Origin of the sequence: Bhargavaea cecembensis, from assembly GCF_000826125.2 — a bacterium.
GTDB lineage: Bacteria > Bacillota > Bacilli > Bacillales_A > Planococcaceae > Bhargavaea > Bhargavaea cecembensis_B.
The window spans coordinates 976,333-1,033,190 of sequence record NZ_LN651373.1; the positions used below are offsets into that span (position 1 = coordinate 976,333).

53 protein-coding genes and 3 pseudogenes (1 of these 56 running past the window's edge) are annotated in these 56,858 nt (G+C 57.1%); 36 read left to right on the plus strand and 20 right to left on the minus strand.

The window, feature by feature from the left end:
* The 7 genes and pseudogenes from BN1189_RS16155 to BN1189_RS10345 form a co-directional block, all read left to right on the plus strand.
* Positions 1-705: pseudogene (locus BN1189_RS16155) on the plus strand (hypothetical protein); the annotation flags it as partial.
* Positions 706-743: 38 nt separating this feature from the next.
* The gene (locus tag BN1189_RS10320; protein WP_052455817.1) at positions 744-1,706 is read left to right on the plus strand and encodes an AAA family ATPase; all 963 of its coding nucleotides are present in this window, start codon (positions 744-746) and stop codon (positions 1,704-1,706) included.
* Positions 1,703-2,578, plus strand: a complete 876-nt coding sequence (locus tag BN1189_RS10325) for a DUF58 domain-containing protein (RefSeq protein ID WP_052455809.1) — start codon at positions 1,703-1,705, stop codon at positions 2,576-2,578. The genes BN1189_RS10320 and BN1189_RS10325 overlap by 4 nt, the downstream gene beginning before the upstream one ends.
* A gap of 60 nt (positions 2,579-2,638) precedes the next feature.
* On the plus strand, positions 2,639-4,399 hold the full coding sequence (locus BN1189_RS10330) for a vWA domain-containing protein (RefSeq protein WP_040227884.1): 1,761 nt from the start codon (positions 2,639-2,641) through the stop codon (positions 4,397-4,399).
* The gene (locus BN1189_RS10335; protein WP_040227886.1) at positions 4,383-6,959 is read left to right on the plus strand and encodes a VWA domain-containing protein; all 2,577 of its coding nucleotides are present in this window, start codon (positions 4,383-4,385) and stop codon (positions 6,957-6,959) included. Before BN1189_RS10330 ends, BN1189_RS10335 begins: the two co-directional genes overlap by 17 nt.
* A 348-nt stretch (positions 6,960-7,307) precedes the next feature.
* On the plus strand, positions 7,308-7,583 hold the full coding sequence (locus tag BN1189_RS10340; protein WP_040224721.1) for a helix-turn-helix domain-containing protein: 276 nt from the start codon (positions 7,308-7,310) through the stop codon (positions 7,581-7,583).
* Positions 7,577-8,455 carry an IS3 family transposase gene (locus BN1189_RS10345; RefSeq protein ID WP_052455554.1) on the plus strand — a complete coding sequence of 293 codons (879 nt, stop codon included), beginning with the start codon at positions 7,577-7,579 and terminating at the stop codon, positions 8,453-8,455. The genes BN1189_RS10340 and BN1189_RS10345 overlap by 7 nt, the downstream gene beginning before the upstream one ends.
* Before the next feature lie 188 nt (positions 8,456-8,643).
* On the opposite strand, the gene BN1189_RS10350 is transcribed toward BN1189_RS10345, so the two are convergent.
* From BN1189_RS10350 to BN1189_RS10380, 7 genes are all read right to left on the minus strand, one after another.
* Positions 8,644-9,861 (minus strand): MFS transporter, encoded by a 1,218-nt coding sequence (locus tag BN1189_RS10350; RefSeq protein ID WP_040227984.1) that lies wholly within the window; start codon positions 9,859-9,861, stop codon positions 8,644-8,646.
* Positions 9,862-10,124: 263 nt separating this feature from the next.
* Complete coding sequence (locus BN1189_RS10355) at positions 10,125-11,201, minus strand: ABC transporter substrate-binding protein (RefSeq protein ID WP_040227888.1); 1,077 nt, start codon at positions 11,199-11,201, stop codon at positions 10,125-10,127.
* Positions 11,198-11,998 (minus strand): ABC transporter permease, encoded by an 801-nt coding sequence (locus BN1189_RS10360; protein ID WP_040227889.1) that lies wholly within the window; start codon positions 11,996-11,998, stop codon positions 11,198-11,200. The genes BN1189_RS10355 and BN1189_RS10360 overlap by 4 nt, the downstream gene beginning before the upstream one ends.
* Positions 11,982-12,806 (minus strand): ABC transporter permease, encoded by an 825-nt coding sequence (locus BN1189_RS10365; RefSeq protein WP_040227890.1) that lies wholly within the window; start codon positions 12,804-12,806, stop codon positions 11,982-11,984. The genes BN1189_RS10360 and BN1189_RS10365 overlap by 17 nt, the downstream gene beginning before the upstream one ends.
* Positions 12,796-13,902, minus strand: coding sequence for an ABC transporter ATP-binding protein (locus BN1189_RS10370; protein WP_040227891.1), 1,107 nt, complete (start codon positions 13,900-13,902; stop codon positions 12,796-12,798). Before BN1189_RS10370 ends, BN1189_RS10365 begins: the two co-directional genes overlap by 11 nt.
* Positions 13,903-13,920: 18 nt before the next feature.
* Positions 13,921-14,463, minus strand: a complete 543-nt coding sequence (locus BN1189_RS10375; RefSeq protein WP_040227892.1) for a helix-turn-helix domain-containing protein — start codon at positions 14,461-14,463, stop codon at positions 13,921-13,923.
* A gap of 567 nt (positions 14,464-15,030) precedes the next feature.
* On the minus strand, positions 15,031-16,485 hold the full coding sequence (locus tag BN1189_RS10380) for a hypothetical protein (RefSeq protein ID WP_040227985.1): 1,455 nt from the start codon (positions 16,483-16,485) through the stop codon (positions 15,031-15,033).
* A 67-nt stretch (positions 16,486-16,552) separates the two neighbouring features.
* On the opposite strand from BN1189_RS10380, the gene BN1189_RS10385 reads away from it, so the two are divergent.
* Together BN1189_RS10385 and BN1189_RS10390 are read left to right on the plus strand one after the other, a co-directional pair.
* Positions 16,553-16,834: a hypothetical protein gene (locus BN1189_RS10385; RefSeq protein WP_040227893.1), complete on the plus strand. Its 282-nt coding sequence runs from the start codon at positions 16,553-16,555 to the stop codon at positions 16,832-16,834.
* Positions 16,835-16,927: 93 nt separating this feature from the next.
* Positions 16,928-17,587, plus strand: coding sequence for a potassium channel family protein (locus tag BN1189_RS10390; RefSeq protein WP_040227895.1), 660 nt, complete (start codon positions 16,928-16,930; stop codon positions 17,585-17,587).
* A 297-nt stretch (positions 17,588-17,884) separates the two neighbouring features.
* On the opposite strand, the gene rnjA is transcribed toward BN1189_RS10390, so the two are convergent.
* Positions 17,885-19,555, minus strand: a complete 1,671-nt coding sequence (rnjA, locus tag BN1189_RS10395; protein ID WP_040227896.1) for a ribonuclease J1 — start codon at positions 19,553-19,555, stop codon at positions 17,885-17,887.
* Positions 19,556-19,560: 5 nt separating this feature from the next.
* Positions 19,561-19,770, minus strand: coding sequence for a DNA-dependent RNA polymerase subunit epsilon (locus BN1189_RS10400; RefSeq protein WP_040227897.1), 210 nt, complete (start codon positions 19,768-19,770; stop codon positions 19,561-19,563).
* A 261-nt stretch (positions 19,771-20,031) separates the two neighbouring features.
* Here BN1189_RS10400 and BN1189_RS10405 point away from each other — a divergent pair, with 261 nt between their 5' ends.
* Together BN1189_RS10405 and BN1189_RS16555 are read left to right on the plus strand one after the other, a co-directional pair.
* Positions 20,032-20,802, plus strand: a complete 771-nt coding sequence (locus BN1189_RS10405; protein ID WP_040227898.1) for a Cof-type HAD-IIB family hydrolase — start codon at positions 20,032-20,034, stop codon at positions 20,800-20,802.
* Positions 20,803-20,990: 188 nt separating this feature from the next.
* Positions 20,991-22,613 (plus strand): annotated as a pseudogene (locus tag BN1189_RS16555) (IS1182 family transposase); the annotation flags it as partial.
* A 132-nt stretch (positions 22,614-22,745) separates the two neighbouring features.
* Here BN1189_RS16555 and def read toward each other — a convergent pair.
* On the minus strand, positions 22,746-23,303 hold the full coding sequence (gene def / locus BN1189_RS16160; protein WP_040227988.1) for a peptide deformylase: 558 nt from the start codon (positions 23,301-23,303) through the stop codon (positions 22,746-22,748).
* Between the two features lie 149 nt (positions 23,304-23,452).
* Between def and BN1189_RS10415 the strand changes: the two genes are divergently transcribed.
* The 6 genes from BN1189_RS10415 (at position 23,453) to BN1189_RS10440 (ending at position 30,392) form a co-directional block, all read left to right on the plus strand.
* Positions 23,453-24,097, plus strand: coding sequence for a YkyA family protein (locus BN1189_RS10415; RefSeq protein WP_040227899.1), 645 nt, complete (start codon positions 23,453-23,455; stop codon positions 24,095-24,097).
* A gap of 306 nt (positions 24,098-24,403) precedes the next feature.
* Positions 24,404-25,519, plus strand: a complete 1,116-nt coding sequence (pdhA, locus tag BN1189_RS10420) for a pyruvate dehydrogenase (acetyl-transferring) E1 component subunit alpha (protein WP_040227900.1) — start codon at positions 24,404-24,406, stop codon at positions 25,517-25,519.
* A gap of 3 nt (positions 25,520-25,522) precedes the next feature.
* Positions 25,523-26,500: an alpha-ketoacid dehydrogenase subunit beta gene (locus BN1189_RS10425; protein WP_040227901.1), complete on the plus strand. Its 978-nt coding sequence runs from the start codon at positions 25,523-25,525 to the stop codon at positions 26,498-26,500.
* Between the two features lie 30 nt (positions 26,501-26,530).
* Positions 26,531-27,865 (plus strand): dihydrolipoamide acetyltransferase family protein, encoded by a 1,335-nt coding sequence (locus tag BN1189_RS10430; RefSeq protein ID WP_040227902.1) that lies wholly within the window; start codon positions 26,531-26,533, stop codon positions 27,863-27,865.
* Between the two features lie 4 nt (positions 27,866-27,869).
* Positions 27,870-29,279 (plus strand): dihydrolipoyl dehydrogenase, encoded by a 1,410-nt coding sequence (gene lpdA, locus BN1189_RS10435; RefSeq protein ID WP_040227903.1) that lies wholly within the window; start codon positions 27,870-27,872, stop codon positions 29,277-29,279.
* Between the two features lie 228 nt (positions 29,280-29,507).
* Entirely contained in the window at positions 29,508-30,392 is an 885-nt protein-coding gene (locus BN1189_RS10440) for a polysaccharide deacetylase family protein (protein ID WP_040227904.1), read from the plus strand.
* A 212-nt stretch (positions 30,393-30,604) separates the two neighbouring features.
* On the opposite strand, the gene BN1189_RS10445 is transcribed toward BN1189_RS10440, so the two are convergent.
* Complete coding sequence (locus BN1189_RS10445) at positions 30,605-32,077, minus strand: aminotransferase class I/II-fold pyridoxal phosphate-dependent enzyme (RefSeq protein WP_040227905.1); 1,473 nt, start codon at positions 32,075-32,077, stop codon at positions 30,605-30,607.
* 131 nt (positions 32,078-32,208) lie between these two features.
* Here BN1189_RS10445 and BN1189_RS10450 point away from each other — a divergent pair, with 131 nt between their 5' ends.
* Together BN1189_RS10450 and BN1189_RS10455 are read left to right on the plus strand one after the other, a co-directional pair.
* The gene (locus BN1189_RS10450) at positions 32,209-33,177 is read left to right on the plus strand and encodes an NAD(P)H-dependent flavin oxidoreductase (RefSeq protein ID WP_040227906.1); all 969 of its coding nucleotides are present in this window, start codon (positions 32,209-32,211) and stop codon (positions 33,175-33,177) included.
* A gap of 13 nt (positions 33,178-33,190) precedes the next feature.
* Positions 33,191-33,469: a UPF0223 family protein gene (locus tag BN1189_RS10455; RefSeq protein WP_040227907.1), complete on the plus strand. Its 279-nt coding sequence runs from the start codon at positions 33,191-33,193 to the stop codon at positions 33,467-33,469.
* A gap of 19 nt (positions 33,470-33,488) precedes the next feature.
* On the opposite strand, the gene BN1189_RS10460 is transcribed toward BN1189_RS10455, so the two are convergent.
* Entirely contained in the window at positions 33,489-33,818 is a 330-nt protein-coding gene (locus BN1189_RS10460) for a DUF1054 family protein (RefSeq protein WP_052455812.1), read from the minus strand.
* A gap of 5 nt (positions 33,819-33,823) precedes the next feature.
* Here BN1189_RS10460 and BN1189_RS10465 point away from each other — a divergent pair.
* Together BN1189_RS10465 and BN1189_RS10470 are read left to right on the plus strand one after the other, a co-directional pair.
* A pseudogene (locus BN1189_RS10465) lies at positions 33,824-34,144 on the plus strand (nitronate monooxygenase); the annotation flags it as partial.
* A gap of 13 nt (positions 34,145-34,157) precedes the next feature.
* Entirely contained in the window at positions 34,158-34,436 is a 279-nt protein-coding gene (locus tag BN1189_RS10470; protein WP_040227907.1) for a UPF0223 family protein, read from the plus strand.
* A gap of 19 nt (positions 34,437-34,455) precedes the next feature.
* Here BN1189_RS10470 and BN1189_RS10475 read toward each other — a convergent pair whose 3' ends face one another.
* A complete protein-coding gene (locus BN1189_RS10475; protein WP_040227909.1) occupies positions 34,456-35,085 on the minus strand; it encodes a YktB family protein in 630 nt (209 codons plus the stop codon).
* A 147-nt stretch (positions 35,086-35,232) separates the two neighbouring features.
* On the opposite strand from BN1189_RS10475, the gene BN1189_RS10480 reads away from it, so the two are divergent.
* Together BN1189_RS10480 and BN1189_RS10485 are read left to right on the plus strand one after the other, a co-directional pair.
* Positions 35,233-35,436: a hypothetical protein gene (locus BN1189_RS10480; RefSeq protein ID WP_040227910.1), complete on the plus strand. Its 204-nt coding sequence runs from the start codon at positions 35,233-35,235 to the stop codon at positions 35,434-35,436.
* A gap of 114 nt (positions 35,437-35,550) precedes the next feature.
* Entirely contained in the window at positions 35,551-36,351 is an 801-nt protein-coding gene (locus tag BN1189_RS10485; protein WP_040227911.1) for an inositol monophosphatase family protein, read from the plus strand.
* Between the two features lie 69 nt (positions 36,352-36,420).
* Here BN1189_RS10485 and BN1189_RS10490 read toward each other — a convergent pair whose 3' ends face one another.
* Positions 36,421-36,606 (minus strand): YlaF family protein, encoded by a 186-nt coding sequence (locus tag BN1189_RS10490; RefSeq protein ID WP_040227912.1) that lies wholly within the window; start codon positions 36,604-36,606, stop codon positions 36,421-36,423.
* Between the two features lie 109 nt (positions 36,607-36,715).
* On the opposite strand from BN1189_RS10490, the gene typA reads away from it, so the two are divergent.
* Together typA and BN1189_RS10500 are read left to right on the plus strand one after the other, a co-directional pair.
* Positions 36,716-38,566: a translational GTPase TypA gene (gene typA / locus BN1189_RS10495; protein WP_040227914.1), complete on the plus strand. Its 1,851-nt coding sequence runs from the start codon at positions 36,716-36,718 to the stop codon at positions 38,564-38,566.
* Positions 38,567-38,617: 51 nt separating this feature from the next.
* On the plus strand, positions 38,618-38,926 hold the full coding sequence (locus tag BN1189_RS10500; RefSeq protein ID WP_040227992.1) for a YlaH-like family protein: 309 nt from the start codon (positions 38,618-38,620) through the stop codon (positions 38,924-38,926).
* Between the two features lie 272 nt (positions 38,927-39,198).
* On the opposite strand, the gene BN1189_RS10505 is transcribed toward BN1189_RS10500, so the two are convergent.
* Together BN1189_RS10505 and BN1189_RS10510 are read right to left on the minus strand one after the other, a co-directional pair.
* Complete coding sequence (locus BN1189_RS10505) at positions 39,199-39,402, minus strand: YlaI family protein (protein ID WP_040227915.1); 204 nt, start codon at positions 39,400-39,402, stop codon at positions 39,199-39,201.
* 12 nt (positions 39,403-39,414) lie between these two features.
* On the minus strand, positions 39,415-39,936 hold the full coding sequence (locus BN1189_RS10510) for a hypothetical protein (RefSeq protein ID WP_040227916.1): 522 nt from the start codon (positions 39,934-39,936) through the stop codon (positions 39,415-39,417).
* 138 nt (positions 39,937-40,074) lie between these two features.
* Here BN1189_RS10510 and BN1189_RS10515 point away from each other — a divergent pair, with 138 nt between their 5' ends.
* The 3 genes from BN1189_RS10515 (at position 40,075) to pyc (ending at position 45,046) form a co-directional block, all read left to right on the plus strand.
* Positions 40,075-40,359, plus strand: a complete 285-nt coding sequence (locus BN1189_RS10515) for a YlaN family protein (RefSeq protein ID WP_040227917.1) — start codon at positions 40,075-40,077, stop codon at positions 40,357-40,359.
* Between the two features lie 66 nt (positions 40,360-40,425).
* Positions 40,426-41,589, plus strand: coding sequence for an FtsW/RodA/SpoVE family cell cycle protein (locus BN1189_RS10520; RefSeq protein ID WP_040227918.1), 1,164 nt, complete (start codon positions 40,426-40,428; stop codon positions 41,587-41,589).
* A gap of 16 nt (positions 41,590-41,605) precedes the next feature.
* Positions 41,606-45,046 carry a pyruvate carboxylase gene (pyc, locus tag BN1189_RS10525; RefSeq protein ID WP_040227919.1) on the plus strand — a complete coding sequence of 1,147 codons (3,441 nt, stop codon included), beginning with the start codon at positions 41,606-41,608 and terminating at the stop codon, positions 45,044-45,046.
* 608 nt (positions 45,047-45,654) lie between these two features.
* Here the strand turns inward: pyc and BN1189_RS10530 are convergent.
* Positions 45,655-46,581 (minus strand): COX15/CtaA family protein, encoded by a 927-nt coding sequence (locus BN1189_RS10530; protein ID WP_040227994.1) that lies wholly within the window; start codon positions 46,579-46,581, stop codon positions 45,655-45,657.
* Between the two features lie 318 nt (positions 46,582-46,899).
* On the opposite strand from BN1189_RS10530, the gene cyoE reads away from it, so the two are divergent.
* From cyoE to BN1189_RS10565, 7 genes are all read left to right on the plus strand, one after another.
* Positions 46,900-47,814 carry a heme o synthase gene (gene cyoE, locus BN1189_RS10535; RefSeq protein WP_040227920.1) on the plus strand — a complete coding sequence of 305 codons (915 nt, stop codon included), beginning with the start codon at positions 46,900-46,902 and terminating at the stop codon, positions 47,812-47,814.
* Positions 47,815-47,908: 94 nt separating this feature from the next.
* The gene (gene coxB / locus BN1189_RS10540) at positions 47,909-48,976 is read left to right on the plus strand and encodes a cytochrome c oxidase subunit II (protein ID WP_040227921.1); all 1,068 of its coding nucleotides are present in this window, start codon (positions 47,909-47,911) and stop codon (positions 48,974-48,976) included.
* 20 nt (positions 48,977-48,996) lie between these two features.
* Complete coding sequence (ctaD, locus tag BN1189_RS10545) at positions 48,997-50,892, plus strand: cytochrome c oxidase subunit I (RefSeq protein WP_040227923.1); 1,896 nt, start codon at positions 48,997-48,999, stop codon at positions 50,890-50,892.
* Positions 50,892-51,518, plus strand: coding sequence for a cytochrome (ubi)quinol oxidase subunit III (locus BN1189_RS10550; RefSeq protein WP_040227924.1), 627 nt, complete (start codon positions 50,892-50,894; stop codon positions 51,516-51,518). Before ctaD ends, BN1189_RS10550 begins: the two co-directional genes overlap by 1 nt.
* 1 nt (position 51,519) lies before the next feature.
* Positions 51,520-51,852 (plus strand): cytochrome c oxidase subunit IVB, encoded by a 333-nt coding sequence (gene ctaF / locus BN1189_RS10555; RefSeq protein ID WP_040227925.1) that lies wholly within the window; start codon positions 51,520-51,522, stop codon positions 51,850-51,852.
* 147 nt (positions 51,853-51,999) lie between these two features.
* Positions 52,000-52,926 (plus strand): cytochrome c oxidase assembly factor CtaG, encoded by a 927-nt coding sequence (gene ctaG / locus BN1189_RS10560; RefSeq protein WP_179860947.1) that lies wholly within the window; start codon positions 52,000-52,002, stop codon positions 52,924-52,926.
* A gap of 31 nt (positions 52,927-52,957) precedes the next feature.
* Positions 52,958-53,419 (plus strand): DUF420 domain-containing protein, encoded by a 462-nt coding sequence (locus tag BN1189_RS10565; RefSeq protein WP_040227926.1) that lies wholly within the window; start codon positions 52,958-52,960, stop codon positions 53,417-53,419.
* 130 nt (positions 53,420-53,549) lie between these two features.
* Here BN1189_RS10565 and ytvI read toward each other — a convergent pair whose 3' ends face one another.
* Positions 53,550-54,608 (minus strand): sporulation integral membrane protein YtvI, encoded by a 1,059-nt coding sequence (gene ytvI / locus BN1189_RS10570; RefSeq protein ID WP_040227928.1) that lies wholly within the window; start codon positions 54,606-54,608, stop codon positions 53,550-53,552.
* 136 nt (positions 54,609-54,744) lie between these two features.
* Complete coding sequence (locus BN1189_RS10575) at positions 54,745-55,110, minus strand: YugN family protein (RefSeq protein WP_040227929.1); 366 nt, start codon at positions 55,108-55,110, stop codon at positions 54,745-54,747.
* A 151-nt stretch (positions 55,111-55,261) separates the two neighbouring features.
* On the opposite strand from BN1189_RS10575, the gene BN1189_RS10580 reads away from it, so the two are divergent.
* Positions 55,262-56,326: a CAP domain-containing protein gene (locus BN1189_RS10580; protein WP_040227930.1), complete on the plus strand. Its 1,065-nt coding sequence runs from the start codon at positions 55,262-55,264 to the stop codon at positions 56,324-56,326.
* A 10-nt stretch (positions 56,327-56,336) separates the two neighbouring features.
* On the opposite strand, the gene BN1189_RS10585 is transcribed toward BN1189_RS10580, so the two are convergent.
* On the minus strand, positions 56,337-56,858 hold the 3' portion of the coding sequence (locus tag BN1189_RS10585; RefSeq protein ID WP_040227932.1) for an amino acid kinase family protein. Its footprint extends 207 nt past the window's final position; only the last 522 of its 729 coding nucleotides appear in the window; the start codon falls outside the window, past its right edge — the gene reads right to left on this strand; it ends in the stop codon at positions 56,337-56,339.

The window sequence follows — 56,858 nt, forward strand, 5'->3', positions numbered from 1 at the left end:
GCGGACGAGAAACTCGCGAAGCTCGGCCGGTCTGCCGGCGGCAGCCTCGCTTCAGGTGAACCGGCCGGGGAGAACGGGACTGGCGGCAGTGAAAAAACCGGCGGAGACCCGCCGCCGGGGAGCGACGGCGGGCCTGCCGGGTCGGATGCTGCTCCGGGAAGCGACGGGAACAGTAGCGGAAACGCCGGCGGCCCGGGCAACGGGACGGATCAAGCCGGCGGCCAGGGCGGTTCTGGCCAGAACGGTGTTGGCCAGGACGGGGCAGGCCGGGACGGAAGCGCCGGAAACGGTACGGGCCAGGGAGGTTCGGGCCAGGGAGGCTCAGGCCAGGGAGACTCGGGCCAGAATGGCTCCGGCCAGGGAGGCTCCGGCCAGGGAGGCTCGGGCCAGAATGGCTCCGGCAAAGGCGGCGACGGAACAACCGGCAGCGGGGCGGGAATGGGGCAGGGCAGCCGTGACCTCGTCAGCACGCCTCCGCCCGGATTCGATCCGCGCGCACCCGTCCAGGACACGGGGAAACAAGAAGACGGCGGCCGGACGGAAAAAGGGACCGTCCCTGCCGGAAAAGGGACCGTCCGCCCGTACGGCGAGGCAACCGGCGACTATCGGGATGCCTACATGGAAGATGCCGGCCGTCTCGGACTGCCCGAAGACCTGCAGCGGATCTTGTCCGACTATTTCTCCTCGATCGAAAACAGAGACTAAGGAGGCGGAATGCCTTGGATAAAGCAGAATTCAGCGAAATGGGACGGAAGATCGGTGAAGTGCGCGCCGAAGTCGGGAAGTTCATCGTCGGTCAGGAAGAGGCGGTCGATTTTATTTTGTATGCGATCATCGGCGGCGGCCACGCCCTGCTGGAAGGGCTGCCGGGGCTCGGCAAGACGATGCTCGTCCGGACCTTTTCCGATGTGCTCGACCTCGGATTTTCACGAATCCAGTTCACGCCCGATCTGATGCCGTCCGACATCACCGGGACGAATATGATCGAACGGACGCCGGACGGAGGCCAGCGGTTCGTCTTCAAACAAGGGCCGATCTTCAGCGAGATGGTGCTCGCCGATGAGATCAACCGGGCCACCCCGAAAACGCAGAGCGCCCTGCTCGAGGCGATGGGGGAAAAGACGGTCACCGTCCTCGGGGAGACGCGGACGATGGCCGATCCGTTTTTCGTCTTGGCCACGCAGAACCCGATCGAGCTGGAAGGGACCTATCCGCTTCCGGAAGCTCAGCTGGACCGGTTCCTCTGCAAGATCCTTGTGCCGTATCCGGACGTCGGCGAACTCAAGGAAATCATGAGGCGGACGACCGGGGCAGGCAGCCCGGAACTGCAAAAAGTGATAGGGCCGGAAACCGTCAGAAGGGCAAGGGAACTGGCCCGGGCGGTGATCCTTCCGGAAGAGATGCTCGATCTGGCGGCGAGGATCGTCGTGGCCACCCGTCCCGGCGAGTCGGGCATCGAAGAAATCGACCGTGCCGTCCTGATCGGCAGCGGACCGCGGGGGCTCCAGAGCCTGATCGCCCTCGCAAAAGCCCGTGCCCTGTCGGAGGGCCGGTACCATGTGTCCATCGCCGACTTGAAAACGGCGGCCGCCCCCGCGCTCCGGCACCGCCTGATCCTGAATTATGAAGGGGAAGCGGCGGGCACTTCACCGGATGACCTGATCGGCCGGATCGTCGGGGATGTGCTCACCGGTGTGAACACATGAAGCCGGAGTTGTTTTTCCCTCCGGAATGGATGGCCCGGATCGGCCGCTGCCGGTTGGCGACCCGCTCTTCCCGGCGGGGGATGCAGCGCGGGACGAGCCTGTCGGCGAGGAGCGGGAACTCGCCGGATTTCTCCGATTTCACCGAATACCACCCGGGCGATGATATCCGGAACATCGACTGGAACGTGTACGCCCGGTCCGAAAAGCTGTATATCAAACGCTTCCGGGATGAGCGGGAACTCCGGGTCTCGGTCATCCTGGACGGAACCCGGTCGATGGACGGGGCGGGCCGGTGGCTGTTTGCCCGGAGGCTCGCCTGTGCGCTCGGCTTGATTGCGCTCGGTTCGGATGACCATTTCGCTTTCGGGATTGCCGGTGACGGCCGGACGGCACGGTTCAGCCGGAAAGGATCCGGGCACCGGCATGAACTGATCCGACTCCTGTCGACAGAATCGGAGCCGGACCGGACAGGCGGCTTTTCGGAAGAGGCATGGAAACTTGCCGGGCAGGGCACGACGATCCGTTTTCTCATCACCGATGGCCTCGAGCCCGCCGGATCGTTCCGGCCCCTGTTCCGCCGGCTGCTTTCGGCAGGCGGGGAAACCCGGCTGATCCTGATCGGGGGCGATGAAGAGGTTCGCCCGTCCGCCGCCGGGGATTACCGGCTCATCGACGCGGAGACCGGACAGCCGGTCGAAATGACGCTGACGCCCGCGGCCGTCGCCGGCTACCTGGACCGGCGGGAGGCTCACCGGCTGGAACTCGCTTCGCTTTGCCGGGAGTTCGGAATCCCCATTTTGGAGGCCGACCCGTCCGGAGGGGTTGACGGGTTCGTGAACGGCGGGATGCGCAGGGCCGGATGGGTGAGCTGACCCGTTCGGGAAGCTGACGGGCCGTTTTGACAAGTGCGCATGCGGAGAGGGGGAAAGCAGATGGAGTTCGGAACACCGGGCATGATTTGGACGGCTGCCATTCCGGCGGCGGTCCTGCTTTACTATTTTTACCGGAGACAATATGAAGAACGCCGTATTCCGAGTGTTTTGTTCTGGGAGGAATCGCGCCGCCATGCGGAAACCGTCCCGTTTCTTCGCCATCTCCGCAGAAATGCCCTGTTTTATCTCCAGATGGCGTCTCTGCTCCTTCTCGTGCTCCTTCTGCTCAGCCCGCGATCGAGCGGCGCCTTCCAGGAGACGGGGGACCTGATCATCGTTGCCGATCTGTCTGCGTCGATGCTCGCGGAAGAAGACGGGAAAAGCGTGTTGGAGCGGCACCGTCCGCTCATGCGGAAGCTGGCGGAACAAGCGGATGAACGCCCAGTTACCGTCATCCGGGCGGGGAAGAGCCCGGAGATTCTGCTGGACGGCACGCGGGACAGCCGGCAGGCCGTGAGGGTCATCGACGATCTGGACATTTCCTATGAACCCGGGGAAATGGAGACGACGCTGCCGTTCGCGAAGACGGCAGCCCGCGGAAGGCCTGCGACGATCCACGTATTCACTGACGGACCGGCAGGGGATCTGCCGGAAGGAACCGGCGGCATCGCCTGGGAGATCCATGCGGCGGCACATGCGCCGGATAATGTGTCGGTCGAAGTGTTCGGCGTCGCGCGAACAAGCGACGGCCTGTCGGCAATCGCGAGGATTTCCAATGACTCGGAAGCTGAAAAACGGGCAGCCGTGACGGTCCGGGACGCGGACGGCGTGACGGCCGGAAGCCCGAAAGAAATCATGCTGCCCCCCGGCGGGACGGAAAACATCCGGTTTGACGGCCTGCCGGATTCTCCGGCGTTTTCTCTTGAGGCCGAAACCGATGACGGCTATGAACCGGATAACCATGCGTTTGCGGTGGCGGGCGGGCGGCATCTGCCCGTCTTCGCGGATGCCGGTCTCCACGAACTCGTCCATAAGGGACTGCAGGCGGCTGGCGCGGACGCGGTGCTGGTTGCCCCCGAGGAAGCGGCTGCAATTCCGGAAGAGGCGGTCGTATTCACGAAGGATGAGGAACTGTTCCAAAAGCGGAACGGGCGGACGGTGCTGTTCGGCCGGCCGGACTTTGAACCGTCGGAAGAGCCGGCCGTTGTCACGACTTCCGATGACCCGCTGTTTTCCTATGCATCGCCGGAAGGAATATATGTTTCGGGCGTCTACCCGCCGTTTGACGGGTTTGCGTCCGTGGCCGAAGCGGGTGGCCGCCCGTTCGTCCAGCGTGCCGCAGACGGAAAGATCGCTGTTTTGGCCGATGTTTCCATGACGGACTGGCCGCTCCGTCCTTCGTTCCCTCTTTTTCTTTGGAGTGCAATCGACTCATTTTCAAGAGAAGACGGCGCGCTCGGCTCGTTCCTTCCCGGCGAAGTCAGGCCCGTCTCCGCTCCGTCATCGGGCGGCAGTTGGGAATTATATACGGCGGACGGTGAATTCAAAGGCGAGATTGCCGGCGGTGAAGCACTTCGCGCGCCGGCAAAGCCGGGTTTGTATGTGCTGAGGTCAGGGGACGATGCGCGCCACTTGGCGGTAACGCTGCCGGACTCCGAGAAGCGTCCGGCGTCGGGTCCGTCGTTCACAGCCGGTGAACAGGGCGGGAAGGCGGTGGCCCGGGAAGAGCCGGTTTCACCGGCCGTGCCGCTCATCCTACTCGTGCTGGCCCTGATTTTGGCGGAATGGGAGGTGCAGCGCAGACATGGACTTTCGTATTGAACAGCCGTACTGGCTGCTTCTTGCCGTTCCGGCGGCGATTTACCTGGCGTGGTCTTACCGGAAAGCCGTAAAAGGAAGCGGCCGGAGGGGTGGCCTGCTGCTTGGCCTGCGCTCGCTGGCCGTTCTGCTGCTTGTAGTCGCGGCGGCCTCCCCTTATCTTCTGCTCAGGACGGGCGAGGAAAAGATTTTCATTCTCGCCGACCGCTCCGCTTCGATGGGCGGAACGGAACCTGAACTCGCTTCCTGGCTGGCCAAAGTAACGGAAAACCGAAAAGACAAACAGCAGCTTCGGGTGCTGTCCTTTGCCGGCGGAACGAACGAAGCGCCTGCGGACGGTGCGCTCCGGGAAGATACGGAACCCGTTAAAGCCGGAGAAACGGATATCGAGCAGGCCATCCGCCACGCCGCAGCGGCGGCGGGAGGAGACCCCGCACGGATCGTCCTGCTGAGTGACGGGAAAGAGACGGGGGGAGACGCGCTCGCATATGTCAGCTCGCAGCTGCCCGAAGGAATATCGGTGGACGGCTCCCTCGTTCCCGCCCCGCAGCAGGAGGACGCTGCCATCTCGGCTTTCCGGATTCCGCCGTCCGGCCGTTCGGGGGAGCGCCTCAAGCTGGAAGTGGATGTGGAATCGACGAAAGAGGCATCCGCCCGGCTGCTCCTGTTCCGGGATGACCGGCCCGTCTCTGAAAAGTCCGTGCAGCTTGCCGAGGGCGAGAACCGGTTTTCGTTTGATGAATTGCAGGATGAAGAAGGATTCATCAAATACGAGGCGCAGATCATCATGGAAGGGGACGGCATCCCGGAAAACAACCGGATGGCCGCTGCCACAGAAATCGAAGGACCGCCGAAATTCCTCGTTGTCGGCACGGAGGAGGCCCCAAGCCCGCTCGGGAAATGGATCGGCGGCGGGGAGGCCGGGGTCGATTCGATCAGCGCCGGGGAGTTGCCGAATGATCTTTCCTCCTATCTGTCCTACGACGGCATCATTTTCGATAATGTGCCGGGCCATCTGGTCGGCGAAGACCGGATGGCGGTCATCAGCCAGGCCGTGCAGACGTTCGGAACCGGGTTCATGATGGTCGGCGGCGAAGAGAGCTTCGGACTCGGCGGCTATTACAAAACGCCGATCGAGGAGCTGCTTCCGGTCAACATGGACGTGACGGGGACACATATCATCCCTTCCCTCGGACTTGTCATCGTCCTGGACCGGTCCGGCAGCATGACCGGATCCAAGCTGGAACTGGCCAAGGAGGCGGCCTCCAGATCCGCCGCACTTCTACGGAAGGACGACACACTCGGGTTTATTGCATTCGATGACAGTCCGTGGGAAGTCATCGAAACGGGCCCTGTCGGCGAGCCGGACGAGGCGGTCGAGAAAATCTACTCCGTCACGCCCGGCGGCGGGACGGACATCTTCCCTGCCGTCGCACTGGCCGTTGAGCGTCTGAAGGAAGTGGATGCGGAACGGAAGCACATGATCTTGCTGACGGACGGCATGTCGGCCGAGACCGGGGACTACGGGACCGTGCTCCGTGAAGCGGAAGAAGACGGCATCACCCTGTCCGCCGTCGCCATCGGATCCGACGCCGACCGGGTCCTGCTCGAGCAGCTGGCGGGGCTCGGATCCGGACGATTCTACGATGTACGGGATCCCGATACCGTCCCGGCCATCCTGTCGAGGGAAACGGCGATGCTGTCCCGGACGTATATCGTCGATGAGCCGTTCCGCCCGCTCGTCCGGGGAGGGGCCGGCTGGGAAGTCCTGTCGGGAGCACTTCCGCAGATGAACGCCTACATTGCGACGACCGCAAAGCCCGCCGCCGACGTCATCATGGAAAGTCCGGAAGGAGACCCGGTCATCGCCGAATGGCGGTACGGGCTCGGCCGGACGATCGCCTATACGTCGGGTTCCGGCGGCTGGAGCGGCGGATTCGCTTCGTGGGAAAACTGGCCGGCCCTCTGGACGGCGGCCGCCGCCCGGATGCTTCCGGATTACCGCGATGAGCCGTTCGATGTCCGGATGAGCGGGGACGGATCCTTCCTCGTGTCGGGCACCGGTTCTTCTTCCTTCCTGGACATCGCGGTCGCAGATGAGCAGGGCAGGGAGCTGGAAGCGACGGTTGACCCGGTCGGACCGGGGAGCGCCCGGGTCCGGCTGGATGAAGCTGCCCCGGGTCTCGTGTTCTTCCGTATTTCCGGAGACGGCGAGTCGTACGCCAAGGCCGGGGTTTCGATTCCGTACGGAAAGGAATACAAACCCGGCCCGGCAGACGGAGAATTCATGGCCGCCCTGGCCGAAGAGACCGGCGGAAAAATGCTGGACGCTCCCGAAGAGGCTCTCCGGCCGCTCGGGGAAAAAGAGACCGACTCACGTCCGGTCTGGCATTGGTTCGCCCTCGCAGCGATGCTCATCTTCTTTGCCGACATCACTCTGCGGCGGTTCGGACTGCCGTCACGGACTCCCGGACTCAGAGTGAGGAGGAAAGATGAAAATGACCCGCAGGAAAGCGAATCAAGCATCGGCCGGCTGCTGGATGCCAAGAGAAGAGACCGTTGAATGTCCGCATCCGGCATCGAGTCGTCCAGTTTTTTTGTTCCAGCCGGGTATCCGGCCGAGTCGTCCGTATCCGGCCTTGAGTCGTCCGCATATCGGTCCGAGTCGTCCGTATCCGGCCCTGAGTCGTCCGTATCTCGGTCCGAGTCGTGCGCATCCGACCTCGAGTCGTCCAGGTTTTTATTTCCAACCGGGTATTCGGCCGAGTCGCCCGCATCCGGCCCTGAGTCGTCCGCATTCGGCCTTGAGTCGTCCAGGTTTTAATTTCCAACCGGGTATCCTGATATGGTCCCCTTAGAGTTTACACCTTGATTCTGTCACACTAGGAGTAACGAAAAGGGGTGCCGAAAAATGAACCAGAAGCGGGATTACGATATAAAAGTGAAAGCAGTGGAGGAATTTTTTGAAGGCTCTTCCACTGAGGAGTTGGCTCTTTCGTACAATGTCTCGGATCGGACGATCCGACGCTGGGTCGAAAAAGTGGAGATGGATGGCTTCGAGGCTTTGCATGACGCCAGGGGCAAGAATGGCCGGAAACCGTCGGATGAGAAGGATGCTCTGATTGAACTGCAGAAGGCGGAGATCCTCCTCTTAAAAAAGCTCTTGGATCTGAAAAGGGGGTGTTAAGCAAACAAGATAGTTTCCTGTTCATCGACCTGAATAAGGACACCTTTTCGGTCTCCCTCCTCGCGGAGGCGTCGGATGTCTCCCGGCAGGGTTATGCCAAGTGGAAGAAGCGGCAGGATCACTCTGCCCAGGATCTCAAGGATGAGCAGATGTTTCACTATATCTCCAAGGTGTTCGCCAAGTCCCGGGGAACCTATGGGCGACGCCGGATCAAGCTGGCGCTCCAGAGAGAGTTCGGGCTCACCGTCAATATCAAGCGAATCTCCAGAATCATGCGCCGATATGGGCTCAAATGTCGGATTCGCCGCAAAGGGTACCGTCACGGCGGTACAGAGGGGAAGGTGGCGCAGAACCTCTTGAAGCGTAACTTTAAAGCCACGAAGCCGATGAAGAAATTCTCGGTGGATATCACATACGTGCGCGCTTTCGTTCCTACGGAACACTGGACCTATCTGTGCGCCATTAAGGACCTGTACGACGACTCGATCGTAGCATTCGCCTACGGGCCGAACCAGGACACCGGCCTGGTCCTGGAAGCGCTCGAGATGCTGGAGAAGGTGAAAGGGAACCGGAAGAAGGCCATTATCCACAGCGACCAGGGCAGCCAGTTTATGAGCCTGAGATACCAGAAACGCCTTCAGTCGATGAACCTGACACCGTCCATGTCACGGCGCGGCAACTGTTGGGATAATGCATGCATCGAGAGCTTTTTCAGTCACTTCAAAACTGAGATTGCCTGCTTTGGCGACCCTCGGTCTCTTGAGGAGCTTCGGATTGCCATCGAGGAATATATCTACTTTTATAACCACGAACGCCTCCAGCTCAAGCACGGCGTGCCTCCTGCCGAGGTCGGAAGTGTGTTGGCTGCCTGAATCTTTATCGGACAGAATCAACTGTAAACTTGACAGGGACCAGACCACCAGGCCGAGTCGTCCGCTTCCGGCCTTGAGTCGTCCAGGTTTTTTATTCCAGCCAGACTTTCCGACAAGGCCAATTTAAAAACCGGACGGATCCCAGTTTTCGAGCGGGATCCGTCCGGTTTTTTCTTTGAATGCAGAATTCATCCCGCTGCCTGCACTTTGCGGGTGCGGAGGCGGTTGAGCGTTCCGCGGTTCCTGGCTGCCCATACGGCGGTGATGCCGAGGCAGGCCAGCAGGATGATCGTGCCGGCTATATACGGGGAGGCCATGTTCCAGTCGAATAACGTTCCGGCAAGCGCCGGGCCGAACATGTTGCCGAGGCTCATGTACGCGTTCATGAGGCCGGCGGCAAATCCCTGCTCGTTCCCGGCCATTTTGGAGATGAGTGTATTGATCGCCGGCCGGAGAAGGGACGTCGCGGTGAAGAAGAATGTGGCGACGAGCAGGATCGTCCAGAACGTGTTGACGAACAGGATGCCGACCATCGCGACGGCCGCCACTCCGAGATTCACGAGGATGACATTCATCTCCCCGAACTTCTTGAACAGCGGATCGACGACGAACGTCTGCACGATGACTCCGACGAATCCGCCGACCGTCAGCAGTACCGCAATGTCGGACGGCGTGTAATTGTATTTCTTGTCGACGTACATCGAGATCGTCGCCTGGAAGTTCGCCAGGCCGAACGAAAAGACGAGCATGATGATCAGCATGACGAAGTACGGCATCGCCGCGGAGCGCCGGAGCTGCAGGAAAATGGTCTCGGGACGCTTTTTCTCCTGTTCCGGCTTGACGACGGGCCTCGGGTCGGGAAGGATGAACCAGGAAGACGCCGCCGCAACGAGGGCCGCCGCGCAGGCGATGTAAAACGGGAACTGCATGCTGACATTGGCGAGGAATCCGCCGATCGACGGACCGATCATAAAGCCGAGCGACATCGACGCGCCGAGGTAGCCCATCCCTTTTCCCCGTTCTTCGAGCGTCGTGATGTCGGCGACGAACGCCATCATCGGCGGGATGAGGAAGGCGGATCCGAAACCGCTCAGGAACCGGGCAGCAAACAAGATCCACAGCTGGCCCGCCAGGCCGAAGATCAGCTGGGAAATCCCGAACACGATGAGGCCGAACACGATGAGTTTCTTCCGGCCGTACTTATCCGACAGGTTTCCGGACAGCGGGGAGAAGAGGAATTGGGAGAAGGCGAATGTGGCGATGAGAAAGCCGAGCACTTGCCCGGCCGCACCGAAGGTTTCCAAATATCCGGGCATGATCGGAATGATGAGTCCGATTCCCGACATGGCGATGAACATGTTGAACATCAGAATGTAAAGGGCAAAACGGTTGCTCTTTACGGCCATGGACATCACACTCTCTTTCTTTCGCGGCTCTAATCATCTTACCACATCGTGCCGGGCGAGGCGCCTTCTTTGACCGTATTATTTCTGTTTCATGATGGGACTTTGCTGGCCGGGGAGCACCGCAGAGTCTTCAGCCCGTGCCGTCCCCGAGGAAGTCGCCGTCTTTCACTCCAGTCAATCGATCGGAAGAAGGAGCGCTATTTAAATACAGCTTTGAATATGCAGAGAAAAACGACAAGAGCGCGGGGCTCCTGCCGTTTTTTCTAATTCATTTCCATCTTAAATTTCAGGAAGCGTTCGTTGTAGTCGCCGAGCATTTCCGGGCCGAGGTTCCGGTACACTTCGAGGTGCTCCCGGGCTTCTTCGTCCGGATAGAATCGCTCGTCATTGACGATTTCCGGATCCATCAGATCGAGGGCGTCGGCGTTTGGCGTGGAGTAGCCGACGTAGTCCGCATTTTGCGCGGCCACTTCGGGGTCGAGCATGAAATTGATGAATTGATGGGCGCCGTCAATGTTGGCGGCCGTTTTCGGAATGACCATGTTGTCAAACCAGAGATTGGAGCCTTCTTCGGGAACGGCGTAATCGAGCGACTCGTTTTCACTCATCATGTCGAGCGCCTGGCCGGACCAGGTGAGCGCGACCGTTGCCTCGTTTTGCTGCATCATCTGGGTGATTTCGTCTCCGATGATCGCCTTGACGTTCGGGGCAAGTCCGGAAAGCTTGGCGGATGCCTCGTCAAGTTCACGCACGCTCGTTGAATTCAGGGAATAACCGAGCACGTTCAGGCCCATCCCGATGACTTCGCGTGCACTGTCGACGAGGATGACCTTCTGATTGAGCGCAGGGTCCCACAGGTCTTCCCAGCTGTTGAAATCATAGTCGCCGTCCAGCAGTTCAGGATTGAATACGATGCCGAGCGTTCCCCAGAAAAACGGTATCGAGTATTCATTCCCCGGGTCGAACGCCAAGTCCAGGAAGTACGGATCGAGATGTTTCATGTTCGGAAGCTTCGAATGATCGAGCGGGATGAGCAAGTCGTTTTCCCTCATTTTTTCGATCATGTATTCGGAAGGCACGGCGATGTCGTAGGAAGTGCCGCCCTGCTGGATCTTCGTCATCATCGCTTCGTTCGAATCAAACGTCTCATAAACGACCCGGATGCCGGTTTCTTCGGTGAATTGCTTCAAAAGGTCGGGATCGATGTACTCGCCCCAGTTATAGACTGTAATCGTATCCGCCCCTGCGTTTCCGGCAGACTTGCCGAGCTCGCTGTTCGCCCAGATGAGGAGGGCGGAGGCGATGAGGACGGCGAGCGCCGCCCGGACGATGTCTTTCATCTTTTCACCCCCGTGATCGGCGTCTTGTTCCGGCTGTTCAGCGCGTAGTATCCGAGCACGAGCCCGACGGTCACGACGAACAGCAGTCCGGAGAGGGCGTTGATCGTGAGCGTGACGCCTGTGCGCGCCATCGAATAGATTTCAACAGACAGGGTGCTGAAGCCGTTGCCGGTGACGAAGAAGGTCACCGCAAAATCGTCGAGCGAGTAGGTGAGCGCCAGGAAAAAGCCCGCGAAGATGCCCGGCTTGATGTACGGGATGATGACCCGTGTGAGCACGTCGCGTCCCGAGGCGCCGAGATCACGTGCCGCATCGATCAGCGAATCGCTCATCTCGAGTAGCTTCGGAAGCACCATGAGGACGACAATCGGCACGCTGAATGCGATATGCGAGATGAGCACCGACGTGAAGCCGAGCCGCACGCCGATCGCCGTGAACAAGATGAGGAATGACGCCCCGATGATGACGTCCGGGCTGACGATCAGGATGTTGTTCAGGGACAGCAGCGTGTTCCGGAGTTTCCGGTTTTTGATATAGACGATGGCGAGCGCGCCGAGAACGCCGATCGTCGTGGCGAGCAGCGAAGACAGGAGGGCGACGATCACCGTGTTCAGCACGATCATGATGAGCCGGGTGTCCTCGAACACCGCCGCGTAATGCTCCCAAGTGAACGACTCGAATGAAGTCATCGTCCCGCCCGAGTTGAACGAATAAAAGATCAGGAAGAAGATCGGGGCATACAGGATCAGGAACACGAGGCCGAGGAATAGCTTCGGGCCTTTAGCGGTTTTTCCCATGGTTCGCCCCTCCTTTTTCCTTTTGTTCGGTGAACAGCATGATGAGGAACATGAACAGGATCAGGAAGACGGCGATCGTCGAGCCCATGCCCCAGTTCTGCGTGACGAGGAATTGCTGCTCGATGGCCGTCCCGAGCGTAATCACTTTGTTGCCGGCGATGAGCCGGGTGATCATGAAGAGGGACAGTGCCGGGATGAACGTCACCTGGATCCCGGACTTCACCCCGTTCATCGTGAGCGGCAGGATGACCCGCCGGAACGTCGTCCATGCGTTGGCGCCGAGATCGCGGGAAGCATCGATGAGCGCCGGATTCAGCCGGTCGATGGCATTGAAGATCGGCAGGATCATGAACGGAATGAAAATGTACACCGAAACGAAGATGAAGCTGAAATCGGTGAACAGCAGTTGCCGGTGGCCGATGCCGATGGCCGCGAAGAAGGCATTGATCGGACCATACTGCCCGAAGATTCCCATGAAGGCATAAGTCTTCAGCAGGAGGTTGATCCAAGACGGGATGATGATCAGCAGTAGCCAGAGCTGTTTATGCTTCGTCTTCGTCAGGAAATAAGCCGTCGGATAAGAGATGAGAAGCGAAAACAGCGTGATGAGGAAGGCATACCAGAACGAACTGATCGTGAGCTTCAGATAGATCGACGAGAAAAAGGCCTTGTAGTTGCCGAGCGTGAACCCGCCGTGCAGATCAAAGAAGGAATAGTAGCCGATCAGGACAATCGGCGCGATGACGAACAGCAGGATCCAGGCGCCGTACGGGATGAGGTAGAGTGCGCGGGCCGCCTTACTCTGCATGGCCCGTCACCTCATACGATTCGAGCCTCCGGTCAAAGTCTTCCTCGGACTCGTTCAATCTCATGACGTGGATCGCCTCCGGATCAAAGTCAAGGCCGATCTCATCGTCGACCTGCGCTTTTTTCGTCGAATGAACGAGCCATTCATTGCCGTCTTTGTCATAGGTCGAAAGCTCATAATGAACACCCCGGAAAAGCTGGGTGTCGACCTTGACGATCAGCTTGCCTTTTTCGGCAGACGTGATTTCCAGATCCTCCGGCCGGATGACGACTTCAATCTTTTCGTTCGGATCAAGCCCCGCATCCACGCATTCGAATTCCTTGCCGGCGAAGTGGACGAGCCGATCACGCACCATGATGCCGTCCACGATGTTTGATTCGCCGATGAAGTCCGCGACGAACCGGTTGATCGGCTCATCATAAATATCGATCGGAGTTCCGGACTGCACGATTTCGCCCGCATTCATGACGAAGATTTCATCGGACATCGCCAGCGCTTCCTCCTGGTCATGCGTGACGAAGATGAACGTCTTGCCGAGGCGCTGCTGAAGTTCGCGCAGTTCATACTGCATTTCGGTGCGCAGTTTCAGATCAAGCGCCGAAAGCGGTTCGTCAAGCAGGATCACTTCCGGGTCATTGACGATCGCCCGTGCAATAGCCACGCGTTGCCGCTGGCCGCCGGACATTTCGGAGATCTCCCGGTTCTCATATCCGTCGAGGTTGACGAACTTGAGCGCTTCGAGAACACGCCTTTTCACTTCGGCTCCCTTTACTTTCTTGATGCGAAGGCCGAACGCGACATTTTCGAACACATTCAGGTGGGGGAAGAGGGCATAGTCCTGGAACACCGTGTTCACTTGGCGTTCATTCGGCGGGACGTCGTTGATCTTCCGGCCGTTGAACCGGATTTCACCGTCGGACGGCTCAATGAACCCGGCGATGAGGCGGAGGATCGTCGTCTTCCCGCACCCCGACGGCCCGAGCAGAGTGTAAAATTTCCCGCGTTCCATCTCGAAACTGATGTGATCGAGAACGGTGGCATCTTCGCTGTAGCGCTTGGTGACACCCTCGAAGCGGATGATGGGCTGAGTAGTCATGTCAAACCTCCATATTCATTAAAGATAAGATTCGGTGGCGACGAGCAGGCACTTCGCCTCGCTTTTTCCGGCGTTCGAGACGCGGTGGACGTCGGATGCTTCATAGTAGATCGCGTCCCCTTCAGCGGCCTCGAATTCTTCCTTTCCGAGTTCCAGCCGGACTTTCCCTTTAAGGACATAGATGAACGTCTCGGCGAGGGACGGCTCAAACTCCTTGAACTCCCCGCCGGGTCCGAGGCTCAGAAGCACAGGCTCCATCTCGTTCTCATTGGACTCCGACACGAGCCAGCGGACGGTAAATCCCCGCTCCTCGTCGATGTTAAGCGTATGTTCATCTTTGTGGAACACCACTTTCCGGTGAATTCCGCTGTCATCGAAGAAATCCCTCGGCGACGAGCCGAGCACTTCCAGCAGGGAGAAGAGCGTCTCGATGGAAGGGGAAGTGAGGTCCCGCTCAAGCTGGGAGATATACCCTTTGCTCAAATCCGCGCGTTCGCCGAGCTCCTCCTGGGTCAGCCCCTTTTTCAACCGGAGCCGTTTAATCTTCTTGCCGATCTGCATCGGGAATCCTCCCGTCAGTTTACTATTATCAAACTTAAAGTTTAATAAAACACGTTTTTCATTATACAAAAAAAGAAACAAAAAGCAAAGGCCAAAAGCGGAGCGGGCCGTTCAGACCCGACAGGCATAAGACAGCCGGCGGCGTGAAGCCTGCTTCACAGAGCCGGATGACTTATGACCCCGAGGGTTTGGCCCGCGCAGCTGGACAGACCAAAAGCGGAGCGGGCCGTGATAAGGAAGTCTGCCTAAAGGCGCCGCTTCTCGGCAACGGCTGACTGACCTGCTCCCGCAGGCCTCCGACAGGCATAAGGCGCGTTGCAAAGTGAAGCCCGCTTCGCGGCGCAACGTGACTTATGACCCCGAGCCCCTGCCGCCCGCAGCTGGACGGGCAAAAGCGGAGGGCGCCCGTTTGGAGGCGACAGGCACAAGAGGGTCTGCGTCGCGAGGCCTGCCTCGCAGAGCGGAACGGCTTGTGACCCCGAGCCTCCGGCGCCCAAAGCTGGACGGGCAAAAGCGGAGGGCGCCGATACATAAAAACAGCGGCCTGAAAATCCGGCCGCTGTAGGTTCACAAATTCAGGTCGTCCCATCTCATCCGGAACTTACGCCAGAGCGTGCGGCCGAGCGTAGTGAGGAACAGATAGATCGACATGCCGATTCCGAGAACGGCGGTGAGCAGGGAAATCCACTCGAAGAAGCCGTATGACTCGACTTCCTTCCAGCTGAAGTCATCCTTCCAGTCATCAATGACGAGGTTCATTCCGTAGATTCCGGAAATCACGGTGAAGACGGTCAGGAAGAAGAGAAGCAGGTTCATCCGCGATGAAGCCGCGTTCTCCTGCACCCGGTACAATTCATCGAGCGTTCCTTTCACTTCTTTAAAAAGCAGATCTATATTGAAGGCTTCCCGAAAATGGGAGCTGAGCTCGCGGCCTTCCTGGCGTGCGCTGATATGCTCGAAGTAATACCAGGAGGAGAAGATCGTGATCAGCTGGATCAGCCGCTTGACGTATTCTTCGTCCTTATCCCATTTCAGCCGGCTATACTCAAAAGAGACGCGCAGCAACATGATCCGGTAAAAGTAATGAAGGATAAAGTTGTAGTAATGCGTGCTCATGAAGTGCGCGAGCGGACGCTCCATGCTGCTTCGCGGTTCAGTCGAAACGGCGGAAAACGAATAATCGGTCGTCAGCAAATAATAGCCCGGCGCCCACCGGTCGTGCAGATACTTTTTCAGATAGTCTTCAATATAATCCATGTTCGACGTCGAGATAAATCGCCTGCCCGATGCATCGAGCCCGTCAACCCGCCCGATCCGAAATAGCTGCTCATCCGTGATCTCGGTTCCCGGTTCGGCAAAGAAGAAGGCGTTCACATACATCCGCTCGTCATCGAAATACGGCAGGCTTCCGAAATAACCGGTCAGCCGCTCGTCGTGGATCACAAACGGTCTGATGGCTGATGCCGGGCGTTCGATCAGGAAGTCGTGGATGCTTCTGTATTTGCTTCCGTCCGGACAAGTAATGGAAGATCCCTTTTCCTCTTTCAGCTTGTTCTCTGCAGCCCGGAAATGCTGCGTGAAGTCGAGGATGCTGGACAGCGGAAGCGGACCGGCCGACAGCTCGACCCGTGATGTCAGAAACGCGATTCCGAACGGGGCGAGGATGATATCCAGGCTGATGATCCGAAATGGATAAGAGCGGTCCTTGACTGACAGTGTAAAGTCTTCGTTGATGGGCTTCGAGAACCGGCGGAACCCGTACTCGCCTGATGACTGAGGAAACAGCTTCTGCTCGACATACGGGAGAAAGTACTGGTCGAGCTCCTCTCGCATGACCCGGACGCCTTCCGGATGAATTTCTTCAATCGTGGAGGGGTCGTCCAGCGAGAAAAAACGGAATCCGTCCTCCTCCAGACGTTTGACGACTTCGCCGGCCTTCTTTTTCCGGTAGGCGAACGGAAGGATGAATGATAAGTGGGATTCCACAACCGTGAAATCAGTCGGTTCAGAGATGGATTTCATGAATTCACCGCAGTTCATTGTAGTTTCGTTTGGATGTGGTACACTAATGGAAAAAGGAGGGGCGGCAATGGAACGAAAGATTAACTTCTTCCTTGAATCCGGCGGCAGGAAAGGCCGGAGCGGTGTATCCCCGGTTGTTGAAGGAATCTTCCTGATGACAAAGGACCGGATCATCCCTTACGAGGAGCTCGACGATTATTGCGAAGTATGCCTTGAACCTCTGTCTTATGACGCGACGTACGATGCCGCCTACTGCGCCGAATGCAATGAATGGCGCGAAGAGGCATGCAACGATCCATCTTGCCAATTTTGCTCGGCCCGTCCGAAGCGGCCCTCCAACCGGGACTGACCGATTCATTAGATTCATTCCCTAAAGAGCGGACAAGGTAAACACCGGTCCGGCTTTCGGGACTGCACTTCAGACAGGACGGGGGAACGACTCATGAAAAAAGAATTTGTTGTCATCGGCCTCGGCCGGTTCGGCGGCAGCATTGTCCGTGAATTGGTTCATCAAGGAGCGGACGTGCTTGCGATTGACCGGGACCATGAGCGGGTCGATGAATATGCGTCGATCGCCACACAGGCGGTGGCAGCGGACACGACTGACGAACAGGCACTCGTGTCGCTCGGCATCCGCAATTTCGAACATGTCATTGTCGCGATCGGCGAGCATATCCAGTCCAGCATCCTGACGACGCTGATCCTCAAGGAACTGGGCGTTGAAAAAATCACCGTGAAGGCGCAGAACGATTACCATGCGAAGGTGCTGCAGAAGATCGGCGCCGACCAGGTCGTTCATCCGGAGCGGGACATGGGCATCCGGATCGCCAATAATATGATGTCCAACAACATCCTTGATTATCTCGAATTGTCCGAAGAACATTCGATCATGGAGATTAAGGCCAATGAAATTTTGGCGGGACACACGATTCTGGATCTCGACATCCGGGCGAAATACGGCATCAACATCGTGGCAATCAAACGGGCGGAAGAAGTCGTCGTCTCCCCGATGGCCGATGAACATATCCAGCTCGGCGATATCCTGATCATCATCGGTTCCGATGCAGATATTCTCCGGTTTGAAAAGAAAGCCCTACACTGATGAAACAAGCCGAGCGCCCCGAGGGACGCTCGGCTTTTCTTTTGAAAGCAATGAACGGGGATTCCGCGGATGCAACGGGCGTTTTCGCGGATACATTTTCGAATGAGGGAAATTCATGGACGCATCCACTATTTCCGTGGACGCATTTTCGTCCGAGGGAAATTCATGGACGCATCCACTGTTTCCGTGGACGCATCCTCCGTTTTCATGGATGCATTTTCCCATCGCCTTCCCTGGACAACCCCGCCGCCATATAAAAAACCGCACCCCGGCAAAGGAGTGCGGTTTCGGACGTATTTAGACTTCCATGACGACCGGCAGGATCATCGGCCGGCGTTTCGTCTTGTCGTACAGATAAGGTCCGAGGATGTCGGTGATCTGGCTCTTGAGGCTTTCGGTGTCCGGTTCTTTTGAAGAAGAGACGGATTGCCGGAGCCGGCGGTTCAGGACCGATTGGGCCTCGTTGATCATCGCGCCGGATTCACGCATGTAGACGAAGCCCCGGGAGATGAGGTCCGGCCCGGCGACGATCTTGCCTTTCGACTTGTTGAGCGTGACGACGACGATAACGAGCCCGTCCTCGGACAGGACCCGGCGGTCGCGGAGGACGACGTTGCCGATGTCTCCGATTCCGCTGCCGTCGATGTACACGTCGCCCGACGGGACTCGTCCGGCGGGGCGGGCCTCGTCGGATCCGAGGGCGAGCACATCTCCGTTTTCCATGATGAAGACGTTCTCTTCAGGCACGTCGCACTGAACGGCGAGCGATTTGTGCATCTTCAGCATCCGGTATTCCCCGTGGATCGGCATGAAGAACTTCGGCTTGATGAGCCGGAGCATGAGTTTCTGTTCTTGCTGGGATCCGTGCCCGGATGTATGGATGTTGTTGAGCGATCCGTGGATGACCTCGGCGCCCGCCCGGAACAGGAGGTTGATCGTCCGGTTGACGCTCGCGATGTTGCCCGGAATCGGGGAAGATGAGAAGATGACAGTGTCGCCGGGCTGGATCTGGATCTGCCGGTGCGTTCCGTTGGCGATCCGGGAAAGGGCCGCCATCGGTTCGCCCTGGCTGCCGGTGCAGAGGATCATGACTTCATTTGCCGGGAGCCGGTTCAGCGTCTGGGTGTCGACGAACATTTCTTTCGGTGCATCGATGTATCCGAGTTCGCGGCCGATCGTGATTGCGTTGTCCATGCTGCGGCCGAACACGGCGATTTTCCGGCCGTGCGCAATCGCGGCCGTCACCGCCTGCTGGAGCCGGTAGATGTTCGAGGCGAACGTGGCAAAGATGATGCGCCCGTCCACTTTGCGGAAAATCTCGTCGATGCTTTCGCCGACTTTCTTCTCGGACATCGTGAAGTCCGGCACTTCGGCGTTCGTGCTGTCAGACAGGAGGCAGAGGACGCCTTCCTCGCCGATCTGGGCCATTTTCGCAAGGTTCGCGGGCTCTCCGACCGGTGTGAAGTCGAACTTGAAGTCACCTGTATGGACAATGTTGCCCGGAGGCGTTTTCACGACGATCCCGAAGGCGTCCGGAATGCTGTGGGTTGTCCGGAAGAAGCTCACGGACGTTTTGCGGAACTTGATGACATCGTCTTCCTGGATCTCGATGAGCTTTGTCCGCCGGAGCAGGCCGTGCTCCTCGAGCTTGTTGCGCAGGAGGCCGAGTGCCAGCTTGCCGCCGTACACCGGGATATTCACCTTTTTCAGGAGGTACGGGATCCCGCCGATGTGGTCTTCGTGGCCGTGCGTGATGAACAGGCCCTTCACTTTATCGACGTTCCGCTCGATATACGTATAATCAGGGATCACATAGTCGATGCCGAGAAGATCGTCTTCGGGAAACATGATGCCTGCATCGATCAGGATGATTTCATCCTGGAACTGCACCCCGTACGTGTTTTTGCCGATCTCGCCCAGTCCGCCGAGCGCGAAAACGGCTGTTTGGTCATTTTTTACGGACTTCATGCGGCTTACACCTTCTCCACGTGGAAGTGATCGGACTTCTTCTCGTACTCAAGATGCCCTTCCTCCAGCATTTGGATGTACTCGATGTTGATGTTGCGGTCTCTTAGGCCAACGCGCACCTGGCGCTCGGATTCCGCTTCGACATACATGGTTTTCGTGTTTTCGCGGACCGGCACTTCATGCATGTTTTCTTGATAATAAACTTTGTAGATCATAGTCTGCTCTCCTTTTCCACGTTCAAATACTTGCCATATCCTTTATAATAGCATGCAGACCCCCTGAAATAAAGAAAAGCCCCCGTATTGGACGGGGGCGAGTCATATCATGCAATGGACTTTTTGCCGAGGATGCCATTGAGCCGTTTCAACCATCTGCGCTTCAGGCGCTTAAGCATGGCAATCACTCCTTGTCCTTTATTATATGCTTGAATGAATGTTCTGTCAAGTCATTTCTTATATATATGGAGGCGTTCCCAGTTGGAAAAAATTTTGTTTTTTGATATCGACGGCACCTTGTACGATGATGAGAAAAAGCTTCCTGCCTCTGCCAGGAAAGCGATCGTCGCCGCGAAGGAAAAAGGGCATCTCATCGCGATTGCCACGGGACGGGCGCCGTTCATGGTGGGACCTGTCCTGGAAGAGCTTGATGTCGACACCTACATCTGCTTCAACGGCCAGTATGTCGTCCACCGGGGAGAAGTGATCCACCGCGGGACACACGACCCTGAATGGATCGGCAGGATCAAGGATTTCGCCACGGAAAAAGGACATCCGCTCGTCTACATGGATGCCCGTGAAATGGTCGCTTCCGACGAGGGCTACCCCCATATCTACGAAAGCCTCGGCACGCTGAAGCTGCCGTACCCTAGAGTGGAGGGTGATTTTTACAAAGACCATCCGATCAACCAGGTTCTTCTTTTCTGCACGGAGGAAGAGGAAGATGAGTACCGCAAGCGCTTCCCGGGTGTGAAATTCGTCCGTTGGCAGCGGGTCTGCTGCGACATCCTGCCGGGCGGCGCTTCAAAGGCCGCCGGCATGGAATGGATCCTCGAAAGGGAAGGCCTCACCATGGCCGACGCGATTGCGTTCGGTGACGGTCTAAACGACATTGAAATGCTGGAAGCGGCCGGTATCGGCGTCGCGATGGGCAACGGCCATGACGAGGCGAAGAAGCGCGCCGACTATGTCGCCGGGGATGTATCAGAAGACGGCATCGCGCGTATCCTCGACCAGCTTGGCCTGATTTAAAAAGGGGCTGTCCAGAAAGTCGATAAAAACGACTTTCTGTGACAGCCCCTTTCTGTTTTTTATCTCTCTCAAAAAAATAGAAAAAGACCGCTGCCTTTTGTAGAATGGAGTCACCACAACAACACACACAAAGGAGCGATCTTTTTATGTGCAATCCGAAGACTGCTACAACAGAGTATATCACAGAAATGGAGATCTTGGCAGAGGTGAACAAGCCTGAGGAAAAACGTCCAAAACGCCGGTTGGCGCCTGTCTTCAAGCCCTATGATAACCGCCAGTCCTTCGCCATCTTCGATGTCGAATCGCTGGTTCCCGATGACCATGTGGCACGTGTCATTGATGAAATGATCGAGACGATTCCGGATGATCAGCTCATTGCGCATTATTCCGGAGGCGGCCGCAGTTCTTACCACCCGAAGATGATGCTTAAGATCATTCTTTACGCCTACTCCCAAAAGGAATATTCCTGCCGGCGCATTGAAAAGCTGACAAGGGAAAGCATTCCTGCTATGTGGCTGGCCGCCGGCCAGCTTCCCGACTACCGGACCATCAATGAGTTCCGCGGGGTCCGAATGCCCAAGATGATCGATGATTTATTCGAAGCGATGGTGATGGAATTGCATCATCGCGGCTTCATTGACTTTGAAAATTACTTCCTCGATGGGACGAAAATCGAGGCGGATGCCAATAAATATTCCTTTGTATTCAAGAAAGCGGTGTTGGGATACGAGGAAAAGCTGAAAAAGAAAATCAGCGAGACCCTGCAGGAGATCCATGAGATTGCAGAGGCAGAGGGATTCGAAATGGGAAGTCTGCCTGAAGGTGATCCTTCGGTGGAGGAACTGATGGAGACCGTCTCCCGTTTGGAAGGACAGGAAGAGATCCTGACGGACAAAAGTGAGAAAGAGACAGATACAGCGGTCCGCAAGGGAATCCGTAGAAAACGCTCGATGATCCGCAGGAAGCTCAAGTTGGTCCGGGATGACTTCATTCCGAGGAAAGAGAAATATGCTGCCCAGCTTGAGGTTTGCGGAGAAGACCGGAATAGCTACTCGAAGACAGACCCGGATGCCACATTCATGCGGATGAAAGAAGATCATATGAAAAACGGGCAGCTCAAGCCCGGATACAATATCCAGATGGCCACCGAAAACCAATTTGTTCTCTTCTATTCTGTTCACCAGCGGCCCACAGACACCCGGTGTCTGATCCCACACATGGAAGCCTACCGGGAAACTGCGCTGCCGATGCCAAAGCGCATTGTCGCGGATGCGGGATATGGAAGTGAGGAGAATTACCTGTATCTTCTCGGAGAGGAAGACGGAGAAGCGGTTGCCGATTTTCTAATCCCGTATAACACCTACTTGAAAGAACAATCGCGCAGTTATAAGAAAAACGCATACAACGCCAAGAACTGGGCGTATCACGAAGAGGATGATCTGTTCGTCTGTCCGAACGGACGGAAAGTCCGCTTCAAGAAATACATGAAAAAGAAAAATGCGTCTGGCTTCGTCCAGGATTTCAAAATCTATGAGTGCGAGGATTGCAGTGACTGCCCGTTGAAAGCACTGTGCACCAAGGCAAAAGGGAACCGGCAGGTTCACTGGAATCCGATTTATGAGGAATTGAAGGCCAAGGCAAGAAAAGCCCTTGATGATGAAACCCTAAAACAGATCTACGCCCTTCGGAAAATCGAAGTGGAGACAGTTTTTGGGAATCTCAAGGGCAATTTGGCGTTCCGTCGATTCCATCTTCGAGGGCTGGATAAGGTTCACTTGGAGTTTGGAATCCTGGCACTCGCCCACAATTTCCTGAAAGTGGCGGGCATCCTGCGGATGCCTTCTGCCAAACATATTCAAAATAAAAGGAAGGAGGCGAAAAACGATTTGTTTTTCGCCTCCTTCATCATTTTAGGGACTTATCGGACAGCCCCTTTCGCTATTTTACTGTTCCCCGAGAGGCTCGGCGTCCGGGTAATCGCGGAACGGCTCGTCCGGATCGATGTGATCATAGAACATGATTCCGTTCAGGTGATCGAGCTCATGCTGGAATGCGATGGCGGACAGGCCTTTCAGCCGCCGCTTGATCGGTTCTCCTTCCGGCGTGAAACCCTTGATCGTCACTTTTGCGTAGCGGGGCACGAATCCCGGCACTTCGCGGTCGACCGACAGGCAGCCCTCGCCACCCGGAAGATAAGCCTTGGCGGCGGAGTGGCTGGCGATTTTCGGGTTGACGATCACGAAACTGACCGGTTCGGTCCCCTCGTCGACGATATGGAGGGCAAACATCCTTTTGGGGACATCGATCTGGTTTGCCGCAAGCCCGATTCCGGGCCGGAGGCCGTATTTCTCGGCGAGTTCAGGATCTTGGCTGTTTTGTAGAAACTCTAACATCTGGCGGGCTGTTTCTTTTTCTTTGTCGGTCAGGGGGAAGCTCAATTCTTCTGCTTTTTTGCGGAGTGTCGGGTGACCTTCCCTGATGATCTGATCCATCGTAATCATTGCATTGACTTCCTTTCGTACAATTGGCGTTAACCCAAGTATATACACGGACATGCCGGGCATGAAATAAAAATGCATACATTTCATTGAAAACAGCCCGAACTACTAATATAGTAAAAGCAGGATATTGAACGAGAGGAGGAAGGAAAATGAAGAAAAAAATTGCCGGAACCGCTCTTGCCGCAGCCCTGCTCCTTTCTGCCTGTTCGTTCGGAGCATCGGCCGGGGACAAGCTCGCAGATGCAGTCGGATCCATCCAGGAACAGGAAAAGCCGTTCCATGAGGCTCAGGAAGAGATGGCCGGGCTGGAGAAAAAAGAATTTGATTTATTTAACTCGATGATGGAACTGACGAAAGATGATGCCGACAAACTCTCCGAAATGGCCGGAGAAGCAGAGTCGTCCGCCGATGAGCGGCTGGACCTGCTTGATAAAGGCGACAAATCGATCGAAGAGGCCGAAAAGAAGATGTCGGACCTGGACTCGGCCGAAAGCGATGACGAACAGATCAAGAAAGCCGTCGGTCAGCTGAAGGAAGCGATGGAGGCCCGGTATGCCGCGCGTGAAGATTACTCGGCCCTGTACAAGGAGACGGCCGACCTGCAGAAAAAGCTGTATGGCATGCTGACTCAGGAGGACGCCGACTTCAAGGAAATCCAGGACCAGGCAGACGCCGTCAATGCAAAAAATGCGGAAGTCCGCACCGCGCTCGCCCATTTCAACGAAGCGACTGAACAAGTGAATGAAGCGAAGACGAAAGCCTTCGACCTCATCGATTCGAAGGAAGAAGAATGAACAAGGAACGAACGGGGGACGCTGAATGCGTCCTTTTTTCTTTGCATGAAAAAGGGCCGGAAATTTGTCCGGTTTCCCCGCTGCACAGTCGGGGAAAGGGATAAGTATGATTGCATTTTTAAGGATGATACAAAGTTTGTTAATGTATTAATACAGTTAAGCGAAAAGAGATAGGTGTACTAATACTAAAAGCGCTTTCAAATCCTTGGATTGACCGGTCTTTTCCGTTCTTGTATAATTCACAGGAGAAAAGTTGTACTATAGGCAAGAGGGGTTCCGATAATACAGAAGAGGAGAGTTGCAAATATGGCTGCCAATAAGTCAAACCGATTTGACCCGGAACAGACGCTCCGGGAGATCGAAGAGAAATTTGAAATGTTCCAGATTTTGAACGAGGAAGGGGAAATCGTCAACAAGGAGATGGACCCGGGACTGTCAGACGAGGAACTGACCGAGCTGATGACCCGCATGGTCTGGACCCGGATCCTCGACCAGCGCTCAATCTCGCTCAACCGCCAGGGCCGCCTCGGCTTCTACGCACCGACCGCCGGACAGGAAGCTTCTCAGCTGGCGTCGCATTTTGCGCTCGAGAAAGAGGATTTCATCCTTCCGGGTTACCGGGACGTTCCGCAGATCATCTTCCACGGCCTTCCGCTCGACCTGGCTTTCCTTTGGTCCCGCGGACACTTCCAGGGAAGCGATATTCCGGACGGCGTCAATATTTTCATGCCGCAGATCATTATCGGTGCCCAGTACGTCCAGGCGGCGGGCGTTGCACTTGGCAAGCAGAAGCGCGGCGAAAAGTCGGTTGTCGTCACGTACACGGGCGACGGCGGAACGTCGCAGGGTGACTTCTACGAAGGGATCAACTTCGCAGGGGCTTTCAATGCGCCGGCGATCTTCTTCGTCCAGAATAACCAGTACGCGATCTCCACTCCGCGGGAACTCCAGACTGCTGCGAAGACGCTCGCCCAGAAAGGCGTGGCGGCCGGCATTCCGAGCATTCTCGTCGACGGCATGGATGCACTCGCCGTTTATGAAGTGACGAAACAAGCCCGCGAACGCGCGATGAACGGCGGAGGTCCGACACTTATCGAGACGATGACTTACCGTTATGGTCCGCACACGATGGCAGGCGACGATCCGACCCGCTACCGTACGTCCGAAACCGATTCCGAATGGGAAAAGCGCGATCCGCTCATCCGATTCCGCAAGTATCTCGAAGGCAAAGGTCTCTGGGATGAGGAGAAGGAAAACGAAGTGATCGAACGCGCCAAAGATGAAATCAAAGCAGCGATCAAACAGGCGGATGCCGCTCCGAAACAGAAAGTGAGCGACTTCCTCAAGATCATGTACAAAGGCGAAATGCCTCAAAACGTAAAAGAACAGCTCGACATTTATACAGAGAAGGAGTCGAAGTGACCGATGGCACAATTGACGATGATCCAGGCCATTACGGATGCCCTCCGTACTGAGCTTAAAAACGATGAAAATGTTCTCGTCTTTGGTGAGGACGTCGGCGTCAACGGCGGTGTATTCCGTGCAACGGAAGGCCTCCAGAAAGAATTCGGAGAAGACCGCGTATTCGATACGCCACTGGCGGAATCCGGAATCGGCGGCCTCGCGATCGGCCTGGCCCTGGAAGGGTTCCGGCCAGTGCCGGAAATCCAATTCTTCGGCTTCGTCTTTGAAGTGATGGACTCCATCAGCGGCCAGCTCGCACGGATGAGCTTCCGGACTGCCGGCCATTTCCATGCGCCGGTGACGATCCGTTCGCCGTTCGGCGGCGGCGTTGCAACGCCGGAAATGCACGCGGACAGCCTGGAAGGGCTCATGGCCCAGCAGCCGGGGCTGAAAGTGGTCATTCCGTCCGGTCCGTATGACGCGAAGGGGCTGCTCATCTCGGCGATCCGTGATGAGGATCCGGTCATCTACCTGGAGCACATGAAACTGTACCGATCCTTCCGGGAAGAAGTTCCGGAAGAAGAATACTCGATCCCGCTCGGCAAGGCAGCGGTTAAACGGGAAGGTTCCGACCTGACCATCATCGCCTACGGGGCGATGGTCCGTGAAAGCCTGAAAGCTGCGGAGGCCCTTGAGAAGGAAGGCCACTCGGTTGAAGTGGTCGATCTTCGGACCGTCCAGCCGCTGGACGTCGAAACGATCATCAGTTCCGTTGAGAAGACGAACCGGGCGATCGTCGTGCAGGAAGCCCAGCGCCAGGCGGGCATCGCGGCGAACGTCGTTGCAGAAATCACCGAGCGCGCGATCCTGAGCCTTGAGGCACCGGTACTCCGCGTCACCGCTCCGGATACGGTCTATCCGTATGCGCAGGGAGAGAACACATGGCTCCCGGATGCGAACGATATCGCTGAAACTGCAAAACAAGTACTTGAATTTTGATCATCATAAATGAAAGGAAGGGTGAGAGGCGTGGCTTATGAATTTCGGTTGCCGGACATCGGCGAAGGGATCCACGAAGGGGAAATCGTGAAATGGTTTGTCGGCAAAGGCGACACCATCGAGGAAGACGATACCCTCTGTGAGATCCAAAACGACAAGGCTGTTGTCGAAATTCCGTCCCCGGTCGGCGGAACAGTCGAGGAAGTGCTCGTCCAGGAAGGGGAAGTCGCGGTTGTCGGCGACGTCATCATCCGCATCGATTCTCCTGACCATGAAAGCGATGAAAGCGAAGGCGGGACGGCAGAGACGGAATCCCAGGTCCAATCGACGATGGAATCCGGACAGGAAGTGGACAAAGCCGAGTCTCCGAAAGGGGAAAAAGAAGAAGGCGTCCCATCGGCACCCGCACAGTCTGCCGGTGAAGAGAAAGACGGCCGCCGCGTCATCGCGATGCCGTCCGTTCGGAAGTATGCGCGCGAACAAGACGTCAATATCCGGGAAGTCCAGGGCAGCGGCAAAAACGGCCGCGTTCTGAAAGCGGACATCGACCAGTTCCTGAGCGGCGGAACCGGAAAGGAAGAACAGGCGCCTGCAGCGGAAGAGGCCGTGCAGCAGGAAGCTGCACAGCAGCCGGCTGCGGCACAGGCCATTCCGGAAGGCGAGTTCCCGGAAACCCGGGAGAAGATCTCGCCGATCCGGAAGGCGATCGCAAAAGCGATGGTCAACTCCAAACACACGGCACCTCACGTCACGCACCTCGACGAAGTGGACGTGACCGAGCTCGTCGCGCACCGCCGCAAGTTCAAAGAAATTGCCGCGGAGCAGGACATCAAGCTGACTTATCTCCCGTACGTCGTCAAGGCGCTCGTTTCCACGCTTCGTGAATATCCGCAGCTGAACGTGTCGTTCGACGACAGCACGGAAGAGGTTGTCCACAAGCATTACTTCAACATCGGGATCGCAGCGGACACGGAACGGGGACTCCTCGTTCCGGTCATCAAGCATGCGGACCGCAAGTCGGTCTTCGCCATTTCGGATGAAATCAACAAGCTCGCCGAGAAAGCACGTGACGGCAAGCTCGCCCCGAACGAAATGAAGGGCGGATCGATCTCGATCTCAAACCTCGGTTCAGCCAGCGGCCAGTGGTTCACGCCGGTCATCAACCATCCGGAAGTCGCCATCCTCGGAATCGGTCGGATCGCGGAGAAACCTGTCGTCAAAAATGGTGAAATTACGGCCGCTCCTATGTTAGCATTGTCATTGAGCTATGATCACCGGATGATCGACGGCGTCACGGCCCAGCAGGCGCTGAACCATATCAAGAAGCTGCTCGCAAATCCGGAACTTTTACTAATGGAGGCGTAAAACAATGGTAGTAGGTGATTTTCCAATTGAAACGGACACACTCGTCATCGGTTCGGGCCCAGGAGGGTATGTAGCGGCAATCCGTGCTGCACAGACCGGGCAGAAAGTGACGATCGTGGAACGCGGAAGCCTCGGCGGCGTTTGTCTGAACGTCGGCTGCATCCCGTCGAAAGCCCTCATTTCCGTCGGCCATCGCTATGTGGATGCGAAAGGCTCCGACGCCATGGGCATCACGACTTCCGACGCGAAAATCGACTTCTCCAAAGCCCAGGAATTCAAGAACGGCGTCGTCAAGAAACTGACGGGCGGCGTCGAAGGCCTCCTGAAAGGCAACAAGGTGGAAATCGTAAAGGGCGAAGCATACTTCGTCGACGAGCACACAGTACGGGTGATGGACGAAAAATCCGCCCAGACTTATAAATTCAACAACGTCATCCTGGCGACCGGCTCCCGTCCGGTTGAGATCCCATCGTTCAAGTTCTCGAAGCGGATCATCGACTCGACCGGCGCGCTGTCGCTGGAAGAAGTGCCGGGCAAGCTCGTCGTCATCGGCGGCGGCTACATCGGCACGGAGCTCGGTTCCGCGTATGCGAACCTCGGCTCCGAAGTGACAATCCTCGAAGGCGCGAAAGACATCCTCGCGGGCTTTGAAAAACAGATGACCCAAATCGTCAAAAAAGGCCTCAAGAAAAAAGGCGTTGAAATTGTCACGGGCGCCATGGCCAAAGGCGCTGAAGAAACCGAGAACGGCGTAACGGTCACATACGAAGCCGGCGGCGAAGAGAAGAAAGTCGAAGCCGACTACGTGCTCGTCACGGTCGGCCGCCGTCCGAACACCGATGAGATGGGACTTGAAGAAGCCGGCGTGAAGTTCGGAGAACGGGGACTGATCGAAGTCGACCGCCAAGGCCGGACAAGCGTGTCCAGCATCTTCGCAATCGGCGACATCGTGCCGGGCCCTCAGCTTGCACACAAAGCTTCGTATGAAGGCAAGGTCGCAGCCGAAGCGATCGCCGGAGAAAAATCCGAAGTGGACTACATGGCGATTCCTGCCGTTTGCTTCACGGATCCGGAACTCGCAACAGTCGGCCTGAACGAACAGCAGGCGAAAGACGAAGGCTACGAAGTGACGGCGGGCAAATTCCCGTTCGGCGCAAACGGCCGCGCACTTGCGCTTGATGCGACCGACGGCTTCGTGAAGCTCGTTGCGCGCAAGGAAGACGGACTGCTCCTCGGTGCGCAGATCGTCGGCACCGGCGCATCCGATATGATCGCAGAGCTCGGCCTCGCCATCGAAGCCGGCATGACGGTGGAAGACGTCGCCATGACGATCCATGCCCACCCGACACTCGGCGAAATTTCCATGGAAGCGGCAGAAGTCGTCCTCGGCTCGCCGATCCACATCCTGAAGTAATCGTTGAACACTCGGAAGAGCTGTCCCGAAGGCCGACCCGGCCGGCGGGGCAGCTCTTTTTAATGTGTGTAAAAACCGAAGATCGAAGAAGCGTTGCTGAATCAGCGTGAAGCGTTGCCGAAAGATGTTGAGCCGCCATGATTCCTTCAGCCGGCGGATTGGCCGGAGTCCATTGCGAAGGCGGGAGTGTGCGTGATAGACTGGAAATTCGAAGGGAGAGTGGACAACATGAGAAAGATGAAGTGGCTGATGTACATAGCACTCGCCGCTCTGCTCCTGCTCGGGGCGTGCGGCGACGGCAGCAAGGACAACAGTTCTGCCGACGCAGGCGAAGGAGAAACAGTCACCGCCGGCGGACAGGCGGACGACTCGGCAGAAGGCGAAGGGGAAGATCCGGAAGGGGAAGACGGCAGCGGAGCCGAAGCTGATCAAGAATCAGGCGAAGAAGAGGCGGACGCGGAAGAGGAACCGTCCGAGCCGCTCTATGAGCTGAACGAAGCGACATGGGCGTTCCAGCCGATCGGCGATGCGGATCCGCAGGCCGCGCTCCTCACATTCGACGACGCGCCTGACAAGCATGCGCTGGATATTGCGAAGACATTGAAAGAAAAAGACGCACCCGCGATCTTCTTTGTGAACGGGCACTTCTTGAACACGGACGAAAAGAAAGCCTTGCTGAAGGAAATCCACGACATGGGCTTCCCGATCGGCAACCACACGATGACGCACGCCAACCTGAAGAATCTTTCCGAAGATGAACAGCGAGAAGAAATCCTCGGTGTCAATGAACTCGTCGAGGAAGCGATCGGCGAGAAGCCCCGGTTCTTCCGGGCCCCGTTCGGCTCGAACACCGACTTCAGCCGGCAGCTCGCAGCCGATGAAGGCATGCTCATCATGAACTGGACATACGGCTACGACTGGGAGAAGGACTACATGGACGCGACAGCGCTCGCGGACATCATGGTGAACACCGAGCTCCTGAACAACGGGGCGAACCTGCTCATGCATGACCGGGAGTGGACTTCCGAAGCACTCCCGCAGATCATCGACGGCCTGCGAGGAAAAGGCTACGAGCTGATCGACCCGGCGACGATCAAGCTCCCGGAGAATTGACGCTCCAACCTCCCGAGGGGGTGGTTTCGGGCGAATGTTAAGCAAACCGGCGCGAATGTTAAGCAAACGCCCCCGAATGTTAAGCAAACCGGCGCGAATGTTAAGCAAACGTCCCCGAATGTTAAGCAACCTGACCGCATCGGCCTCACCGGACAGGCCGGACGACAAAAAGCAGTTCCGCACAATCGCGGAACTGCTTTTTCGGCATGGGTTCAGGAAAGGATCGGCTTCTGCTCGCGGATGACGAGAAGCGAGCCGATCGTGTCGTCTTCGGGTCCCTGGACGGGAAGGCCGGCTTCCATGTTCATCCGGATGTAGTCGATGTTGTCACGGGTGACGATCTCCCCCGGGATGACGATCGGGATTCCCGGCGGGTAGACCATGATGAACTCCGCGGAAATGCGGCCTTCCGACTCTTCAAACGGGACGGTCTCGGTCCGGGCGTAAAATGCGTCGCGCGGCGACAGGGCGAGGGACGGGATCTCCGGCAGCGTGACGAACGGCGGATATTCGGAGCCGTCTGGCGCGAATGTATCGGCGAGGCGCTTCAGTGCGTTGACGAGCAGGCTGGCTTCGCGGGACGTATCGCCGATCGTCAGGATGCAGAGGATGTTGTACAGGTCCGACAGTTCCACTTCGATGTTGGCCTGCTCGCGGAGCCACACTTCCGCCTGGCTTCCCGTGATCGACAGGTCTTTCACGCTGATGAGAAGCTTCGTCGGATCGACGTCATATGATGCGGAGCTGCTCATCAGCTCCTTGCCCGGGCACCAGAGACCGGGGATCTTATTGATCCGCTTCCGTGTGTCGCGGGCAAGACGGATCGTTTCGTCCAGCAGTTCCCGGCCGTTCACGGCAAGCTGGCGGCGTGCACAGTCGATCGACGCAAGGATCGGATAAGACGTCGACGTCGTCGTCAGCATCGAGAAAATCGACTGGACCCGCTTCCTGCTGACGAGCCCTTCGCGGAGGTTCAGGACAGAGCCCTGCGTCATCGCTCCGCCGAGTTTATGAACGGACGTCGCGGCGAGATCCGCTCCCGCTTCCATCGCCGACACGGGCAGCCGGTCGTGGAAATGGATATGAACGCCGTGCGCTTCGTCGACGAGGACCGGAATTCCGTATGAATGGGTGATCTCGACGATGCGTTCAAGATCCGCACAAACGCCGTAATAGGTCGGATTGATGACGAGCAGGCCCTTGGCATCGGGGTGGGCCGCCAGCGCCGTCTCGACGGCCTCCGCCGAGATGCCGTGGGAGATGCCGAGCTCGGGGTCGACTTCGGGATGAATGAAGACCGGGATGGCCCCGGCAAACACGATGGCCGACATGATCGATTTATGGACGTTCCGCGGGACGATGATCTTGTCGCCGGGTTCGCAGACGCTCAGGATCATCGTCATGATCGCACCGCTCGTCCCCTGCACGGAAAAGAACGTATAATCGGCGCCGAATGCTTCGGCCGCAAGCATCTGCGCTTCGTGGATCGCGCCTTTCGGAGAGTGCAGGTCATCGAGCGGCGAGATGTTGATCAAATCGACGGACAAGATATTCTCTCCTGCGAATTCCCGGAATTCGGGATCCATTCCGCGTCCTTTCTTGTGGCCGGGTATATGAAACTGGACCGGATTGCGGTCCCGGTGTTTAAGCAATGCATCAAATAGCGGGGTTTCCTTCTGGGACAATCGTTTGCCTCCTCATCTTGCATAATTCAAGGGGAATTATAGCACCGCAGAAACACAATGTCACCGGAAAATCCCGGTCCGGTTCAACTTATCCGCGGTCTGCGTTATCATGGACGAAAGGGGGAATGACGATGGAGTGGAACACAAGGCTGACAGAGCTTCTGGGCGTCCGCTATCCGATCATCCAGGGGGGCCTTGCCTATCTGGCCTACGCGGACCTCGCGGCGGCTGTATCGAATGCAGGCGGGCTCGGACAGATCACGGCGATGAGCCTGCCGGGGCCCGATGAGCTCCGGGAAGAGATCCGGAAAGTGAGGGCCATGACCGATCAGCCGTTCGGCGTCAATTATGCGATCGGCCAGCACGGACGGCCGTTCGAGCACATGCTTGATGTGGCGGTGGAGGAGAACGTTCCCGTCGTCACGATGACCGGCGGGAATCCGGCGCCCATCCTCGAGCGCCTGAGCGGAACGGGGATCAAGAAACTCGTCCTTGTCGCCGCGGTGCGACAGGCCCAGAAGGCCGAGAGCCTCGGCGCGGACGCCGTCATGGTCGTCGGACAGGAAGGGGGCGGCCATCTCGGAAGGGACGATGTCGGCACGATGGTGCTCGTTCCGCGGGTGGTGGACAGCGTCACCATTCCGGTGGTGGCGTCCGGCGGCATCGGCGACGGGCGCGGCTGGATGGCGGCCATGGCGCTCGGCGCGGAGGGAATCGAAATGGGGACCCGGTTCATCGCAACGAAGGAATGCGTCCATGCATCCGAAATCTACAAGGATGCGCTGATCGCCGCGCATGAGACCGGAACGGCCGTCATCAAGAGGGGGCTCGGCACGCCGGCACGCGCCCTCTCGAACAGCTGGACGGACAAAATCCTGGATATCGAAGAACAGACGCCGACCTACGAAGCCTTGAAGGATTATATCAGCGGTGAAGCGAACCGCCGCTACATCCATGAAGGCGACGGGGAGGCGGGATACGGATGGGCCGGGCAAGTGGCCGGGCTGATCGGCGACGTCCCGTCCGTCCGCGAACTGATCGACAGGATGGCCGGGGAGGCCGGGGCGATCCGGTCCCGCTGGTGCGGCGGAGCGAACTGAGGAGGGGAACCGGATGGAGTATTCATATCCGCTCCAGCTTGACTGGACGACGGAAGAGATCATCGACGCAGTGAAGTTTTTCGAGGCAATCGAGAAAGCATATGAAAAAGGAATCCGGCGGGATGAGCTGCAGGCGGCTTACCGGCGCTTCAAGGAGATTGAACCGTCGAAATCCGGGGAGAAGAAAATCTTCGGTGAGTTCGAAGAGGCGAGCGGCTACGCGGCCTGGCCGGTCATCCGCCAGCTGAAGGATGCGCCGGATGACCGGATCATAAAAGGAGCGGGGGCCTAAGCCTCCGCTCCTTGCTTTTTCATCCGCGGCCGGTGACAGTCCGGTAAAACGGAAGGAGCCGGTCGAATGTTTCTTCGGCCGCCGCCAGAAATTCCTCTTCCGACATCCGGACCGCTTCTTCCCGCGGGATATGCCGGCCGACGAGGAATTCGGCTTTCTTGACCGTCTTGAGCCGCTCGAGCAGCCGGATCGTTTCATCGCCGCCGTCCCCGTGCACGGGTGAAGCCTCCGGTGACATATGGTCTCCGGAAACGATGAAGCTGCCGGGCAGCTCGTCGAACAGGTCCGAAGCCCCGATCAGCCGGTCTGCCATCTCTTCTTTCCCGGGCAGCTCATAGACGAGCGCCATGATGNGCGCTGATCGCCGCGCATGAGACCGGAACGGCCGTCATCAAGAGGGGGCTCGGCACGCCGGCACGCGCCCTCTCGAACAGCTGGACGGACAAAATCCTGGATATCGAAGAACAGACGCCGACCTACGAAGCCTTGAAGGATTATATCAGCGGTGAAGCGAACCGCCGCTACATCCATGAAGGCGACGGGGAGGCGGGATACGGATGGGCCGGGCAAGTGGCCGGGCTGATCGGCGACGTCCCGTCCGTCCGCGAACTGATCGACAGGATGGCCGGGGAGGCCGGGGCGATCCGGTCCCGCTGGTGCGGCGGAGCGAACTGAGGAGGGGAACCGGATGGAGTATTCATATCCGCTCCAGCTTGACTGGACGACGGAAGAGATCATCGACGCAGTGAAGTTTTTCGAGGCAATCGAGAAAGCATATGAAAAAGGAATCCGGCGGGATGAGCTGCAGGCGGCTTACCGGCGCTTCAAGGAGATTGAACCGTCGAAATCCGGGGAGAAGAAAATCTTCGGTGAGTTCGAAGAGGCGAGCGGCTACGCGGCCTGGCCGGTCATCCGCCAGCTGAAGGATGCGCCGGATGACCGGATCATAAAAGGAGCGGGGGCCTAAGCCTCCGCTCCTTGCTTTTTCATCCGCGGCCGGTGACAGTCCGGTAAAACGGAAGGAGCCGGTCGAATGTTTCTTCGGCCGCCGCCAGAAATTCCTCTTCCGACATCCGGACCGCTTCTTCCCGCGGGATATGCCGGCCGACGAGGAATTCGGCTTTCTTGACCGTCTTGAGCCGCTCGAGCAGCCGGATCGTTTCATCGCCGCCGTCCCCGTGCACGGGTGAAGCCTCCGGTGACATATGGTCTCCGGAAACGATGAAGCTGCCGGGCAGCTCGTCGAACAGGTCCGAAGCCCCGATCAGCCGGTCTGCCATCTCTTCTTTCCCGGGCAGCTCATAGACGAGCGCCATGATGACAAATACTTTGGAGCCGAACAGCCCGATCTGAAAATGCGGCAGCGATTTGTAGCCGCGCTTGCTCGTCGAAAACGCGACCCACGTATCTTTCGGCGGGTTCACTTTCCGTCTGGCATGCTTGGCGACATGCGGATGGAATTCTTCGCCGAGCACCGCGGAAAAGTAGTGGGCGTAGTGCCCGCCGAGCATTTCGAGCTTCGGCCGGACCCTCTCGATCAGTGCTTCCATCCTCGGTTCCAGGCCGTCGATGCTGAATACGTCAAAGTCTTTTTCTTCCCATTTCATCCCGGTCATAGGATCGCTCCTTTCCATTCATACGTTTATTGTAGCAAAAAAGGGGGAACAATCTTTCCAACAGGGCATCTCACCAGCCGGACCTGAAAACGCACGGCATACACAAGGCGAGATGGCTAAAAAATTCCGCGAAAGGGTGTACCCATCATGAAACAAGTCATCCATGTGATCCGGAAAGCAGACGTTGAAAAGCAGTATGTGAATATGCTCAACCTCGAACTCGACTACGAACTTGCCACGCTGCACGATGCCATCAGCCAATCGGATGAAAAACAGCAGGAGAAAAGCAAACAGCGACTGAAGGAGATTCATGCTGAACTGGAGAAATACGATGCATTTGCAGTTATTTGAAGCAGCCAGGAAACGGGGGGATCCGGGTTCATCCGAGGGTTTGAATGGATGAAGCGGGTCCCCTTTCGGTATAATTGAGAGAAGTGCTTGCCTTGCTGGCATGCCGGAAGGGGGATGCCATTGGACTGGGGAATGATCGACCGCTATGCCAAGTCATTGATCAAAGAAGCGGGACACCGGATCCGCCTGTCGTTCGCACGCGAGATCCATATCGACACGAAAGCGGATGCGAATGATCTGGTGACCGATATTGACCGGGAGATCGAGCAGTTCTTCATCAGCAGGATCCGGAGGGACTTTCCGGACCACCGGATTCTCGGGGAGGAAGGGTTCGGGGATCAGGTGGAGTCCTCTGAAGGGGTAATCTGGATTCTCGATCCGATCGACGGGACGATGAACTTCGTCCACCAGAAACGGAACTTCGCGATTTCTCTCGGAATCTATGCGGACGGGGCCGGAATGCTCGGCTATATCTATGATGTGATGGCGGATGATTTTTATCACGCCTTCCGGGACGGCGGCGCCTACCGGAATGACGAGCGCCTTCCGCAGCTCGAACCGACGCCGCTGAATGAAGCGATCATCGGTGTCAATGCAAGCTGGGTATGCCCGAACCGCTATGTCGACCATGAGCGGATCGCCCGGCTCGTCAATGAGTGCCGGGGGACCCGTTCTTACGGTTCAGCCGCCATCGAGCTCGCCCATGTGGCGGCCGGGCGCCTGGATGCATACATGTCAATGCGGCTCGCCCCGTGGGACATCGCGGGCGGGTCTGTCATCGTCGGTGAAGTGGGGGCCGTGACTACCGACCTCCGCGGGATGGAGAACGATATGATCACGAAAGGGACGTTCATCGCGGCCCGGCCCGGCCTTCATGAAACGATCCTGAAGGATTACATCGATCTGAAGATCTGAAGAATCCGATCAACAAAAAAGAGCGGCCGCCTTTTGAAGGCCCGCTCTTTCTAAATATCCGCCGTTCTTTTATAAATAGCCTTTGTCGCGCATGGCCTTCTTGGTCTTGAAACCGAAGCCCATCACGGCGCACAGGAGCACGATGGCCCCGATGATCCCGAGGATGCTCTTTGCACCGATCGCAAACCCGATGAGCACCATCGAAGCGAGTGCAGCGAGGGCATAAAGGACGAATATCCATTTGATGTTTTTCATGGCCAACCCTCCGGAAAACGGCCTTCGCCGTATTTAAAAGATGACAAACGGCCATCATGTGTTATAATAACACAGTTATAAATCCGGCAACAGAAAAGTGAGTGAAAACATGACAGAGCTTCGTCAAGATATACGCAACATCGCCATCATCGCACACGTTGACCACGGCAAAACCACTTTGGTCGACCAGCTTCTGAAACAATCCGGGATTTTCCGGTCCAATGAACACGTGGATGAGCGTGCGATGGATTCCAATGACATTGAACGCGAACGGGGGATCACCATCCTCGCCAAAAATACAGCCGTCCAGTACCACGACACGAAAATCAACATCCTCGATACTCCGGGACACGCCGATTTCGGCGGTGAAGTCGAACGGATCCTGAGAATGGTGGACGGTGTCCTTCTCGTCGTCGACTCCTATGAAGGCTGCATGCCGCAGACCCGGTTCGTCCTGAAAAAGGCGCTCGAGCAGAACCTGAAGCCGATCGTCGTCGTGAACAAAATCGACAAGGACGCCGCGCGTCCCGCAGAAGTCGTCGATGAAGTGCTCGAACTCTTCATCGAACTGGATGCCAATGACGAACAGCTTGAATTCCCGATCATCTACACTTCCGGGATCAACGGAACGGCGAGCCTTTCACCGGACCCTGCCGACCAGGAAGAGAACATGCAAGTGCTCTTCGAGTCGATCATCGAAAACATCCCGGCTCCTGAAGACACCCGCAATGAGCCGCTCCAATTCCAGGTTTCGCTTCTCGACTATAACGACTATGTCGGACGGATCGGCATCGGCCGTGTGTTCCGCGGCATGATGCATGTCGGCCAGCAGGTCGTCCTGCTGAAAAACGACGGGACCCAGAAGAATTTCCGCATCACGAAGATGCACGGATTCATGGGTCTGAAGCGAGTCGAAATCGAAGAAGCCTACGCCGGTGACCTCGTCGCCATTTCCGGCTTTGAAGACATCGACGTCGGCGAAACCGTCTGCCCGGTCGATCATCCGGAGGCGCTCCCTGCGCTTCACGTCGATGAACCGACACTGCAGATGACATTCCTCGTCAACAACAGCCCGTTCGCCGGGCGCGAGGGCAAGTGGGTAACCGCCCGCAAAATCGAGGAGCGCCTGAACCACCAGCTGCAGACCGACGTCTCGCTGCGGGTCGATCCGACAGATTCTCCGGACGCGTGGATCGTGTCCGGACGGGGAGAACTCCACCTGTCCATCCTCATCGAGAACATGCGCCGGGAAGGCTTTGAGCTCCAGGTGTCCAAGCCTGAGGTCATCGTCCGCGAAATCGACGGTGTCCGCTGCGAACCGATCGAGCGCGTCCAGATTGACACGCCGGAGCAATACACCGGCTCCGTCATCGAATCGATCGGTGAACGGAAAGGCGAAATGCTCGATATGGTCAACAACGGCAACGGCCAGGTCCGGCTCGTCTTCAACGTCCCGGCACGCGGCCTCATCGGCTATACGACCGAGTTCATGACGATGACTCACGGCTACGGGATCCTGAACCATACTTTCGACTCCTACCAGCCGATGTCGAAGGGCCGTGTCGGCGGCCGCCGGCAGGGCGTCCTCGTCTCGATGGATAACGGCACGGCCACCACTTATGGTATAATGCAGGTGGAAGAGCGCGGGACCATCTTCGTCGAGGCGGGCACGGAAGTGTATGCCGGCATGATCGTCGGCGAACACAGCCGGGAGAACGACCTGACCGTCAACGTCACGAAAATGAAGCAACAGACGAACGTCCGATCCGCAACGAAGGACCAGACGGCAACGATGAAGAAACCGCGCATCCTGTCACTTGAGGAAGCACTGGAATATCTCAACGACGACGAATATTGCGAAGTCACGCCGGAATCGATCCGCCTGCGCAAAAAGCTTCTCGACAAGAACGAGCGGGAGCGGAGCGCCAAGAAAAAGAAAATGGCCGAATCCGAGGCGTAATCGCATCCGAAAGGAAGATCCGTCTTGCAAGATGCGCAAGTCTTCGAAAGGATGTCGCCGATCGCCCGCTATATTTATGAGGCGATGCCATCCACCGAATCTGCAGGCTATGTCCTGTTTCTGGCCGTATTTGCCCTTTCCGCCCTCGTATACTATCTGGGGTTTGCAAAGAAGCTGAAGCTTTGGCAGAACGCGGTGATTTATATCTCGCTGTTCCTTGGATGCCTTGTCCTCACCTTCCTTGCATTCTTCCTGCCGATGGTGGAAGGCCTTATAGTCGCGGCGCTCATCCTCATCATCTACAAAGCACGCAGGATGTTCGACCGCAAGCATGAAGAAAAAGATTCCACGCCCGTTTGAGGCGGTGGAATCTTTTTTCGTTTCGGCCAAGGCTGTTTCGCAACGCACCGGCCTGTTAAACAGGTGTACCGGGTTCATTCAGGTTCATTCCAAATTGAAATGCTCCATGAGACAGCAAAAAGCAAGGACGCCGGAGGCCTTCCTGCGGAAAAGCCGTCCGGCGGGATGCCGCACGGCCGGCCCGCGGAAAGCGGCCAGAGTCCTTGCTTTTGCTTTTTTCTAGTGGGAGCTGACTTTTGGACAGTTCCTTTCAAAAGAAACCGGATGACGAGTCAGAAACGCTCCTCGGCACTGGCGGACGTCCGCCGGAAGCAGAACTTGCCGGTGGCGATCCGTTCTGCTGTTCTCGAGGAAATGCGGTCATGGCATTCCGGGCACATGTATGTGTGGATCGGACGGTTCCGGAGACGCTTGGCCTCCGGTGCATCATCGGAAATTTCGCCTTCACGGTCACAGAGAACACATTTTACGAGCATCGGAACTCCTCCTCACACGATTGTGATGGACCGGATGCCCTTGATCGGGTCGTCGGCATTGGAGCCGTCCTGGAACAAAAGCCAGGCCGGGCCGTCCTCAGTAAGGGGCTTGCCGGTTTCACTGAACTTGAAGATCATCCGGTATGCGTCTTCGATCGGGAACCGGTGCTCTTCGCCTGCGGCCGTTCCGAATACAACCTCGCGTGCATCTTCCTTGATGCCCGCGTTTTTCAGAAACGGCTCAAGGACGATGCCGAAGGTGCCGTTCAGCAGCTCGGTCTTTTTGAATTTGCGCTCGGTCTTGAGGGTCGGCGGATAAGTCGCCCCCTCCATGATTTCACGTGACCAGTGCTTGGATGTCGCCTTGACGTAATCGCCGAGTTCATCCTTCTCCTCCTGCACTTCGGTAAAGTAAGTGTTCAGGTCAATTTTCCGGTCATCAAAGATCCAGGTGCCGGGATCGAGGGTGATCGTATAGTCAACATTGCCTTTAATCGGGATGATCAATGGAATTCCTCCTCCAAATTGTCGCATGTCCAGTATACAGGGAATAGAGCCCGGACAAAAGGGGATTGACCGGCAAACTTGGTTGACCGCTTGCATTTTGTCTCCGTAAAAGATACACTTTAGAAGATATACGATGGAAGAAAACCTGCTGATGGGGGCGGTTTCATGGATACTAATGTGCAACCGGCGGCGTATCATGAAAAGGCATTGGAACTTCTTCAGGCGGATGCGGAAAAGATCGCCCAGCTGATCAAAGTCCAGATGGACCACTTGACGATGCCGCAATGCCCTCTGTATGAAGAAGTGCTGGATACACAGATGTTCGGACTATCCCGGGAGATCGAGTTTGCGACGAAGCTCGGATTGATCGACCGCGACAAAGGCCGTGAGATCCTGGCTTCTCTTGAACGGGAACTGTCGGTCCTGCATGAGGCATATACGAAGAAATAACGCAGAAAACTCAAACACGAACAGCGGTTTGAGTTTTTTGTTTAATGGAAAGATTGGAGTATTCCGATGCGCAAATACCTGAAACGATATATACGTAACTTCGACTTCCCGCTCTTTTTCGCCTGGCTTGTGCTTTGCCTGTTTGGCCTCGTCATGATCTACAGCGCCAGCATGGTCTGGGCGGTTAACCGGTACGGATGGGCAGAGGATCACTTTTATGACAAGCAACTGAAAAACCTGGCTGTCGCCCTTCCGGCGCTGATCGTCGGGGCGTTCATCCCGTACCGGCATTACAAGCGTACCGGCTTCATGGTGGTTTCCCTAGCGGTCACCGGCATTCTGCTGGCGGTCGTGCACTTCGTCGGTTTTGGCGACGACGTCGGGGCGAGAAGCTGGATCAAGCTCGGACCGATCAACGTCCAGCCTTCTGAAGTCGCCAAGATTACATTCATTCTTTATTTCGCCGGCGTGTTTGCGAAAAAGCTCCAGAAAAACACGATTGATGATTTCAACAACTCGGTCATGCCGCCTGTGACGCTGCTCACACTGGCCCTGTTCTCCATCCTGACGGAGACCGATCTCGGCGCAACGATCATCCTGGCCATCATCGGCGTGTCGGTCATGGCGGCCAGCGGCATGCGGCCGAAGACGTTCTTCAAATTCACGGGCCTGGTCTCCGCATTCCTGGCGGTCCTCGTCGGCGGCATGCTGCTGTTCGGGAAACAGGTGCTCACGGAAGGCCGGCTCGGCCGGATTACGACTTTTCTGGATCCGTTTGCGGATCCGCTCGATAAAGGTTTCCAGATCATCAACGGCTACCTCGCCATCGGGGCCGGCGGGGTGAAGGGACTCGGGCTCGGGGAGTCGATCCAGAAGATGGGTTACCTTCCCGAGCCTCAGACGGACTTCATCATGGCCATCATTTCAGAAGAACTCGGAACGCTCGGAGTGGTCATCGTGCTCGGAGGACTGGGCTTCATCGTGCTGCGGGCATTCGCGGTCGCGTTGCGTGCGAAAGACCCCCAGGCGCGCATGATCGCGGCAGGCGTCGGGACCCTCATCGGTTTCCAGACGTTCGTCAACCTCGGCGGCATGACCGGCCTCATGCCCCTGACCGGAGTGCCGCTCCCGTTCATAAGTTATGGCGGAACTTCGCTAATCCTGCTATCCTTTGCTATAGGGATACTCTTGAATGTATCCATGTTCGTCAAAACCGAACCGAAACAGTAGCGAAGGAGATGGGGAAATGGGGAATATCCAAAAAATCCTAGTGGCGAACCGCGGAGAGATCGCCATCCGGATCTTCCGGGCGTGCACCGAGCTGAAAATCCGGACGGTCGGCATTTATTCGGCCGAGGATAACGGATCCTTCCACCGCTACAAAGCGGACGAGGCCTATCTCGTTGGGGAAGGAAAGAAGCCGATCGATGCCTATCTGGATATTGAAGGCATCATTTCGATCGCAAAAGACTCCGGGGCCGATGCCATCCATCCGGGATACGGCTTCCTTGCGGAGAACTTGGAGTTTGCAAAACGCTGTGAAGAGGAAGGCATCATATTCATCGGGCCGCGCTCTTCCCATCTGGACATGTTCGGCGATAAAGTGAAGGCTCGCGAACAGGCGATCCTTGCCGGGCTGCCGGTCATTCCGGGAAGCGATGGCCCTGTTTCTTCGCTTCAAGAAGTCGAAACATTCGGCGAAACGAACGGCTATCCGATCATCATCAAGGCGGCGCTCGGAGGCGGCGGCCGGGGGATGCGCGTCGTTCATTCACCCGAAGAAACCGCGGAAGCATTCGAGCGGGCGCAGTCCGAGGCGAAGGCGGCCTTCGGCTCGGCCGAAGTGTATGTCGAGAAATTCCTGAATAAGCCGAAGCATATTGAAGTGCAGATCCTGGCGGATACATACGGCAATGTCGTCCATCTGTATGAGCGGGATTGCTCGATCCAGCGCCGACATCAGAAAGTAGTCGAAATTGCGCCGTCGACGGCGATCGGGGACAAGCTGCGTATGGAGATCTGCGATGCGGCAGTCAAGCTCATGAAAAACGCCGGCTATGTGAATGCCGGCACGGTTGAGTTCCTGGTGGACGGCGATAAGTTCTATTTCATTGAAGTGAATCCGCGCATACAGGTTGAGCATACGATCACGGAAATGGTGACCGGCATCGACATCGTCCACGCACAGATCCATATTGCCGCGGGCAGGGGACTTCACGATCCCGAAACCGGCATCCCCGAACAGCAGGACATCCCGCTGTTCGGCTACGCAATCCAGTCTCGCGTCACGACCGAGGATCCGCTCAACAACTTCATGCCGGATACGGGCAAGCTGATGGTCTACCGTTCCGGAGGCGGTTTCGGTGTACGGCTCGACGCGGGGAACGGGTTCCAGGGGGCGGTCATCACGCCTCACTATGATTCGCTGCTCGTCAAGGTCTCCACTTGGGGCATGACGTTCCGCGAAGCGGCCGCAAAGATGGACCGGAACCTTCAGGAATTCCGGATCCGGGGCATCAAGACGAACATCCCGTTCCTGGAGAACGTCGTCAAGCATCCGGATTTCCTGACCGGCAATTACAATACGGCGTTCATCGACGAAACGCCTGAACTGTTCCTCTTCCCGCCGAGGAAAGACCGGGGAACGAAGCTTCTCAGCTACATCGGGAACGTAACCGTCAACGGATTCCCGGGAATCGGCAAAGAAAAGAAGCCGGTCTTCCACTCGACAAGGAAGCCGTCGGTCGATCTCAGTGTGCCCCCTGCACCGGGCACGAAACAGATTCTCGAAGAGCGCGGTGCGGAAGGGCTGTCGAAATGGATCATGGAGCAGGAGGATGTGCTGCTCACCGATACGACGTTCCGTGATGCGCATCAGTCACTTCTCGCCACCCGGGTGCGAACGCACGACATCCTCGGCATCGCAGACGAGACCGCCCGGCTCATGCCGGATCTGTTCTCGCTTGAAATGTGGGGCGGCGCCACGTTTGACGTCAGCTACCGGTTCCTCGGAGAAAATCCGTGGGACCGCCTGATCAAGCTCCGCGAGCGGATTCCGAATGTGCTGTTCCAGATGCTCTTCCGCGGTTCGAACGCGGTCGGCTATAAAAACTATCCGGACAACGTCATCCGGGAATTCATCAAAAGCTCCGCCGATGCCGGGATCGACGTGTTCCACATCTTCGACAGCCTGAACTGGATCAAGGCGATGGAAGTCGCCATCGACGAGACCCGGGCGACGGGGAAAGTCGCGGAAGCCGCGATCTGCTATGCAGGAGATATTCTGGACGACAACCGGGCGAAGTATACCGTGGCGTACTATAAGGAGATGGCGAAGGCGCTGGAGGATGCAGGAGCCCACATCCTGTCCATCAAGGACATGGCGGGCCTCCTGAAGCCGGAAGCGGCCTACCGGCTCGTCTCCGAGCTGAAGGAAACCGTCTCTCTGCCGATCCATCTCCACACGCATGACACGAGCGGCAACGGGATTTATTTGTATGCCCGGGCGATCGATGCGGGGGTCGACATTGTCGACACGGCGCTCGGCTCGATGGCAGGCCTCACTTCCCAGCCGAGCGCATCGACGCTCATCAACGCGGTGGAAGGCGGAGGCCGGCGCGTGAGGGGCAATGTCGGCGCGATGGAGCAGCTTTCCCACTACTGGGAAGACGTCCGCAGCATGTACGGGCATTTCGAAAGCGGGATGAAAAGTCCGCACAGCGAAATCTACTTCCATGAAATGCCGGGCGGCCAGTACAGCAACCTGCAGCAGCAGGCGAAGGCTGTCGGGCTCGGAGAGCGCTGGGAAGAAGTGAAGGAGATGTACGCGCGGGTCAATCTGATGTTCGGGGATGTCGTGAAGGTGACGCCGTCGTCGAAAGTTGTCGGGGACATGGCCCTCTTCATGGTCCAGAATAACCTCGACGAGCAGTCGGTCATCGAGCGCGGACGGTCGATCGACTTCCCGGATTCGGTCATCGAGTTTTTCAGGGGCGAAATCGGACAGCCTTACGGCGGTTTCCCGGAAGAACTCCAGCAAGTGATTCTGAAAGGACGGACGCCGCTCACCGTCCGACCGGGCGAACTCCTTGAACCGTATGACTTTGAAGCTGCTCGGGAACAGCTGTTCAACCGGCTCGGCCGGCCGGTATCGAGTCACGACCTGCTGGCGCACGCCTTGTATCCGAAAGTATTCGAGGACTATTGCACCCAGCAGGAAAAATTCGGAGACGTCTCCGTGATCGACACGCCGGCCTTCCTTTACGGGCTGCGGCTCGGTGAAGAAGTCGAAGTGGAGATCGAGAAAGGGAAGACGCTCATCGTCAAGCTTGTCTCGATCGGTGAAGTCCAGTCCGACGGGACCCGTATCATTTATTTCGAGCTGAACGGCCAGCCCCGTGAGGTTGTCGTCACCGACGCCTCGGCGGAGGTAGACACGGTCCAGCGCCTTAAAGCAGATAAAGGCAACAGCCGCCAGATCGGCGCCACGATGCCGGGGACTGTTTTGAAAGTGGCGGTCGACCGGGGCAGCCGCGTGAAACGCGGGGAACATCTGCTTATCACGGAAGCGATGAAGATGGAGACGACGGTCCAGGCGCCGTTTGATGGAACGGTCAAGGACATCTTCGTCTCGGCGGGGGATGCCATCTCGACCGGTGACCTCCTGATCGAAATGGATGAGGATTGAGAATCAAAGGAAGCAAAAAGGGAAGCCAGCAGATTTTTTTGCCGGCTTCCCTTTATTCATGCATGTTATCGGGTAGGTTTAGGGTATGGACGGACATCGGATCGTCCGATGTCCATGCCTGTCGCCCCTGTTCAGGCGCCCTCCGCTTTTGTTTCATCTAGCTCCGGGCGCCAGAGGCTCGGGGTCGTAAGTCATGATGCGCCGCGAAGCGGGCTTCGCTTTGCATCCCGCCTTACGCCTGTCGCCTCTGTTCAGGCGCCCTCCGCTTTTGTTTCGTCCAGCTGCGCGGGCTAGCTCCTCGGGGTCATAAGTCGTTCCGCTCCGCGAGGCGGGCCTCGCTCTGCGGACCGTCTTATGCCTGACGGGGCTTTACAGCCCGCTCCGCTTTTGTTTCGTCCAGCTGCGGGCGCCAGAGGCTCGGGGTCGTAAGTCATGATGCGCCGCGAAGCGGGCTTCGCTTTGCATCCCGCCTTACGCCTGTCGCCTCTGTTCAGGCGCCCTCCGCTTTTGTTTCGTCTAGCTGCGCGGGCTAGCCCCTCGGGGTCATAAGTCGTTCCGCTCCGCGAGGCGGGCCTCGCTCTGCGGACCGTCTTATGCCTGTCGGGTCTTTACAGCCCGCTCCGCTTTTGTTTTACCCGGCTGCGTGAGACGAGGAGGAGCATGTAGCAGAGGAGGCCGAAGAGCATGGAGATGATGAGCGAGTGGACGAGGGCCGCGAACAGGTTCAGGCGGGTGAAGACGACGATGGCGCCGGTGGTTGCCTGGCTGAGGACGAGGATGAATGCGATCATCCAGCCCCGGCTGATCACTTTCTGGTCCTTGTAGTTCCGCCATGCGTGGAAGGCGATGTAGCCGATCCAGACGATGATCAGGAAGGCGGCCGTCCGGTGGCCCATCTGGACCCATTCGTTCAGGTTGGTCGGCAGGCCGATGTCGTCATTCCGGCAGAACGGCCAGTCCCGGCAGACGAGACCCGATCCGGTGTGCCGGACGAGCGCGCCCGTATAGACGACCGCATAGGAATAGAGCGTGACCCCGATCGTGTGCCATTTCAGCCGGTTGCCGATCTGAACCTTATCGGCATCGAACTTCCTGTCGACCTCGAATATGAGAAGAGTCAGCAGGAAGACGGCAGCAAAGGAGATGAGGGAAATCCCGAAGTGCAGAGCCAGGATGAAATCTCCCTGGCCCCACTTGACTTGAGCCGCTCCGATGAGCGCCTGCAGAATAAGGAAGAATACTGCCATGAACGACAGGAATTTCGTTTCCCGGATGTGCCCGAGTGCCTTCCAAGCCCAGATGCTGAGGACCACGATGAAGATTCCGACCAGGCCGGTCACGAGCCGGTGCGAGAATTCGATCAGCACTTCGGCGGTGATTTCAGTGGGGATGAGCTGGCCGTTGCATCCGGGCCAGTGCCTGCCGCATCCCAGGCCGCTGTCGGTCTTCGTGACCAGTGCGCCGCCGAGAAGGATGGCGAGCATGCCGATCGTCGAGGCGACGGCGAGCCATTTCAGTTTATTGCTGTAACGCATGATGACACCTTCTTTGTCTGTTCTGACCGCCCCGGAGACGGTCTCCGCTTTTTTGATGATATATGAAACAGAATGCAAATACAACGGCGGGCGGACAGGCGTTGCCGGTGCAACTGTCCTTTTCACAATTTGTTCATAAAAAAGCCCCAATGGCTTCACAAAAGAAATTCTGAAATGCTTTACTATAGATATGTTGTGAATTTATGACGGGCGTTCCGCTTCCGTTCGACAAATTTGGGTTAAGTCTAGAATTGGTCCCGAATTTCCGATATAGTAAAGGATAGCGGGTGTTGCCGGCAGTTTGAAAGGAGGGGTTTCATGACAAACAGTCGCACGGTCACGGCCGATCAGGCGGAGACGGAATCTGCTTCCTTCGTAAAGGATTTTCTGGCACTCATCAAGATCGGCATTGTGAATTCGAACGTCATCACGGTGTTCGCGGGCTTCTTCCTGGCAGTTCAGTTTTCCGGCAGGCACTTTCTGCACGAATTGGACCTGATGTTCTATGCGGTCCTCGGTTCCGGACTGATCGTGGCGGGGGCCGCGGCGATGAACAACCTGATCGACCGCGATATCGATCCGGTCATGACGAGGACCAAGTCCCGGCCGACTGTAACGGGTAGGTTCAAGGCGCCTTCGGTTTTCGCCATGTCCATCACCTTTATGCTGGCGGGCGAGATCCTTCTCTTCTCGGCCTCCGTGAATGCAGGCCTTTGGGGCCTTGCCGGGATTTTTGCCTATGTCGTCCTTTACTCGATGTGGTCGAAGAGGAGACATGCGGCAAACACGGTCGTCGGGGCAATCTCCGGCGCCATCCCGCCGCTGATCGGCTGGGCCGCGGTAGAGCCGTCGCTCGGCACAGGGGCCTGGGCGCTCTTCCTCATCATGTTCATCTGGCAACCGCCTCACTTCTATGCAATCGCCATGAGGAGAACCGAAGAATACAGGGCTGCCGGAATTCCGATGCTCCCTGTCGTAAAAGGCTTCAAACGCACGAAACGCTCGATGCTGGGCTGGGTGCTCGCACTCTTCCCGCTGCCGTTCCTGCTTCCGCAGCTCGGAACGGCCTTCATCATCCTCGCAACCCTGCTGAACCTCGGCTGGCTCTTGATCGCGCTGAAGGGCTTTAAGACAGGGGACGAGATCAAATGGGCGACTCGCATGTTCGTCTATTCCCTGAATTACATGACGATCCTATTCGTCTCGATGATCATCTTCTCGGTCATCGCATGATCCCGGAATTCTTTCTTGCCAAGAATTCATCATAAAAGGGCATCACCGTCCTCATACTTGAAAAACAAATATGAAAGAGAGGTTTGGTTAATCGATGATGAAAGGACTAAAGAAATGGCGCTTCCCAGCTATGCTGGCCGCCCTTGCACTCGTCCTGTCGGGATGCGGTGAAGAATACCTCTCGACTCTGAGGCCGGCGGGTGAAGTCGGGCAGGAGCAGTTCAACCTGCTCATCCTGACCTCTTTAATCATGCTGTTGGTCATCATAGTCGTTGTGGTCATCTACGTGGCGGCGCTCTTTAAATTCCGCCGTTCCAAGCTCGGCGAAGATCACATGCCGGATGACGTTGAAGGCAGCCACAAGCTCGAGTTCATTTGGACAGCCGTCCCGATCCTCCTTCTGCTGATCATTGCAATCCCGACGGTCTATTACACATACAAGCTCGGGGATGTATCGGCAATGGAGAAGACGAACGATGATGGCGATCCGGAACACCTTGTCGTCGATGTGACGGCAAAACTGTACTGGTGGGAATTCGAGTATCCGGAGTACGGCATCGTGACGGCTCAGGAACTCGTCGTACCGACCGGTGAGAAAGTGTTCTTCAACCTGAAAGCCGCAGACGTCAAGCACTCGTTCTGGATTCCGGCAATCGGCGGCAAGATGGACACGAACGTTGACAACCTCAACAAGTTCTACCTCGTGTTCGACAAAGAGTCCAAAGATCTGAAAGACGGCGTCTTCTACGGCAAGTGTGCAGAACTCTGCGGACCGTCCCACGCCCTTATGGACTTCAAGGTCAAAACGCTGAATCGCGATGACTTCGACAACTGGGTCGCATCCATGAAGGATACGGAAAACCAGGTCGCTGACAAAGATTCCGCTGATGCGGGCGAAGCCGCATTTGCACAGAGCTGCATCGGCTGCCACGCGACATCCGCAGTCGGAGCGTCCGGCGCCGCAGGTCCGAACATGGCAACATTCGGCGACCGCAACCGTGTTGCCGGCTACCTGGACCACAGCAAGGAAAACATCGTCAACTGGATCCAAGATCCGCAAAAATACAAGCCGGGCAACCTGATGCCTGCTTTCGACAGCCTCTCGGATGAAGACCTGGATGCGATTGCGGATTATCTGCTCGGACTTAAAGTCGAAGAGTAAGGTAAAGGAGGCTAACAACTGTGACAACTGCTGCGAATACAGTCGCACAAAAGAAAGGGTTCGGCGCAACGCTGTGGGACTGGTTGACGACAGTCGACCATAAGAAGATCGGCATCCTTTACCTGATCGGGGGCGGATTCTTCTTCGTCCTCGGCGGGATCGAGGCTCTCATGATCCGCCTGCAGCTCCTTGTACCGAACAACGACTTCGTAAGTGCAGGTTTCTTTAACGAACTGATCACAATGCACGGGACGACCATGATCTTCCTGGCAGCGATGCCATTGCTGTTCGGCTTCATGAACGCGATCGTTCCCCTGCAGATCGGGGCGCGTGACGTCGCGTTCCCGTTCATCAACTCTCTCGGTTTCTGGATGTTCTTCTTCGGCGGCCTCTTCCTGAACCTCAGCTGGTTCATCGATGCGGCTCCTGATGCCGGCTGGACGTCCTATGCATCCCTGTCCCTCGCTTCGACGGGGCACGGGATCGACTTCTACGCCATCGGCCTTCAGATCGCCGGAGCGGGCACGCTCATGGCGGGGATCAACTTCCTCGTCACGATCATCAACATGCGTGCCCCGGGGATGACTTACATGCGGATGCCGCTCTTCACATGGACGACATTCGTCGCGTCGGCACTCATCCTGTTCGCTTTCCCTCCGCTGACGGTCGGCCTGTTCTTCCTGACATTCGACCGGATGTTCGGCGGTAACTTCTTTGATGTCAACTTTGGCGGTAACACGATCATCTGGGAGCATATCTTCTGGATCTTCGGACACCCTGAGGTATACATCCTCATCCTGCCGTCGTTCGGTATCTTCTCCGAGATTTTCACGATCTTCTCGCGGAAGCGCCTGTTCGGCTACTCGGCGATGGTCTTCGCGACCGTGCTGATCGGGTTCCTCGGCTTCATGGTATGGGCCCACCACATGTTCACAGTCGGTCTCGGGCCGACGGCAAACGCGATCTTCGCGGTAGCGACGATGGCGATCGCCGTTCCGACCGGGGTCAAGATCTTCAACTGGCTCCTGACGATGTGGGGCGGAAGCATCCGCATCACGACTCCGATGCTTTATGCGCTCGGGTTCATCCCGTCGTTCGTCATGGGCGGCGTGACGGGGGTTCAGCAAGGTGCTGCGCCTCTTGACTACCAGCTCCATGACTCTTACTTCATCGTTGCCCACTTCCACTACGTCATCGTCGGCGGGGTTGTCCTGGCCATCCTGGCTGCGACTCACCTGTACTGGCCGAAGATGTTCGGCACGATGCTGAGCGAAACACTCGGCAAGGTGACGTTCTGGTTCTTCTTCGTCGGGTTCCATATGACATTCTTCCTGCAGCACTTCCTCGGACTCATGGGGATGCCGCGCCGTGTCTGGACCTACAACGCCGACCAGGGCTGGGATCTGTTCAACGCGATCAGTACGGTTGGTGCCATCCTGATGGCGATCGGTGTCATCGTGCTCGTCATCAACATCATCATGACGACAGCGAAGAACGAGCGTGTCGGAAACGACCCTTGGGAAGACGGACGTACGCTTGAATGGGCCATCCCGTCTCCGCCGCCGTTCTACAACTTCCCGCAGACACCTCTCGTCCGCGGTCTTGACTCGTACTGGATCGAAAAGCAAGAAGGCAACAAAAAAGGCTGGATTCCGGCTGAACCGCTTGCCGACATCCATATGCCGAATGGTTCGATCATCCCGCTCATCATGTCGTTCGGCCTGTTCGTTGCCGGTTTCGGCGCGATGTTCCGGCTCGAGCACAGCTGGGGGCTTCCGGTCCTCATCGGCGGACTCGTCATCACGTTCCTCGCAATGGCAGCACGTTCGGTCAAAGACGACCTCGGCTTCTATGTGACGAAAGATGAGATCATCCGCACCGAAGATGCCCTCCGAAATGAAAGGGGGAGCAAATAATGGATTTGAACACTAAATTCACTCCTAAGTCGTGGCCGGACCATCCGGAAACGGCCACGATGGAGGCGAAAAACAAATTCGTCGGCTTCTGGCTCTTCCTCGGCGGGGAAACCATTCTCTTCGCCACTTTGTTCGCGACGTACCTGGCGCTCCGGAACTCGGTTCCGAGCGGCAACGAATTCTCGACGCAGACCTTGTTTGAGCTTCCGCTCGTCTTCGTCATGACGATGCTGCTCCTTACGTCGTCCCTGACGAGCGTGTATGCGATGTATCACATGAAGAACTACAATTTCAAGGCCATGCAGCTCTGGCTCGCAATCACCGGCTTCCTCGGCCTCGGCTTCCTCGGCTTCGAAGTGTATGAGTTCACTCATTATATCCACCTCGGCTTCACGTACAACAACAGTGCGTTCAGCTCGGCGTTCTACACGCTCGTCGGGACCCACGGTCTTCACGTGGCGATCGGTCTCGTCTGGCTGTCCCTCCTCATCCTGAGGAACGCACGCCGCGGGCTGAACCTGTACAACGCGACGAAGTATTATACGTTCTCGCTGTACTGGCACTTCATTGACGTCGTCTGGGTCTTCATCTTCACGGTAGTCTACTTGATGGGAGTGGTCGGTTAAGATGGCACACGATATCGAGATCATTGAAAAGACGCCGGCAGAATACAAGTACAAGAAGCGCAATGCAGACCGTGCAATGCGCGGCCAGCTGATGATGTTCGCGCTCATGATCTTCATGACGCTCATCTCGTTCACGGCTGTCCAGGCCGGTTTTTCCGCCCTGTTCGTCCTTCCGGTCATCCTGCTGCTCGCAGCAGTGCAGGTCGGACTGCAGCTGTACTACTTCATGCATATGAAGGAAGAAGGCCACGGCCTCCCGGCAATGTTCATGTATACGGGTGTCCTGATCGCCTTCCTGACCGTCCTTGCTTTCCTGACGATCATCTGGTGGTAAGATCCCACCCCAAAAACGCCATTGCGCCTTCGGGCCATGGCGTTTTTGTATGGACGGAAGCCGAATGTGTCATACTTCGTTCATTGCTATTGGGTTTGGGCTCGCTTTATAATGGGGGAAGACCTACTTTCAAAAGGAGCGATGGCAATGGTGCCGATTAGCATATTTGGCTTTGTGGCTCTGTGGAGTCCGTATTTCTTCACTTTCCTTCTTGCTATGTTCCTGCTCTATTTGCTCATCACCGTTAAATGGAGAGACCGATTTTCCGGCAGTGAACCCCTCAAGCGCCGCGAACTGATCGACTTCTCGATCGGCTTGCTTCTCGTCTATGTGACGAAGGGGTCTCCGGTGGACCTTCTCGGTCATATCCTGTTCACGATGCATATGGTCCAGATGGCCATTCTTCTTCTGGTCGCCGCACCGTTTCTCATCATGGGGATCCCGAACTGGATCTGGCGCAAAGTGTTCGCTGTTCCGGTTCTCGGCGGATTCCTGCATATCATGACGAAGCCGATCATCAGCCTGATCGTTTTCAGCGGGATGTTCTCGGTGTATCATTTGCCCCTCATCCTCGATACGATCAAGCTGAGCATCCCGCTGCACGCAGCGTTCACCATCACGCTGTTCATCTCGGCCCTGTTCCTCTGGTGGCCGATCGTCAACACGCTGGATGTGAAGAGACGGCTCCAGGGACTGTCCAAGATCGGGTACATCATCGCAAGCGCCATCCTGATCACGCCCGCCTGTGCACTCATCATTTTCGTCGACGTCCCGGTTTATGAGACGTATCAGAGCGGGGAGGCATGGCTGCAGTCGATGGCCCTCTGCGTACCGGCAGCCACTCTCGGCACACTCGCGAACGCCGGGCTTTCCGGTCCGGAAGTGTTCTCGAACATGCCGATCCTGTATGATCAGCAGCTTGGCGGCGTCATCATGAAAGTGCTGCAGGAGATCATCTACGGTGTCGTCCTCGGCAGGATCTTCATCAACTGGTTCCGTCACGAGCGTGACAATGCCGACGAGCTTACAAAAAAACAACTGCTGGAGCGGGAACGGCTTTCGATGTATAGCTGATCCCGGCAAGCCTTAGGGGGAAATTCATTCGATGTCCGTTCCAATCTTGCCGACTATTAGCACTTTTTTCATTGTGCTCAGTGCGGTTCTCGTAGCGATCGGCTGGACGCAGATCCGGCGGAGGAAGATCGAATCACATAAAAAGACGATGCTGGCAGCCGGCGTTTCTGCGCTTCTGTTCTTCATCATCTATATTTCCCGGACCGTGTTCATCGGCAACACATCTTTCGGCGGTCCGGACAACCTGAAGATCTTCTACACGGTCTTCCTCATCTTCCATATCTTCCTCGCGACGGTCGGGGCCGTCTTCGGACTCGTCTCGATCTGGACGGGCCTGAAAGATGTTCAGCCCCGGCACCGGAAAATCGGGCCGGTCACGAGCATCATCTGGTTCTTCACCGCCATCACGGGAGTCATGGTGTACCTGCTGCTGTATGTGTTTTACAAGGGCGGGGAGACGGTGTCCGTCTTCCGCGCCATCCTCGGATACTGAACATGAAAAACGACCGCATTCCGCGGTCGTTTTTTCTTGTATGGGCCGGCTTGGCTTTTTGAGAGACACTTCAACGGATCCACAAAAAAACTGCAGACGAGCATGTCTGCAGAGAGGGGATTCCAATCGATCAGATCTTGAACTGGAGCCGGATGATCCCGGCTTCTTTTGCGGCATTGTAAAGGATCACGACGAGCGGGCCGGCGAACAGCCCGAGGAAGCCGAACAGCTTCAGCCCGATGAACATGGCGATGAGCGTGGCCAGCGGAGACAGACCGATCTGAGAGCCCATCACTTTCGGTTCCACTGTCCGCCTCACGATCAGGAGAATGACAGCCAGGATGGCCAGTTTGGTTCCTTCCGCCACGTCCCCGCTTGCAAACTGGTAAATGGACCAGGGGGCCAGGATGATGATGGATCCGAGAATCGGGATGAGGTCGATGATCCAGATGACGAGGGACATGACGATGGCATACTGTGGCTTAATGATCAGAAGTCCGATAAACGAAATGCCGAGGATGATCAGGCTGACGAGCAGCTGGGCTTTGATGAAGCCGAAAATGACCAGATTGATCCGCTCGAGAAGAATCCTCATTTTTTCGCCGGTGGCCTCCGTCATATGCTTGAACAAGGTGAGACGCAGTCCCGGCAGATCGAGCATGAAGAGGAACAGGGCGATCAGGTAGACGATCATGCCCACGAGGAAATTCGGGATGCCCGTCAGCAGGCCCGAAATCGTGTCATAGTTGACGAATGAAAGCAGGGAGTCCCTTAATGACTCGATGAGACGGTTCATCTCATTTTGAATGGCTTCCACCGCTTCGAGCGGCATGCCTTCCGTGTAATTGAACAACTTATCCTGGATATCGATCCAGACACCGGTGGCCGTATTGAACCGCTCCGGGGCGGATTTTGTAAATTCGATCAGCTTGCCGAACAGCTGGGTGACAGAAAAGTAGAATAGCACCGCCAGCAGGGCCATGAACGAGATGAAGACGGAGATGACGGTCGTCTTCCGGCTCCATTTGAACCGGTTCATCGTCAGCTTGACGAGCGGTTCAAGGAAGATTGCCGTGATCAGCGCAAAAAGGAGCGGCAGCGAGATCGGCAGGATAAACACAGCAAAGAGGAGTACTGCGATAACGAGGAACACAATCGTAAGCGTTCGGCGATTCAACCATCTGGACATGCAGCAGTCTCTCCCGTGGATATGATAAGTCCATTATAGCCAACCGCCTGCTGTTTGAATAGGCAGTTCTGTTTTCGAAGACCCGATAAATAGAAAAAAAGCCCCGCTTCCCGTTTCGGGGGCGGAGCTTTTGGCGTTACGCGTTCAGGTCGTATCCTTTGAGGTCTTCCTGAACTTCGAGCAGTGTTTTCGTGCAGCTCTTAACGAGATAGTCGGGGAATACTTCATCTTCTCCGTATTCGACGCCGTGCGGATAGTAATGCTTGCCGAGGACCGGCTTTTTCAGATGCATGACCGCATGGCCGGAGCCGACATCCCCGTCCGGCGTGAATCCGAAGATGCGGAGATAGTAGGTGCCTTCCTTGATGACGATCTTCTTATCGTAGCTGACCCGTTCATAGTCCCACTGCTCAGCGCGCACGAGTCCGTGCCTGTTCATGATTTCGTCCAACAATGTAAGTTCGGCTGTCACGCCTTCGATTCCGGTGTTCTCAAAGTACATGATTCGTTTGCCTCCTTTGGGCCGGTCTGCCCTTATGCCTATACCCTCCTATGATAGAACAACTGCATGGCGGTTGCAATGACAAGATTGTGTCGGCGCAACTCCCGCTGGTATAATGGACCTAAATTCAAAAGGCCAAGGAGTTTTCTGATTGAAATTTGCGTTGCGCGTCATCTTGGTACTGATCCTCGTCACAGGGTTCATCTTGTTCATTTCACGGGACCCGGCTGAGAATGACCCGCTCATCTCGCCGGTCGGCCCGAACACCGCATTGCCGAAGGAAACAGCCGTTCCGCCGGGACATCAGGCGCTCAGCCGGCCGGAAGGGGGACTGTCATCTTTCGTCGGCGAAGCGGCCGACTCCCTGACGGAGAAATACGGACGTCCGGATCGAATCGAGCCGTCATCCTACGGTTTTGAGTGGTGGGTGTACAACGAGCCGGTCGCCGAATATATGATGGCCGGTGTCAAAAACGGAATCATCAACCAGGTTTACGCGGCCGGAGAAGGACGGGATGTCCGCCCGTTCAGCATCGGTCAGCCGCTGGAGGAAATCTACCGGTCCACGATCCTTGAATCCGAAGTGAACGTGGAGATCGGGACGAACCAATATGTGTTCACCCTGAACGGAGATGATATGCAGGAGCGGATGCTCATCGCCTATGATGGACTTTATGGACAGCTATATGCGGATACGGAGTCCGACTCGCTGTTTGCCGTCCGGTTCATTTCCCCGGAGGCCCTCGTTCTCCAGCAGCCGTATGAAATGAGCTACAGCGGGGATCTGCCTGTTCCTCCGGCCATGTCCTCGACCCTTCACCGGGCGGTCGACCGGGCGAATGAGCTGCAGGTGATGGATCTGGCCGATCTGTTCCGCAAACGTGCCGGTCTTCCGGAGCTCGTCCGGGATCCCGACGCTTCTGCCGTTGCGCGGGAGCGGGCGGTCCGGGCAATCAGGGGGGCGGCGCTGAAAAAAGAGCCGGTCACCCTGACCGAAGATCTGGAGCAGGCCCAGGTCCCGTACGGGAAGGCGGGGGAGAACAAAGCGGTGGATTATGTAGATGCCCCGGCCACCCTGCATGGATGGATCAACTCACCGGAACACCGCGAACTGCTTGAACGGCCGGGATTCAACCGGCAGGGAGCCGGCGTGTCGGGCAGCAGCTATTCCCATATATTCATTGAGAGACCCGATCCCGCAGGCGCCTCGAAGTAGGACCGGCGGTTCAGGGGAGGATCCATGTTCCCGGCTCGTAGCCGAGATAATTGCGGATATGAAGCGGCACTTGCGCCCTTGCGGCGTACAGTGCCGCTTTTTTCTGGATCACGGGCCTGTCGGTTGACAGGAGGGGAATCAGCTCCGCATAGGACATGGAATGGATCTTTTTTGCAGCGGGATCGAGCGCAGGGTCAGCACTCATGATGCCGGGGACGTCTTTGAAGAACTCGGCGGCATCCGCATCGAGCGCCTTCGCCAGAACGACCGCAGTCAGGTCGCTCCCGCCTCTGCCGGATGTCCGGATCCGGCCGTCTGCGCCGGTCCCGAGAAATCCCGGAACGACACCGACGTGGAAATCTCCGAGCGAATGGATCAGCCGGTCCCCGTCCGCCCGAAGGCCGGCCGAACCGAACGGGCCCTCTGCAGAGATGCCGGACCGGCTCCCATAGAGCAGCTCGTTGCCGATTCCGGCCGCCGAAAGTTCTGCCGACAAAACTGCAGAGGCGAGCAGTTCCCCGCACGCCGCCGC

What these genes read in the sequence shown, in the direction of transcription:
- BN1189_RS10320 (WP_052455817.1), top strand. Translation starts at nt 744, where the DNA reads ATGGGACGGAAGATCGGTGAAGTGCGCGCCGAAGTCGGGAAGTTCATC.
- BN1189_RS10325 (WP_052455809.1), top strand. Translation starts at nt 1,703, where the DNA reads ATGAAGCCGGAGTTGTTTTTCCCTCCGGAATGGATGGCCCGGATCGGC.
- BN1189_RS10330 (WP_040227884.1), top strand. Translation starts at nt 2,639, where the DNA reads ATGGAGTTCGGAACACCGGGCATGATTTGGACGGCTGCCATTCCGGCG.
- BN1189_RS10335 (WP_040227886.1), top strand. Translation starts at nt 4,383, where the DNA reads ATGGACTTTCGTATTGAACAGCCGTACTGGCTGCTTCTTGCCGTTCCG.
- BN1189_RS10340 (WP_040224721.1), top strand. Translation starts at nt 7,308, where the DNA reads ATGAACCAGAAGCGGGATTACGATATAAAAGTGAAAGCAGTGGAGGAA.
- BN1189_RS10350 (WP_040227984.1), bottom strand. Translation starts at nt 9,861, where the DNA reads ATGGCCGTAAAGAGCAACCGTTTTGCCCTTTACATTCTGATGTTCAAC.
- BN1189_RS10355 (WP_040227888.1), bottom strand. Translation starts at nt 11,201, where the DNA reads ATGAAAGACATCGTCCGGGCGGCGCTCGCCGTCCTCATCGCCTCCGCC.
- BN1189_RS10360 (WP_040227889.1), bottom strand. Translation starts at nt 11,998, where the DNA reads ATGGGAAAAACCGCTAAAGGCCCGAAGCTATTCCTCGGCCTCGTGTTC.
- BN1189_RS10365 (WP_040227890.1), bottom strand. Translation starts at nt 12,806, where the DNA reads ATGCAGAGTAAGGCGGCCCGCGCACTCTACCTCATCCCGTACGGCGCC.
- BN1189_RS10370 (WP_040227891.1), bottom strand. Translation starts at nt 13,902, where the DNA reads ATGACTACTCAGCCCATCATCCGCTTCGAGGGTGTCACCAAGCGCTAC.
- BN1189_RS10375 (WP_040227892.1), bottom strand. Translation starts at nt 14,463, where the DNA reads ATGCAGATCGGCAAGAAGATTAAACGGCTCCGGTTGAAAAAGGGGCTG.
- BN1189_RS10380 (WP_040227985.1), bottom strand. Translation starts at nt 16,485, where the DNA reads ATGAAATCCATCTCTGAACCGACTGATTTCACGGTTGTGGAATCCCAC.
- BN1189_RS10385 (WP_040227893.1), top strand. Translation starts at nt 16,553, where the DNA reads ATGGAACGAAAGATTAACTTCTTCCTTGAATCCGGCGGCAGGAAAGGC.
- BN1189_RS10390 (WP_040227895.1), top strand. Translation starts at nt 16,928, where the DNA reads ATGAAAAAAGAATTTGTTGTCATCGGCCTCGGCCGGTTCGGCGGCAGC.
- rnjA (WP_040227896.1), bottom strand. Translation starts at nt 19,555, where the DNA reads ATGAAGTCCGTAAAAAATGACCAAACAGCCGTTTTCGCGCTCGGCGGA.
- BN1189_RS10400 (WP_040227897.1), bottom strand. Translation starts at nt 19,770, where the DNA reads ATGATCTACAAAGTTTATTATCAAGAAAACATGCATGAAGTGCCGGTC.
- def (WP_040227988.1), bottom strand. Translation starts at nt 23,303, where the DNA reads ATGATTACGATGGATCAGATCATCAGGGAAGGTCACCCGACACTCCGC.
- BN1189_RS10415 (WP_040227899.1), top strand. Translation starts at nt 23,453, where the DNA reads ATGAAGAAAAAAATTGCCGGAACCGCTCTTGCCGCAGCCCTGCTCCTT.
- pdhA (WP_040227900.1), top strand. Translation starts at nt 24,404, where the DNA reads ATGGCTGCCAATAAGTCAAACCGATTTGACCCGGAACAGACGCTCCGG.
- BN1189_RS10425 (WP_040227901.1), top strand. Translation starts at nt 25,523, where the DNA reads ATGGCACAATTGACGATGATCCAGGCCATTACGGATGCCCTCCGTACT.
- lpdA (WP_040227903.1), top strand. Translation starts at nt 27,870, where the DNA reads ATGGTAGTAGGTGATTTTCCAATTGAAACGGACACACTCGTCATCGGT.
- BN1189_RS10440 (WP_040227904.1), top strand. Translation starts at nt 29,508, where the DNA reads ATGAGAAAGATGAAGTGGCTGATGTACATAGCACTCGCCGCTCTGCTC.
- BN1189_RS10450 (WP_040227906.1), top strand. Translation starts at nt 32,209, where the DNA reads ATGGAGTGGAACACAAGGCTGACAGAGCTTCTGGGCGTCCGCTATCCG.
- BN1189_RS10455 (WP_040227907.1), top strand. Translation starts at nt 33,191, where the DNA reads ATGGAGTATTCATATCCGCTCCAGCTTGACTGGACGACGGAAGAGATC.
- BN1189_RS10460 (WP_052455812.1), bottom strand. Translation starts at nt 33,818, where the DNA reads ATGGCGCTCGTCTATGAGCTGCCCGGGAAAGAAGAGATGGCAGACCGG.
- BN1189_RS10470 (WP_040227907.1), top strand. Translation starts at nt 34,158, where the DNA reads ATGGAGTATTCATATCCGCTCCAGCTTGACTGGACGACGGAAGAGATC.
- BN1189_RS10475 (WP_040227909.1), bottom strand. Translation starts at nt 35,085, where the DNA reads ATGACCGGGATGAAATGGGAAGAAAAAGACTTTGACGTATTCAGCATC.
- BN1189_RS10480 (WP_040227910.1), top strand. Translation starts at nt 35,233, where the DNA reads ATGAAACAAGTCATCCATGTGATCCGGAAAGCAGACGTTGAAAAGCAG.
- BN1189_RS10485 (WP_040227911.1), top strand. Translation starts at nt 35,551, where the DNA reads ATGCCATTGGACTGGGGAATGATCGACCGCTATGCCAAGTCATTGATC.
- BN1189_RS10490 (WP_040227912.1), bottom strand. Translation starts at nt 36,606, where the DNA reads ATGAAAAACATCAAATGGATATTCGTCCTTTATGCCCTCGCTGCACTC.
- typA (WP_040227914.1), top strand. Translation starts at nt 36,716, where the DNA reads ATGACAGAGCTTCGTCAAGATATACGCAACATCGCCATCATCGCACAC.
- BN1189_RS10500 (WP_040227992.1), top strand. Translation starts at nt 38,618, where the DNA reads ATGTCGCCGATCGCCCGCTATATTTATGAGGCGATGCCATCCACCGAA.
- BN1189_RS10505 (WP_040227915.1), bottom strand. Translation starts at nt 39,402, where the DNA reads ATGCTCGTAAAATGTGTTCTCTGTGACCGTGAAGGCGAAATTTCCGAT.
- BN1189_RS10510 (WP_040227916.1), bottom strand. Translation starts at nt 39,936, where the DNA reads ATGCGACAATTTGGAGGAGGAATTCCATTGATCATCCCGATTAAAGGC.
- BN1189_RS10515 (WP_040227917.1), top strand. Translation starts at nt 40,075, where the DNA reads ATGGATACTAATGTGCAACCGGCGGCGTATCATGAAAAGGCATTGGAA.
- BN1189_RS10520 (WP_040227918.1), top strand. Translation starts at nt 40,426, where the DNA reads ATGCGCAAATACCTGAAACGATATATACGTAACTTCGACTTCCCGCTC.
- pyc (WP_040227919.1), top strand. Translation starts at nt 41,606, where the DNA reads ATGGGGAATATCCAAAAAATCCTAGTGGCGAACCGCGGAGAGATCGCC.
- BN1189_RS10530 (WP_040227994.1), bottom strand. Translation starts at nt 46,581, where the DNA reads ATGCGTTACAGCAATAAACTGAAATGGCTCGCCGTCGCCTCGACGATC.
- cyoE (WP_040227920.1), top strand. Translation starts at nt 46,900, where the DNA reads ATGACAAACAGTCGCACGGTCACGGCCGATCAGGCGGAGACGGAATCT.
- coxB (WP_040227921.1), top strand. Translation starts at nt 47,909, where the DNA reads ATGATGAAAGGACTAAAGAAATGGCGCTTCCCAGCTATGCTGGCCGCC.
- BN1189_RS10550 (WP_040227924.1), top strand. Translation starts at nt 50,892, where the DNA reads ATGGATTTGAACACTAAATTCACTCCTAAGTCGTGGCCGGACCATCCG.
- ctaF (WP_040227925.1), top strand. Translation starts at nt 51,520, where the DNA reads ATGGCACACGATATCGAGATCATTGAAAAGACGCCGGCAGAATACAAG.
- ctaG (WP_179860947.1), top strand. Translation starts at nt 52,000, where the DNA reads ATGGTGCCGATTAGCATATTTGGCTTTGTGGCTCTGTGGAGTCCGTAT.
- BN1189_RS10565 (WP_040227926.1), top strand. Translation starts at nt 52,958, where the DNA reads ATGTCCGTTCCAATCTTGCCGACTATTAGCACTTTTTTCATTGTGCTC.
- ytvI (WP_040227928.1), bottom strand. Translation starts at nt 54,608, where the DNA reads ATGTCCAGATGGTTGAATCGCCGAACGCTTACGATTGTGTTCCTCGTT.
- BN1189_RS10575 (WP_040227929.1), bottom strand. Translation starts at nt 55,110, where the DNA reads ATGTACTTTGAGAACACCGGAATCGAAGGCGTGACAGCCGAACTTACA.